Raw genomic sequence first — 57,671 nt, 5'->3', positions numbered from 1 at the left:
GGGACCTGGGATACAGCCGTAATCCACTTCAGCAACCTTATCCGCTGCGGCAAATTCACCACGCGCCCAGTCCCCCATGACCTGCGCCGCCGCTTTGCCCGTGATCACCATGTTGGTAGCATCATTCCAATTTCGACCTGGTGCTCCCGCATCGGTAAATTGTCTTAGCGCCCCAAATGTCTCGAAGACTTTGCGCATTTGCGCACTGCCCGCCGCGTCCACACTCTTGTCTTTCCACAGACGATTCCAGAATGCTTCATCTGTCACCCCAATAAGCACCACATCAAAGACATGGCGCTCCTGCCATCCCTGACCACCAAAGGCTAAAGGAATGTAACCTGCCTCACGGATTTTTGGGGCAACGCTCAAAAATTCTTCCCATGTGTTGGGTTCTTTCACTCCCACGTCGGCAAAAACTTTCTTATTGGTCCAAAGCCACTGTGCCGAATGAATATTGACTGGCACACAATAAATGCCGCCATCTTTCATACAGGGGTTTAAAATACTGGAAGGACGAATAAAATCAGTCCAGCCTTCTTTTTCAGCTACCGGAGTGAGATCAAGAAGCAGACCCTCTTCAATCAATTCTTCGAACTGACGAGAGGTATTGAATTGTGCGGCTCCAGGGGCATCACCGCCGAGAATACGCTGCATGGTCAATGCTCGTGCGTTTTCGCCCAGCGCGACGGCAGTATCGACCCATTTATCATTACCCAGTTTATCGAACTCTTCCGCTAACACCGTCACGGCTTTTTGTTCCCCGCCCGATGTCCACCAATGAATCACTTCTAAATCTGCCGCTTGAACCGACACACTCATAAACCCTGCCCCTAAAGTGGCAGTAAACAGTTTTTTACCCATCATATTATTTTTATCCTCTATTGGGTTTTTGTCCTCAAATCTCCCTCTCAAGAGACTTAAGCTGAAACGGTAAAACTTGAAATGAAACCGCTTTCATGAACAAATATTAGCCAATAAAATGGACTCGTCAATATTTTTTACGCATTTTTTGAATAACAGAAAATGGTTATCACGCCGATTGGCGAACAACGAGCTCGGGGGAAAAACGGTGTTTAATCGGGTGTTTTGTCGCGTAAATAGTATTTAAAAGCAGATAGGCTGCGGCTTCTGCCATGTCGTACAAGGGTAATTTTATGGTCGTTATGCTGGGCGCATAATATTTGGACATATCAAGATCATCAAATCCTATAATAGCCATGTCATCGGGTACCTTGATACCTTGTTGAGCGCACATATGAAGCGCTCCCATCGCCATAATATCATTGGCAAAGAATACCGCAGTAGGTCGATCTTTCAGCGCTAAAATAGCCTCCATCTGTGCCATACCAGAGTGTGCACTGAAATTGCCCTCATACTGACAATGTAGAGGCAGATTGGCATTTTGCAGCGCTTTTTGACAGCCTAAATAGCGTTGATAGGCATCGTGTTTCCAGAGCGGACCGGTCACGGTGGCAATCTTTTGATGTCCCTTATCAATAAGATACTGGGTGGCCATTTCGCCCCCAGCAAAGTTATCAAACACAATACTGTGCCCTTCTCCGCCTGGAAATTGCTGATTCAGCACAAAGACAGGGCAGCGTTCATTGATGACCGCGACTTCTTCTTCTGATAAAAAGTTCGTTACCAATACCAGCGCGTCGACTTGTCGTTTGATCAGGAAATCAACCGCCTCTCGCTCCCCTTCCAAAGAACCATTGCCACTCGCAATGATCACATGGCGGTCGCCCCCACGTAATGCCCTTTCCACCCCACTCGCTGCGGGTCCGTAATAAGCGGTATCAATGCGCGACGCCACCAAACCTATGGTATAGGTTTTGTTGCTCGCCAAAGATCGAGCTGCCTGATTTGGACTGTAAGACAAGGTTTCAATGGCGGCCAATACTCGGGATCGAGTTTCTTCTTTCACTGGCGTCACACCGCTTAACACGCGAGAAACCGTGGCTTTAGAAACCCCCGCCAAGGTGGCTACTTGATTAATAGTGCTCATGATTTTGTCCAAACCCATATCCTGATTAAACGGAAACGCTAGTAACACATTATAATGGGACTTTTCTTCGACAGAATACTTATCCTGTGGTAATTCTGTTAACGTTGAAAAATAAATCATACGTCGAGATTTGACTATTACCACAAATCCCCGAAAAATAGAGCAAAATCAGTAGGAGAGAACATCAATGGGTATCTTATCTAGCCTCAAGGGGCTATTTGCAGGCGGTGAAAGCGCCCCTGAAAAAACAGAAGACGTAGTCGAGCACAAAGGGTTTTCCATTGTACCTGCCCCCATGAATGAGGGTGGGCAATATCGCGTCGCCGCCACCATCACCAAAGGAGAAGGCGAAGCGCAAAAGACTCACAAGTTTATTCGTTCGGATCTAATGCCAAACCGTGACGAATGCATTGAGATAACGTTACGCAAGGCCAAGTTAACCATCGACCAACTGGGTGACAGCCTGTTTAAGTAACCACTTGAGAGCACCAACTATGAGCGCACCAATAGGACAAGACTGGCAGCAAGTGAGCGATTGTGAAGACCTATTGGGTGCCCATTTTCGCGCCAGAACTTTTTCCTTTGCGGGTCCCAAAACCCAAGTCCACACCACACTCATCCATCATATTGGCAACGCTGACGCAACCAACGCCATTTTGTATGTGCACGGCTACACGGATTATTTTTTTCAAACCGGTTTAGCTGAACACTTTGTCGATTTGGGCTATCGTTTTTACGCCCTCGATCTACAGGGCTACGGACGCTCTATTCGTCCTTCGACTCCCCCCAATTGGTGTGAGTCGCTTGAACAGTATGGTCAAGATTTGGACATTGCTTTGGCCACCATAAAACAAGATGGTGTCGATAATCTTGTCTTGTTGGGACACTCTACTGGAGGGTTAGTCGTATCAACTTATTTGGCGCAACCTTATGCCTTGTCCGAAAGAGAAAGCCATTACAATAAAGCCTTTCCCAATGTCATTGGGCTTATGCTGAATAGTCCTTTTCTCGCTCTGCCTTTTCCTCCAAAGGTGCTCAATCGCATTAGCTGGCCGATTCGCATACTGGTTTCTTTGTTGCCTTTTTCCTATTTACGCGCCAAAAAAATCTCGCTCTACGCGAAAACCATACATTGCGTTTTTGGTGGCGAATGGGATTACCGCCTAGATTGGAAGCCAGCCCAAGGTTTTGATTTGTCTTTTCATTGGTTAAGAGAAGTGATTCATGCCCAGCGCAATCTAGCCAATCAGCGTATCAAGATCCCGACCCTGTTATGCCATTCGGCTGTTAGCACCATAGGCAAGTTGACGGTTGAAGACGTCCAACAAGGCGATGGGGTGTTGGATGTTGACAGCATGCAACAAGCCGCTCAGAAAACCTTCACCAATCTCACTCAAGTGAGTATTGCTCAAGGCTTTCACGACTTGTATTTGTCGCACGAGTCGGCACGCACGGCGTATCTGTCTGCTATGTCCGATTGGCTAAAAACGCTTCGTCACGCGCCTTGACGACGCATAACCCAATCCAACAAGCACGTTGGAAGTACGCGTTTCATCAACACGGCGCCATAGGTTGGCAAAGTCACATAATAACGCGCTTTTGGGCGCGTTGATTCCAAAGCATGAATCAGCTTATTCACCACCGCACTGGCGGGCAGGGTTTGTGATGACGTCACGCCTTCTTTGCTCAACCTTGCGATTGCATCTTCATAACCCTTTTTATGGCGGCTATTGTCCATGTCGATATTGTTTTGCAAAGCCAACAACGCATTGGCACGAAAGCGGCTTTCGATTGGGCCAGGTTCGATCAAACTCACTTTAATAGGCGTATCGAATAGCTCTAAACGCAAGGTATCGGTCAAACCTTCTAAAGCAAACTTACTGGCATTGTAAGCACCACGGAACGGTGCGGCCACCAAACCCAGTACTGAACTGTTGTTCACAATGCGTCCGTATCCTTGGGCCAGCATCACTTTTAGCACCTTGGTGGTCAGTTCATGCGTGCCAAAGACATTACATTCAAACTGCGCGCGCAGCGCATCCACAGGCAAATCTTCAACGGCCCCTGGCTGACCATAAGCACCGTTGTTAAACAGGGCAAAAAGCTCGCCATGAGTAATGGCCAAGGTGTCTTGCAAGCCCTTTTCTATCGAAGCCGAGTCCGCTAAGTCCAGCTGCACAACATGCTTAATGCCCTGTGCTTGCAACGCGGCAACGTCTTCTTGTTTGCGACAACTCGCCACCACCAGAAAATCACGCTCTTGAAGCATTTTGGCGGCTGCTAAGCCAATACCTGACGAACAACCTGTAATAAGAACCGAATATTGCATAGTACTTCCTTATAAAAACCGTGGTGCATAGGATAGTAGCAAAATGCATTGAAAGGACGTAAGCGTTATCACTCTTTTCCGTGTTGCTGTTGCAACTGATCCAATGCCGTATCCACTAAGGCCAACAATTCATCAATGGCCTGAGTGGCGTGTTGAAAATAGGCGTTAGCCGCAATCACAGGGACTTCTGAACCGAGTAGCTCCTGCTTTATACAGCGCAGAAAATCCGTCACGACTTGCTCGCAATGCGACAAACGAAACGCTGCCATCTGCGGATACGCTTGGGCATGTTGCTGCAGTGTGGTGAAAGCTTGACCCGCCAACAATTCAATTTTTTGATAGAGAAAATGCATTCTTACGCGCTGCTCGACACTGCTGTGTCCCGCCGCTGCGATCCCTGTCCCCAATGCACGCGCCTGCCCGGCCCACTCTGCCGCCTGAATCACCTCATGCCAGATACAAGACAAATAGCCCAACGCCGGTAAACCTTGTGTCAGATCAATCTCGCTGGCCACATCTTCCATGAGAAAAATACTATTACGAATGATTAAGTGATGCTGCATCAAATTGTTCACACGATCATGACTGCGTCCTTCGCGCATCCGCGACCAATGATCAATCAAACTTTTCCACGCCTCTCGATGGGTGCTGTCGAACGCTTGTGCGACATGGATGTGCTGATCTAAGCTTTGTCGCGTCGTCGCAAGCGCTTGACTCATGCTGGTGTCACCACAGAGTACACCATTGCTCAGGCCACGATGACGCTGAAACTCAGCAATCAAGACGCGCAGTACCGCTAATTGCCGAACATTCGATTGCAGATGTAAGTGTTTTTTCTGTTGCAAGCGCCGATGCAGTCCATAAAACAGCAACGCCATGATGATCAAAACTGTGAACAAGAGCGGGAGTGCGGAATCAATGCTGTTCATACCAATTATCCTGTCAAATGAGCCAGATGATGAGCGATGGTGCGGGCTTGATCGGCCGCGTGCAGATTGTCGGCGTTGCCACGACGAACCCGATCCGCCAGTTCCGCAATTTCTGCTACCGCTTGCCCCTGCTGTTCAGTGCTGACAGCCACTTGATCGACTTGTGCGGTAAGTTGCTGGGTGTGCTGCTGGACCTGATTTAACAGAGTACGAACCTTTTCTGAACGCTCGGCACTTTGATTCGCCAATTCTGTCAGATCAGACACCTGAGCGGCGGCCTGTTGAATATGTCGTTGCACGGATTCAATGTTGCGACTGATTTCCGTGGCAGACTCTTGGCTGTGCATGGCCAAACGCCGCACTTCATCGGCCACCACAGCAAAACCTCGACCACTCTCGCCCGCTCGCGCGGCTTCAATGGCGGCGTTCAGCGCCAACAGATTAGTTTGGTCAGCAATACCACGAATGGTGCCTGACATTTCATTGATGGTGTGGGAGTTGCTGCTCAATTGACGGATCAACGCATCGGTACGGATCGCTTGCTGCGCCATATCAGACACCTGTCGCACCAAATTGGTGAGCTGAGCAATACCATCAGCCAGCTGCTCGCTGGCGACCACACTGCTCTGTCGCGAGTCCGCTGCTAGGGATGCTACTTGCACAATGCTCACATTCAATTCTTCAACGGCCGCCGCGGCCACAGTCGCCGAATCACTTTGCCCTTCAGCATTACGTGTCACCAATGCGGCACTTTGTTCGAGTTCATGGGAGGAGTGAGATATTTCATCCAGGCGCTGCTGCAATAATTGTTGTTGACGCTGTTCATGGTTCAGCCACTGCTGAAATCCACGGCTCACCGGCTGAAGAAGCCGCCATTGCCCCACACGCACAGAGTCGTTGGAGCGATTTGAAGCGGTTGTTTCACAGTAACGCTGCAATTGGCCGATCTCTTGCAAAATAAGCCACAGGCTGGCCATCGCGAAATACACCAATATCCCCCATAGCCACTCAACTAGCGGCGAGGATGTAACGAATCGAATACCTCCACCGACTAGACCAATCACCAGTAAAGTCCGCAGCATGCCGATAATGCCTAGGGTGTGCAGCAATAAAAATGCCGGATAAGTAAGCCACTTCATGTTCCTGTCTCTCCAATGCCGAACAAAAAAAGGCGCCTGAATCCACAACAGCGTGATTGCTGTAGATTCAGGCGCCTTTGCCTAACAGGAACCCGTCCTGTTGATTTGATTTATCTTGGATAAAAGCAAGCAATAATGATGCCATAGGAATCAATAAGCCGATATTCAATCCAACAATATCCTCATGCTGAGGATCTTAGAGAAATATTAAGCAAAGTGTCTTTGTTTTGATTTCGATCACAATTCTTTTCAGGACTCAGGCCCATAATCCCTGCTTATAAAACAAACTCACACCTTGAAGGGATGTCATATGAAGCTCAGCTCAATAAAAGTAAGCTATAAACTTTGGGGGCTTATTAGCGCCTTAGTCACATTACTTATCGTCTTTAGTGCCATTGCCTACAGCGAGCTGCACAGTGAACTGTTAAGCGCCAGACAACTGCAAGTCAAAGAGCAAGTAGACAGCGCGTATTCTCTCGTCAAATACTATGGAGACCAAGCCGCTGTGATTGGAGACGATCAGGCAAAACAATCCGCTCTAGCGGCCTTGTCTGCATTGCGCTTTGGCGACGATGGCTACTTCTGGGTGAATGACATGCAAACCAAACTGCTCATGCATCCTTTTAAACCGCAAGACGAAGGCAAAAATATGGCGAATGTCACGGACGCGAATGGTTTTTCGCACTGGCAAGCCATGGTGTCTGAAGTAAAAAAACACGGTGAGGGTTATGTAGAATACGCTTATAAAGGGCCGCAAGTCGCGCATTCAGAGGACAAGGTGTCTTATGTAAAAGGCTATCAACCTTGGGGTTGGGTCATTGGCAGCGGTGTGTTGTACAGCAGCGTAACAGACATTTTCTGGGCGACCATTAAGCAATCGGCCAGCATCGAATTCATTCTCATATTACTTGCCCTGATCAGCAGTGTGACCATTGTTCGCAACATTACTCGCCCGTTGAAAACCGTAACAGAACATTTGCAACACATCGCAGAGGGTGACATGACCAAGCAATTAGACATGCAACGTGACGATGAAATTGGTATTTTGGCCAATGCGGCCAATCACGTATCCAACTCATTAAATGACACCTTACTGGAAGTGGATCACGCTATTACAGAACTACAAGCCGTCTGCGTGCAACTGCAAGGCAACAGTTTGCATACTAAACAAGGTATGGATAACCAGTTTCAAGAAGTCGAATTACTCGCCACCGCCATGAATGAAATGTCTTATTCCATTCGAGACGTGGCACAACACGCCAAAGACACAGCCGATGCAACACAAATGGTGCAAACCATCACACGCCAAAGTAGCCAAGATTTGGACGCCACGAACGAAGACATTCAAAGTTTGACCAAAAACATCGAAGGCGCTAACGATGTCATTGTTAAACTGTTGGAGCAAACGGGCGACATAGACTCTGTATTGGGTGTAATCGGTGACATTTCTGAGCAAACCAATCTGCTTGCTTTAAACGCCGCCATTGAAGCCGCACGAGCGGGTGAACTTGGCCGTGGCTTTGCCGTCGTGGCGGATGAAGTACGTTCGTTAGCCAGCCGAACTCAAGGCTCTACTGTCGAAATACGCAGCATCATCGAAAAGCTTCAACATCAATCCAAAGAAGCGTCCACCTCGATGGCCACCAGCACACGCCAAGCAGAAAGTGGTGCCGACAGAATGCACGTCGCTGCAGAAAACTTAAAAAATATGCTAAGACAGGTTGATGATGTATCAGCGCGTAGCCATCAAATCGCCTCTGCTGCGGAGCAACAAGGTACCGTGGCCGAAGAAATCAATCATAACTTAATGGGCATTCGTGAAGTGTCGGAAAAAGTACTCGAAGACTCCCGACAAGTGTCGGAAGGCAGCGCCATGATTGCACAAATGACAAACGAACTAAGCCGCAAAATCAAACAGTTTCAGTTTGCTTAAGTCTTTCCTATCTAAGTCGCTCAGACAGTTGAATAACACTATTCAGCTGTCTGTTTTCTTGTCTCGTAACAGAACAGAAAACAACGCACTCTTTTCAGTAACTCCTCACTAAATAACTTTTTGAGGAATTATCTACATCACTTATTGGAACTAAATAGCCTATATTCATCACCAGATGAATTAATAAGCTGGAGCCAACCATGACCACCCGAATGGGTCGCCCTAAACAGTCTGATAAGCATCAAGATTCTGCTCGGAAAAGCTTAATTTCGGCTGCCAAACGGTGTTTCGCTGAGCAAGGCTTTGACAAGGTATCAATACGAAAAATCGCGCTTTCAGCGGGAGTTGATGCCGCGATGATCCGCTATTATTTTGGTTCTAAAGCAGGATTATTTGAAGCCGTTATAAAAGAAACCTTGGCACCCGTGATTGACCAATTTCAAGCGGATATAGACCCTAATTCGCCACCTAATCCATTACTGCTGATGCAGACCTACTATCGAATGATTGCGAACAATCCCATGCTGCCAAAATTGATTCTACCGGTACTGAGCCAACAAGATAACTCTGTGGCGTTTGGTATTTTAAGCGACATCATCGACAATATTTTGAAACGCTCTGACAAATGGATTGAAATATTTGAGAAACAAAAACACCTTAATCCCAATCTGGATCCTACATGGGTTCGTCTAAGTTTTGTTAGCTTAATGATTTTCCCTGTCTTAGCACCAAAATACCTTCAGCAGCAACTTGGGGTTGAACTCAAAGAAGACTGTTTGTTAAGTATTGCTGATCACAATCAAACCCTCTTAGAACAAGGTCTTTTTTCTTTTTCACCCCCTCTTAACCAGACTAAGGGGAACCATAATGAAAACTCGTAGTATTTTATTATCCGCCTTGCTGCTCGCCTTGCTGAGCGCTTGCCAAGCTGAAGAATCAACCTATGCCATGGGGAATATTGAGCGTGATAGAATCACCTTATCGGCTCCCACCGCAGAACAGATTGTTTTAGTAAACGTCAGCGAAGGGCAGCAAGTCTTCCAAGGCGATATTTTGCTAAGGTTAGACACACGCAGTGTCGATGCTCTTATTGCCCAACGCGAAGCCGAGCTTGCTCAAGCCAATGCCGCTCTTAGCGTATTAACGGCTGGCACACGACCAGAACAATTAAGCGCTTCACTCGCCGCGTTAGAAGCCACTCAAGCCGCCAGTAAAGAAGCTGAACTTAAATACCAGCGCATCGAAAAGCTCTATCAAAGCAATGTGGTTGGCAAAGCCGATTTTGATGCGGCCAAAGCCGCTAGAGACAGCAACAAAGCCAAGGCACAGCAAGCTTATGATCAGTGGTTAGAGCTAAAAAATGGCGCCCGTGAAGAAGACATCGCCCAAGCCAATGCTAAGGTGCAAGCCGCACAGGCTGCCCTTGAATGGCAAACCAAAGCCCGTGAAGACCTCACCCTTAAAGCCCCCATTGATGGCACAATTGATACGCTACCTTGGCACGAAGGAGATCGTGTTACCGCAGGCACTCAGTTGATTAGCTTGCTGTCTTCAGGTCATCCTTATGCAAGAGTTTATTTGCCAGCCAGCGCGTTAACCAAGATCAAAGCTGGCGACGCTATTGAAGTGTTTGCTGATGGTCTCGAATCGCCCATCAAAGGTCGTGTACGAAATATCCGCTCGCAACCTGCTTATACGCCATTTTATGCGCTCAATGAACGAGACAGAGCACGCCTGATGTATCTGACAGATATTGATCTCATCAACGCTAACCAGCTGCCCACAGGACTTGCCGTTGAGGTGCGCTTACCATGACTTTCGACCACTGCGAAAAAATGGAATACGCCATTGAAGCCAGAGGATTAACCAAACGTTTTGGCGAAAATATTGCCGTAAACAAGCTCGATCTACTCATCCCTAAAGGCAGTATTTATGGCTTTCTTGGTCCCAATGGTTGTGGAAAGTCCACCAGCATCCGTCTGCTCACAGGCTTATTAGAAGCCAGCGAAGGCGACGTCACTATTTTGGGCAAACCGCTATTAGGTCACGAAGAGTCGCTAAAAACACGCATCGGTTACATGACGCAAAAATTCTCTTTATACGACAACCTAACCGTGCGAGAAAATCTAAATTTTGTCGGTGCCATTTATGGCTTTGCTGGAAAGCGCAAAAAAGCCCGCATCGAGGAATTGCTCGCGTTATACGATTTAGAAAAACAAGCAAAACAATTTGCAGGCTCCATGAGTGGTGGACAAAAACAGCGACTTGCTCTGGCCTGCGCCACACTACATTCACCTGAGTTGTTATTTCTCGATGAACCAACCTCTGCAGTTGACCCAGAAAATCGTCGCGAATTCTGGGAAAGATTGTTCGACCTTTGTGCCGCTGGTACGACTATTTTAGTATCCACCCATTACATGGATGAAGCCGAACGCTGTCACGCCTTGGCGATTATGGAAGAAGGTAATAAACGCGCCGATGGCTCTCCTCAAGCCTTGATGAATGCCATGCCTGCCACCGTTGTGGAAGTCAGTGGCAACAAGCTAAGACAACTCAAACAGACTCTAACCCAACACCCCGACATTCTCTCTGCCGCACAAATTGGTGCGCATCTAAGAGTACTAGTGAAGAAAAAAGTACAAAACCCTCTGCTCTTCATATCTGAACTCAGCCATGGCAGAGAAACCCTACTAGCGCGTCCTAGCCTTGAAGATGTCTTTGTCACCTGTACCGGAGGACGCCATGGGGATTAGCATATGGATCAGAATCTATGCCATTTTCGTTAAGGAGCTGAAGCAGCTTTCCCGCGATAGAATGACCTTCGGAATGATTATCATGATACCGCTGGTACAACTTATGCTGTTTGGCTACGCCATTAATACCGACGCCAGACACATTCCTGTCGGCCTTGTCGACCTCAGCCAAACATCAGAAAGCCGAGCCGTCGAACAAGCGCTGGTAGCCACGCAATCCGTCGACTTTATTGCTCGTTATCGCTCCATAAAAGAAGCCGAAATCGCGATCACCAAAGGCGACATTAGAGCCGTACTGTATTTGCCAGCCGATATGACTCGTCGCCTATTCAATCACCCACTCTATGATCATAAGCAGGCTGACTCACCACTCACTCAGCCGATAGGCCAATGGATAGTCGATGGCTCGGATACTGTCATAGCTTCAAGTATCAGAGCATTGCGCAATATGCCCCTAGACGAAGTGGCAAACCATAGCGCAACACGCACCGCGCCAAGTTTCGAAGTGGTGCAATACTTCAATCCAGAGCAAAGAACTGTGGTGAATATTGTTCCGGGGTTGGTGGCCGTTATTCTAACCATGACAATGATTTTATTTACGTCATCTGCCATCGTTCGGGAACATGAACACGGCAATATGGAATTTCTCATCACCACGCCAGTGCGTTCTATCGAACTCATGATAGGGAAAATAGCGCCTTACGTTTTAGTCGGACTATTACAAGTCGCCATTATTTTAAGTGTGGGTCATTGGGTGTTTTCTGTGCCCATTAAAGGCAACTTGCTGTCACTACTTGGCAGCTCCGTTTTGTTCATTTTTGCCAGCTTAACCCTTGGATTGGTACTATCTACTATTGCCAAAACACAATTACAAGCCATGCAGATGACCATATTTATTCTCTTGCCATCAATATTGCTCTCGGGATTTATGTTTCCTTACGATGCCATGCCAGTCGCTGCCCAATGGATTGCCGAAGCCCTGCCTGTCACCCACTTTATGCGCATGATCCGCGCCATTGCATTACGAGATGCCAACCTACTTTTATTAGGCAAAGATGCCTTATGGCTAGGACTCTTTACTGTCGGCGGAATTATCATTGCGTCATTACGCTTCAAGAAAAAACTGGGGTAAGTTTAACAAAATCCCTTAAAGCGTCCTTATATACTGACTTGGCGTAATCCCAAACGACTTATAAAAGCGCTGGCTAAATCGCTCTTGAGACTGGTAACCACAACGCACAGCAATGTCTATTTGTTGGCGGTAACCTTGTTGCATCAGGCTAAGAGCATGATTCATACGTACTCGGGTCAGCAAGGTTCTAAACTGCGTATTTTCTTCTTTTAAACGACGAATCAAAGTTGCCCGACTCATCGAAAAATGCGTGGCAACTTGATCCAATTGATAATCTTGCCATGGTGCTTGTTGTAAAAGCTCGGTGATTTTTTGTTCAAAAGAAACTGAATGCCCTTCAAAGATAAGATGCAGTTTACCCGCTTCAGCCAATTGCTGGTAAAAGCCATTTAACCAATACGCCTGAGTCGTTTCACTCACACTCTGTGTATCTAATTCCAACAAGAAGTCGAGACTCGCCATCACTGAACGATTAGGTTTAAAACGTGGCGAGCATTCATTCTTAGCTACCTTAATGCTCATCTGTATCATGTCTTCTGCAGGCGGCAATAAAAAAATCATCTGCACGGACAAAAAGCGTTCTTTACTTGGCTCATTTTCAAACGTCAGTTGTTGTCCTGCTTTCGTTAATAATAATGTTGAGGCATCAAAGTCCAACACATCATCCTGCCAAAATAAACGTTTGCGCCCTGAACGAATTTTGAAAAGACTAGGAGTAAGAATGGCCACATTGCGCAGTCGCTGTGTTTGCTGACCATACATTTGACTGACCTTAAAAGCAGGACGCATTTTTACTCCTAGATAGATAATTAACGGTTATAAGGCGCAACTAGCACAGCCTTGCCAATTGCCATGCTGCGGACAGTAAAGCCTGCTAATGCAGCGGATACGTCTGCGCTTAAATCCAGCTTTTCGACAGGCAACGCCCAAACAGTAAATTGATAGCGATGCATATTATCACCTTGAGGAGGACAAACACCGCCAAAACCAACGCTACCGTAATCTGATTTCAGTTCTGTCGCGCCAAGCTTAGTTAAATCTGCACCTTGAGCCAAAGACGTAATAGAAGCCGGAATATTAAACGCCGACCAATGCCACCAACCACTGCCTGATGGAGCGTCTGGATCGTACACAGTAATAGCGTAACTTTTCGTGCCTTTTGGCGCATCGATCCACTGCAGTTGTGGGGATTTATTCGATCCTGAACAACCAAAACCGTCAAACTCAAACGCTTGCGGTATCTTCTGTCCCTCTTGAATATCTTGGCTTGTCAGCTCAAATGCATAACCACTTGTTGACACTAGGCCACCCAAAGCAGCTGTTATAAGACATACTTTTTTCATAATCTTCACCTTACTGTTTCAACCTTTAGAGTCGTTATAGTAAGGATTCATAGCGACACAAACTCGACCACAAGTATCTTATTTAAACCATAAAGCATTTTTTTTGATACTTTATGTAAAACATCCTGAAAAAACAACTATTCCAACTTCCGATACAAGGATCTCAAACTAATGCCAGCGATCTTGGCGACTTGCTCTTTGTCATCTTGGTAAAACGCCATCAGTTCAGACAGATAACGTTTTTCCGCGGCTTTTAGGTCCAGCCACTCGCCGCCTTCACCAAGGCGACTGACACTGGATGAAGGCAACGAAGATAAAGACACCGTCAGTGAATCAAGTTCGCGATCGATCTCCAAGCATTCCTCAATGGTGCTGCGTTCAATCAAGTTTGTATCGGTTAAAAGAGTCGCTCGATTAAGAATGTTGTTCAGTTCACGAATGTTGCCCGGAAAATTATATTGCTTTAACACCTGCATCGCCGTGTCTGTCAAATGATATTCCTTACGTTTACTAAGGCGCTTTAACAAGGTGTTGGTCAACAAAACGAGGTCGTCTTGGCGTTCTCGTAAGGAAGGCACATGAATAGGAAACACGTTGATCCGATAGTATAAATCTTGACGAAACTCGCCTGCTTTCACCATTTGCGCGAGGTTTTTATGCGTGGCACAAATTAATCGAAAATTAGTGTGCTTGACGGTGGAAGAGCCAACGGGACGAAATGCCCCCGTTTCAATGAGTCGCAATAGTTTCACTTGCATTGATAAGGGGACATCGCCAATTTCGTCCAAAAACAGTGTGCCGCCATTAGCCAATTCAACTAAGCCAACGCGGTTGCTGTGTGCCCCAGTGAACGAGCCTTTGACATGGCCAAATAGCTCGCTTTCAAATAAAGAATCCGTCAGCCCAGCGCACTCTAATGTCACCATGGCGTTGTTCGCTCGATGACCGCCCTGATGAACAGCGTGCGCGACCAGCTCTTTACCACTACCGGATTCTCCAAGCAGTAAAACAGAGGCATCACTATCACTCACTCGAGTGATTTTTTCCAACATGCGGTTAAACGCTTTACTCGAACCCACCAGTTTGTTGCCGCTGCCTTGTACGCTCGCCACCGACACAGAGCGAAGTAACTCGACAAAAAACAGCAGCTGTCCTTGGCTGTCATGAATCGGCAGCATTTCAACATCCACGTGCTCTTTACCTCTGGGGGTTTGATGAATATGCAGTACACGTTCCTTACGCCCAGATAGCAAGGTAGCCGACAGAGGACAATCTTCCCCCGCTTCATCACAAGGCACATTAAACCCATGGGAGACTTCAAAACAGCGTTTATTTTGCTGCAAAGGAACCTCCCCAAATTCATCTCGGTAATGCTGATTAATGGCAAGAATTCGGTAATCCACCGACACTAAAATGGCTGGACAATCATAGCCCTCTAACATACTGGCTAGACCATCAAAAGAAGAGGAATCAGACGCGATGATGTTCATAAAGAGATTGCCATTTTTGTCAAAAAATTAAGTCAAATATGACAATAGACTCTACATTAGTCAATTCTAATTTAATTAGAAATTTTTATTTTTAAATTAAAAACATATATTTCAATAACTTAAGAAAATCAAAAAACCTTGGCACACTTTCTGCTCTATTAGAGTTATTAAACCAGCAAATGAGAAAATCATTTGAGTGTATGGAAAATTAGATACGAGGTGAAACATGACAAATACGATAGTGACCAAACCTGAAGTAGCGGCGTTTTTCGATAAAGACTCCAACACCTTTTCCTATGTGGTTAAAGATCCCACCTCCTCAAGCTGCGCCATTGTTGATAGCGTACTCGATTTCGACTATGCCTCTGGCGGCACATCTTACAAAGGCGCCGACAGCATTATTGAGTACGTCACCACACACAAACTGAAAGTGGAATGGCTCATTGAAACTCATGTCCATGCCGACCATCTTTCTGCTGCGCCTTACATTCAAAGCAAAGTGGGCGGCAAAATAGGCATTGGTGAACAAATCACCATAGTACAAGACACCTTTGGCAAAATATTCAACGAAGGCACTGAGTTTAAACTGGATGGTTCACAATTCGATCATCTGTTTCATGACGGTGAGCACTATCAAGTTGGCTCGATGTTATGCACTGCGCTTCATACTCCTGGCCATACACCCGCTTGCTTCACCCATGTATTAGGTGATGCCGTTTTTGTTGGTGACACCTTGTTTATGCCAGATGCAGGTACGGCCCGTGCTGACTTCCCCGGCGGTGATGCGGGAACCTTGTTCGATTCGGTACAGAAAATTTTAGCCTTGCCAGAAGATCACCGTATCTTCATGTGTCACGACTATTGTCCAAATGGCCGTGAGTTGGAATACGAAACGACCGTCAAAGCCCAACGTGCATTAAACATTCATGTCAAAAAAGGCATCAGCAAAGAAACCTTTGTGGAATTGCGTGAAACCCGCGACAAAACCTTGGCCATGCCTCGCCTTATTTTGCCATCTCTGCAAATCAATATGAGAGCAGGACACATGCCAGAGCCAGAAAATAATGGTTTGTCTTACTTAAAGATTCCGTTGAATGCGTTTAAATAAATCGTAGCTCTTACCAACAAAAACAATAAGTCACCTCACTTTAGTCGGTGACATGATAAAAAGAGAGAACAGCCATGTTACGCAAAATAATCACAGACAACTATTCCGTTTCTGAGCAAATCCGCTTAGAAGACATAGACACGTTAGCCGCTTCGGGCGTTACGCTTATCATCTGTAACCGACCCGATGGGGAAGAAGAAGGACAACTGCCGTTTTCCGAAGTGGCCGCTTATGCGAAAGAAAAGAACCTTCACGCTGAGCATATCCCTTTTGCTGGCGGGCAAATGACTGCATCTGATGTCACAGCCTTTCAGGCGGCGATTAAAAATGCTGATAATATTCACGCCTACTGCCGTACTGGCAACCGCTCAAGCCAGATTTGGCAGGCTGCTCAAGAGTCAATGGCAAGCGCTACTATAAACAACAGTAAGGCAGATGCTCAATATGATGTTGTCGTGGTTGGTGCAGGCTCGGCGGGTATTTCGACCGCCGCCAGTTTATTAAAGCGTAAACCTGGGTTGAAAATCTGCTTAATTGATCCAGCCGACAGCCATTTTTACCAGCCTGGCTGGACGCTGGTTGGCGGTGGTGTGTTTAAAGCAGCCAATACGCGCCGCAACATGGCCGACGTGATTCCCGCCCACACCACATGGCTAAAAGAAGCCGTACAAACCTTCTTGCCGAATGACAATCAAGTTATGCTCGAAAACGGCCAAATCATTGCCTATCAATATTTGGTCGTAGCGGCGGGGATTAAACTTAACTGGGATGCCATTGAGGGCTTATCAGACACGTTGGGGCGTAATGGTGTGACTTCAAACTATCGTTACAACTTGGCGCCTTATACGTGGGAACTGGTGAAAAATCTAAAGGGTGGCAAAGCCGTATTCAGCCAGCCGCCCATGCCAATCAAATGCGCAGGCGCGCCACAAAAAGCCATGTATTTGTCTTGTGACCATTGGCTGAAAAACGACAAACTGAAAGACATCCATGTCTCATTTTACAACGCTGGGGCGGTATTATTTGGCGTTGCGGACTATGTTCCGGCGCTAGAAAGTTATATTCAAAAGTACCAAGTGAATACTCACTTCACTCACAACTTAGTGAAGGTGGACGGCCCGAATAAACGCGCCTATTTCGCCACCATAAACAAAGACGGTGAAAAAACCATCATTGAGACCGAGTTCGATATGCTGCATGTTTGTCCACCTCAGACGGCACCAGACTTTATCCGCAATAGCCCATTGGTGGATGCGGCTGGTTGGGTGGATGTGGATAAGGAAACCTTGCAACACACCCAGTTCAAAAACATCTGGTCACTGGGTGATGTCAGCAACACACCAAACGCAAAAACCATGGCAGCAGCTCGCAAACAAGCGCCAGTCGTGGCACAAAACATTGCCGATGCCATTGATGGAAAGACCATAAGCGCCATTTACGACGGCTACGGCTCCTGCCCACTGACTGTAGAGCGCGGCAAGATTGTTTTAGCGGAATTTAGTTACGGCGGAAAGCTACTACCCACCTTCCCGAAATGGCTTAACGATGGCACCAAACCCACCTATCTTGCTTGGATGCTCAAAGAAGATTTACTGCCTCCGTTCTACTGGCACGGTATGCTGAAAGGCCATGAATGGTTCGTTAAACCGACAATGCGTAAGTAATGAGAGATTTAAGATGACCATTGCTCGTTTCATTCCTGCTCTGTCTTGGTTAACGACCTATAATCGCAGCCAGTTCAGCCAAGACGCCACGGCGGCTTTCATCGTCACTATGTTGCTGATTCCTCAGTCGCTGGCTTACGCCATGCTGGCTGGGGTACCGCCAGAAGTGGGCTTATATTCCAGTATTTTGCCTTTGGTTTTATACGCACTGTTTGGAACAAGCACCACTTTATCTGTTGGCCCTGTTGCTGTGGCGTCACTGATGACGGCGACGGCACTTGCCGTCATTGCCGAACAAGGCACAGCAAGTTACCTGACAGGTGCCATCACTCTTGCTCTCCTATCTGGTGTGATGTTGATGATCATGGGTGTAATGAAACTCGGCATGGTCACTAATTTTCTTTCTCATTCGGTGATTTCAGGCTTTATTACCGCCTCAGGAATCATCATTGCTTTGGGGCAGTTAAAGCACATTCTGGGCATCCAAGCCCATGGCGACAACGTCGTTACACAATTGTTGTCCATGTTGGAAAACATCGAGCAATTTAAGCCAATTACCTTTGTGATTGGCGTTTCCGTGATCGCATTTTTGCTGCTGGCTCGTCGTCACGCCAAGCGAGTTTTGATCATGCTAACAGTACCTGAAGCATCCGCTGCGTCGTTGGCGAAAACGGCGCCGATTCTTGGCGTGCTTTCTAGCTTGGCGATTGTCTATCTGTACGATCTACAGTCCCACGGGGTAGCCATAACGGGCCATATTCCTGCTGGATTACCAAGTTTGACATTGACCTTGCCTTCACTAGAGCTGATTAAAGAACTCGCTTTGCCGGCATTGATGATTTCAATCATTGGCTATGTGGAATCTATTTCCGTAGGGAAAACACTAGGCGCCAAAAGACGGGAAAAAGTCAAACCGAACCAAGAACTGATCGGCTTAGGTGCCGCCAACATCGCCTCAGGGATATCAGGTGGTTTTCCGGTGACAGGGGGATTTTCTCGCTCCGTGGTCAACTTTGATGCTGGTGCAGTAACTCAGCTTGCCAGTGTGATGACGGCTCTAGGTATTATGATTGCATCTTTATTATTAACGCCGATGCTGTACTTTTTGCCTAAGGCCACATTGGCGGCGACCATCATTGTCGCGGTCACTACCTTGATCGATTTCTCTATCTTGAAAAAGACATGGCTGTTTTCACGTAGTGATTTCTATGCCGTACTCGCCACCATAATCATTACCCTATTGCTGGGTGTGGAAGTCGGCGTGGCTTCTGGCGTAGTGTTATCGATTGCCTTGCATTTGTATCGTACTTCGAAGCCACACGTAGCCGAAGTTGGCTTAATCAAGGGATCTGAACACTTCCGCAATGTAAAACGCTACGACGTGGAAACCTCTTCTCACTTACTCTGTTTACGACCTGATGAAAGCTTATTCTTTGCCAATGCGACTTTTTTGGAAGATCACATCATAGACACCATCAGTCAGCGTAAAGAGATCAATCATGTGGTTATTCAATGCAGTGCGGTTAATGAAATTGATTTCAGCGCCTTGGAAATGCTCGAAGCCTTAAATCTTCAACTTAGCAGCTTGAACATTACACTTTCGCTTTCAGAAGTGAAAGGACCCGTTATGGATCATCTAGAATGCAGTGGATTTTTGCAACACCTCACTGGCAAAGTGTATTTATCGCAATTTCAGGCGTTTAAAGATATCACCCAAGCGTAGGCGTATTGCGTAATAGTTCAGAAATATTCCTATCTGCGGATCTCTCAACCTGACAATAAGGCTCAAGTAAAACGGGCTAGGGCAACATCAAGGTATTGTATAACAAAGAATAGAGGTCTTTCTTGAGCCTGCGGATCGTTTGTCTGGATCATAAAATGTATCGACAATTTGAAAACCGGCTTTTCTCATCATGCCAGCAGAAGCTAAATTTTCTTCATGTCGCTCGATCCATACTGTATGAGCGCCCTTCTGCTTGGATTTTTCAATACAAAGCTGCAGTAGTCTCGTCGCAATCCCCTGGCCCGCATACACACTAGACACCACAACGTCACCAATATAACCAATCTCACTTAACGTACAATACTGAGAAAGGGTATCGAGGCCCACCTCACCATCCATCAGCACTGCAAAACCAATAATCTGCTCTTTATCCACAGCCACCATGACCATCGCCAAACCTTGCTCAACCAAAGCAAACTCAGCCTCAACACCCTCTTCGGTTAGGTAGTTCCATTGATTAGGACCTTGATCCCAAAGCAAAGCTTTTACATCAACAAGATCAGCTAAAGTCGCAGTGCGATAACGGATCATGTTAACACCTCCAGGCCATTGATTTTTCGAATAATATCTAAAAACAAATCGTTCCCAATAGGAATCAAAGCATCAGGGAAGTCATAATCAGGATTATGCAATTGTGGACTGGATTGCCCAGCACCCAAAGCAAACATCGCGCCTTCTTTGGCTGTGGCAGTAAACTGACCAAAGTCTTCTGACCAACGCATTGGCTCATCAAGCAAGACAAAAGGTGTTTGCGTGGCTTCACAGGCACTGACCACCAAATCACAACCTAGCTGAGAGTTCACGCTGGCTTGAAACACATCATCGTATTCAAACGAAATGCTTAGGTTTTCACTTTTTGCCACCGTTTGAGAGAATCGCTCGGCTTCCTCAACCAGAGTGTGCATCCCGTCATTACTTTCACTGCGCAACGTCACCATGACCACGGCGTCACCTGGAGACGTTCCAAAGGCAATGTCCCCCAGCTTAGCATGAATTACGGTTACCCAGTTTCGCCCTAGTGCGGCTTGTTGTGGAATGTTTGCTGGTAACGAGTTTAATTCTTGGATGATCTTACACATGGCATTCGCTGGACTAACACCATTTTCAGGATGCGCTGCATGGGACGTTTTGCCTTTTAAACGGATAATCATGCCCCTCGAAGCACAGTTAAACGTGCCTGCTCGAACCGCAACTTTACCTAGTTCTAGACTAGGGTAATTGTGCAATGCAAAAGCATAATCAGGCATAAGATCGACAAAACGCGCATCCTTTACGACTTGAATCGCTCCCATACCGGTTTCTTCTGCTGGTTGAAAACACAGCACAACACGACCCTTCTGTGGGCGATTTCTCGCCAATTCCGCCCCCAGTGCGGTGACAATGCTCATGTGCCCATCATGACCGCATTTATGAGACACGCCTTTTACCTGTGAACGATGGTCAAAATTGTTGGTTTCTTCAATCGGTAAGGCATCCAACTCACTGCGAATCAAGGTAGTTGGTCCGCTATCTGCGCCATTAAACACAAACGCCAGACCCGTCCCGCCGAGATCGGTAATAATCTCATCCGGCGAGAAAGCCTGAAACTCATTCAGAATTCGAACCGCCGTGGCTTGCTCCTGATTAGACAGTTCAGGATGCTGATGAAGGGTTTTACGTAACACAATTAACTCGTTTAAATCTAAAGATGGCATAGTTGGGTCCGTTTTGAGAGATCAAAATGAAGAAGTCGACATCTGTTTAATGAGCTTAACTAAGGTCAATAATGTCTCATAAAACAACAAATGTCATGTTGCACCAAAAGAAGTCATCAGAGTTCTCCTTCCTGACGTAACGCCTACTTTAAAAGCATCACCTGTGCCGCAACAAGCAAGACAAAAATCACCTATTCGACTCAGTACGTATTTTTCATCAGCCAGTCACACACCTTGGCTAATATCTTGCTTGAATACCCATGTAATTCAAAAACATATGACTAGGATGAAACAATATGCCCCTTACCAACCTTAAAGTGAGTCAGAAATTGTGGATATTGATCAGTACACTGGTGGCCCTTCTGGTGATATTTGAAGGCATTGCTTACAGCGGTTTATACAAGGAACAACTCGACAACCGAAAACTACAAGTTAAAGAACAGGTAAGTAACGCCCATTCATTACTCGTCTACTATGCAACACAAGCCCCGATCCTAGGTGAAGAAGAAGCCAAAAAACAAGCATTAGCGGCCTTGTCCGCTTTGCGCTTTGGTGACGATGGTTATTTTTGGGTAAATGACCTGGACACAAATTTAGTCATGCACCCTTTAAAGCCTGAATTGAACGGCAAGAACATGAAGAATGTGACCGATCCTAATGGTAAACATCAGTGGCAAGCCATGGTTGATGTGGTTAAGAAACAAAATGAAGGCTATGTTGAATACGCTTATTTAGGCCCCAATGTGACGACACCGGAAGAGAAAGTCTCTTATGTAAAAGGCTATCAACCTTGGGGCTGGTTGATTGGTAGCGGTGTTTTTTACAGCGATGTAAAGGCGGATTTTTGGTCAACCTTTACTCAATCTGCGGTCATTGAATCAAGCTTAATTCTGCTTGCCTTAATATTGAGTGTGATAACAGTAAGAAATATTACTCGCCCACTAAAGCTGGTGACGACTCATCTACAGCACATTGCAGAGGGTGATATGACCCAGCAACTGAATTTGGATCGTGGCGATGAAATTGGTTTACTGGCCAGTGCCGCCAATACCGTCTCGGCATCGCTTAACACCACACTCACAAGAGTGGCCCAGGCCATTGTAGAACTGCAAACGGTTTGTGTAACCATGCACAGCAACTCTATGCACACGCAACAAGGCATGAATCAACAATTCCTCGAAGTTGAGCAACTTTCTTCTGCCATGAATGAAATGTCTCAGTCGATTAATCAAGTGGCTCAACACGCTAAGGATACGGCTGACCTGTCTCAGTCAGCGCATAACACAACTCAAAAAAGCAATCATGACATCAATACAACCAACAACAATATTCAAGATTTGACGCAAAAAATGATCAGTGCCAACGAAGTCATTAACCAGTTACTCGCACAAACAAATGACATTGACTCTGTACTCGGTGTGATTGGCGCCATTTCAGAACAAACCAATTTATTAGCATTAAACGCCGCCATTGAAGCGGCTCGCGCAGGCGAAACTGGACGCGGCTTTGCTGTTGTCGCGGATGAAGTTCGTACTCTTGCTAGCCGTACTCAAGGATCAACAGTTGAAATACGAGCCATCATTGAGAAACTGCAAGAGCAATCGAAAGCGGCTTCCTCCTCCATGTCTGCCAGTACTCAGCAAGCCAGCCAAGGGGCGCACAGTCTCGGCATGGCCGTTGAAAATCTAAAAACCATCTTAGAACAAATTGATGACGTGTCTGGCCGTAGCATGCAAATTGCTTCAGCGGCAGAACAACAAGGCGCGGTGGCAGAAGAAATAAACCACAGTTTAATGGGGATCCGAACCGTCTCAGAAAAAGTGCTAGAAGACTCTCGTCACGTTTCACAGAGCAGTAAAATGATCACTGACATGACGGATGCATTAAGCGATCAAATCAAGAAATTTCGTTTTGCTTAGCCATTGCTGCTACCTTTACAACAGCAGAGTCAAAAAAGGTGTGCCAATGCGCACCTTTTTTATTCTGTTTTTTATTCAGGCCTTAAGATCGCACTAGTTTCCCTTAGGTTGTTACCCTAAAGGCCAACCCGCAAAAACAAAAAAGCGAACCGAAGCTCGCTTTTTTCGTTTATATGTCTACATCATTTACGACTTATGGCACGACCTGAGACGTATTTATCGTGTCGCAAGATCTGCTTTAGCACGTTCAACCGCTTTTAGTACTTGCACAGGGGCGGTTCCGCCAATGTGATTACGAGCGGCGACCGAGCCTTCAAGTGTCAATACATCAAACACATCAGCTTCGATCATACTGCCAAAAGACTGCAGTTCTTCTAGGGTCATTTCAGACAAGTCTTTGCCGGTTTTTACACCGTAGCCGACGGCTTTACCGACCACTTCATGGGCATCACGGAAAGCAACGCCATGACGAACGAGATAATCCGCCAAATCGGTTGCTGTCGAAAATCCACGGCGCGCCGCTTCGTACATATGCTCTTTGCGGGATTCAATGGCTGGAATCATGTCGGCAAAGGCACGCAAGGAACCTTTCAACGTATCCACTGTGTCAAACAGCGGCTCTTTGTCTTCTTGGTTGTCTTTGTTGTACGCCAAGCACTGTGACTTCATCAGGGTTAGCAACCCCATCAGATGACCGTATACTCGACCCGTTTTACCGCGCACTAACTCAGGCACATCAGGGTTTTTCTTCTGCGGCATGATAGAAGAGCCGGTGCAGAAACGGTCTGGCAGATAAATAAAGTTAAACTGAGCCGACACCCACATCACCATTTCTTCTGCCCAACGGGACATGTGCATCATAATAATAGAAGCTGTGGCGGTGAATTCGATGGCAAAGTCTCGGTCGCTGACTGAATCCAACGAGTTGTAAGTTGGGCGTTCAAAGCCTAACAACTCGGCGGTCATATGACGGTCAATTGGGTACGTCGTACCAGCAAGCGCAGCGGCGCCAAGCGGTAAAATATTAATGCGTTTGCGACAATCCACTAAACGTTCATAATCGCGCTGCATCATCTCGTACCAAGCCATTAAATGGTGACCAAAGGTCACAGGCTGAGCCGTTTGCAAATGCGTAAAACCCGGCATAATGGTATTGGCTTCTTTCTCTGCCAAACTCAAAATCCCTTGTTGCAGGCGAGTGATTTCCTCTAGTAAGAAATCCACTTCGTCACGCATGTAAAGACGGATATCCGTCGCCACTTGGTCATTGCGTGAACGACCCGTATGCAGTTTTTTACCGGTAATGCCAATTTTTTGAGTCAAACGCGCTTCAATATTCATGTGAACATCTTCAAGCTCAACCGACCATTCAAACTCGCCACGGGCAATTTCACCCTCGATTTCAGTCAATCCCTGAATGATATGATCTCGTTCTTCTTCTGTCAAAACACCCACGCTCGCGAGCATTTTGCCATGGGCAATTGACCCTTGAATATCCTGTTTCGCCATACGTTGATCAAACTCAACAGATGCAGTAAAACGCGCGACAAACGCATCAACAGGCTCAGAAAAACGACCACCCCATTGCTGGTTCGTGGTTTTATTAGTATCCGTCATTCGGTTGGTTCCCACACAAATTCAAACAGTTGCCAAGAGTACATTAAGCGCCTCGACTTATAAAGCATTGAAAGATGACGAGGTACGCCTTAGCGAGTATCATTAGCACAAACAATGGTAAGATATTGATCCATCGACACGTCATGAGGAGATGCAGTGAAAGATAAAATTGTGATCGCAACCCGAGAAAGCCAGCTGGCCCTTTGGCAAGCCAATAACGTCAAGGCGCAACTAGAAAGCCTCTATCCAGAGATGATCGTTGAATTGCTTGGCATGACCACAAAAGGCGATCAGATTTTAGACTCTCCCCTTTCCAAAATTGGTGGCAAAGGACTCTTTGTCAAAGAACTCGAAAGCGCTCTAATGGATGGCCGCGCCGACATTGCTGTGCACTCTATGAAAGACGTGCCAATGGCTTTTCCAGAAGGACTAGGCTTAGCTGTCATCTGCGAACGCGAAGACCCAAGCGATGCCTTTGTATCGAATAAAGTCACCTCTCTAGAAGAACTACCACAAGGTGCGGTTGTTGGTACATCCAGCTTACGCCGCTCTTGTCAGCTACGCATGAATCGCCCAGACCTCGTTATCAAAGATCTGCGTGGCAATGTGAATACACGCCTAAGAAGAATGGATGATGGCGAGTATGATGCCATTATTCTGGCAACCGCCGGCTTGGTTCGCCTTGAAATGTTTGACCGCATTAAACAAAGAATTCCAGCAGAAACCAGCCTCCCGGCTGGCGGCCAAGGCGCTATGGGCATTGAATGCCGTTCCGATGACGTGCAAACCATTCAGCTATTAGCCCCGTTGCAACACGAAGAAACGGCCATTCGCGTCACCGCAGAGCGCGCCGTAAACGAGCGTCTTAACGGCGGTTGCCAAGCGCCGATTGCGTGTTTTGCCATCTTAGAGGACGACACGATTTGGCTAAGAGGATTGGTGGGCAGCCCAGACGGCAAAACCATGATCGAAGGCGAAATACGTGGTCACAAAGACGATGCCAAGTCGCTTGGCGTACAATTAGCTGACGACTTACTGGCTCGTGGCGCTGACGTCATTCTTGACGCCTTATACAAATAGATAAAATAGGCGAAACATTGGTGCAAGACTGTCATATTCTTATCACTCGACCCGAACCAGAAAATACGTTCAGTTGTGAACGTATTCTTGCCCATGGCTGGACAGCGGTTCCTTTACCTATGCTGGAAATAGTCCCCGTAGAAGACGTGCAGCAAAAAGCCGCCATACGGTCACAGGTTTTTGATATTGATACGTTTCAATATGTCATTTTTGTCAGTAAAAATGCAGCACGACTGGCGGCGGATTGGCTAGATGCCTGTTGGCCCATGCTGCCTGTCGGCGTGCATTGGATTGGTATCGGAAAAGGCACAACACAAGCACTTTTGGACGCTGGCATTCCAGCGATTTCAAATCCTGGACATACAACAGAAACGCTACTTGAATGGCTGAAACCCGCCAAAATGAAAGATCAAAGAGTATTAATTATTCGAGGTCTAGGTGGTAGGCCAGAATTAGGCGATAAGCTGGAAGAAAGAGGAGCAAAAGTCCGTTACCTTTCTCTGTATGAAAGAAAAAAACCGCACTACACGGCTCAAACTTTTTTCATGTTACCCGATATACATTTAATATGGGTAACCAGTGGAGAAGGCTTACATCATCTTTCAGAGTACGCAACACAACATAAGCCCGAGTGGAAAACGCTCCCTATATTGACCCCCAGTGATAGAGTCAATCAGCAAGCAAAAGAAATGGGGTGGATACATGCCTCTTGCGCAGAGGGCGCTGACGATAATAGCTTGATCAAAGCGACGGAATTTCACATAGGAAAACAGCATGACTGAAAACAACAAGCAAGATCAACAGGTAGACGGCGCTATTGAAGCTATTCAGACACCGGCTGAAACTGATTCTCCGTCCAGTGACACGACAACGATCGCTGAAACAAAGGCGCAACCTTTATCGTATAACGCCGTGTTTGCCTCCGTTTCACTCGGAATTTCACTTATTGCTTTGGCAACAAGTGGATGGCTATATTATCAAAGCACGCAAAGCACACTGCCAAAAGAGATCGCTATGCTGATCGAGGCACAAACCAACCTCGACAACAAAATCGACACAAACACCGTTAATAAAGCGCAACTGAACCAGCTGATTGAGCAGATTTCTCGTTCAGAACACACTCTCCAAAAACAAACTGAGCAATTCTCTGCGGCACAAATACAACAAGACGACAAACTGACCACGCTTGAGACTAAGCTCAACCGAATTAGTCACACCACGAAGGAAGATTGGAAATTAGCAGAAGCAGAATACTTAATACGTCTGGCCAATCAACGTTTATTACTTGAGTCAGATAACAGTGGTGCGGTCACGCTTCTTAGCAACGCGGACGACATTCTTAATGCACTAGAAGACCCTATCGTTTTTGCAACCCGCAAAGCCCTTGCTAAAGACATTCAAGCGTTAAAGTCTCTCAGTCAATTTGATTTAGAAGGCGCTTACCTCAAACTTAATGCGTTATACGACAATGTTAAATCCTTGCCTCAACGGGAACCATCAAAAGAATGGCAAGCCAATGCCGCAGAAAAAGTCACCACAGAAAATTCCACTATCGACACAGCAACAGGGAAAATCGCTTCGGTACTGGGGAGCTTTTGGCAGTCTATTCGTTCATTGGTGGTGATTAATTACCATCACAAACCCATCACCGCACTTCTTCCACCAGCACAATATCAGCAACTAGTAACAGGCATTCAGCTGCAATTGGACATAGCCCAAGTCGCGCTTATAAAGGGCAAGCCGGTTATTTATCAACAGGCCTTATCGCGTGTCGCCAATGCCACCACAGAGCATTTTGAAACTCAATCTAACCAAGTTGTTTCATTTTTGGCCAGCCTAACCACACTGCAAGAATTAAACCCAGCGCCCGAGCTTCCCATGCCAAGAGATTCATTAGTGGCCATGAAAGAGTTAATGAAGACATGGAGCCAACGCGGAAACGATGACGTGGTTACAGACAGCATATCGTCTCAAGTCGACATGGAAGATCGCACCATAACGCCACTAGAGCCTGGAGATAAATCATGAGAAAACTTCTCTTTTTGCTGGTTATCATGATGGCGGTAGGCGGAGTCTTAGGTCTGCTCATGCGTCAAGACAGTGGTTATGTCCTTATCGCTTATAATGGTGTCACTCTTGAAACCAGCTTGTGGGTTTTGATCATCGCTATGATCATCACTCTCTTTGTTATGAGCTGGGTAAAGCGTATTTTATTTGTTTTACTAAGACCCAGTAACTCTTTAGCCAAAGTCACGGGGAATCTAGCGCAAAAACGAGCGTCTCGTAATACCATTCGCGGCATGCTAGAGCTGGTAGGAGGAAACTGGAACAAGGCCGAAAAGTTGCTGACCAATAGCGCTGAAAAGGTGCCTTATCCGCTAATAAATTATATCAGTGCCGCCTATGCCGCCAGCGAGCAAGACGAACCCGAACGCTCAAAAGCACTGCTTCGCTTAGCACACAAATCAACGCCCGAAGCGGAATTTGCTATCGGCTTTGCACAAAGTCAGATTCAAATCAAACAGGAACACTACGAAGGCGCACTTGCCTCACTTCTGCGTTTGCAAAAGCTAAAACCAAAGCACAAGCAAGTCTTAAAGATGCTTGTCACTGTCTATACACAACTTAAAGATTGGGATGCCTTACTGTCTCTTACCCCTACACTCAAAAAAGACGGTATCTTTGATGACGACAATATGCTTGAACTGGAAAGAAATGCTTTTTTAGCCTTGCTTGATAAAATCAAATTTCGCAACAAACTCGGACAAAACAAAAAAGATCTCGTGGCGGAAGTGGAAAGTTTATGGAACAAACTAGACACCTTGTCACAGGATGACAGAATGCGACAATTGTACGCTCAAACCTTGATTCACTTTGGCGATGACACAAAGGCCGAAAGCTTTATTCGCCATAGCTTAAATCATAAATGGTCCGAAGCGTTAATTTATGAATACGGCAATATCCAGCTAGATAACGTTAAAAAGCGGTTAAGCAACTGTGAAATTTGGTTGAAAAAAGAACCGGCCAGCGCAAACTTATACCTTGTCTGCGGCCGTCTAAGCCAATCTATGATGTTATGGGGTAAAGCGAGAGACTATTATGAACAAGCCTTGTCGCTGGACACACAAAGTGAAGCACTTGCAGAATTAAGCCGCTTGCTAAAAGCCATGGGGGACACTAAAGCAAGCCAAGAACTGATGATGATCAACTTGCGTTATGCCAGCAATCAATTAAAACCCCTACCCTTGCCGTAATTTAACTCCCTGTAAAAACGCCGTTACTTGAGTAACGGCGTTTTTTGATGCACACAAATTCATTGAATCGCTATTTAAAACGAACCACTAATTCGTGCATATTATCAGCGACACCTTGCAAAACACGGATGCTTTCGCTGGAGAGATTGGATTTCTCAGAACTCTCGATTGATAGGTCGGAGATACGTACCACCTGTTTATTAATATCTTCTGATACTTGCGCCTGCTCTTCGACCGCAGCCGACATTTGCATTGCCATGTCACTAATATTGGAGACCGCGCCAACGATTGTTTCAAACGAGGCTTCCATTTCCGCTATCTTGTCTAAGCCTTCTACCGCGTCTTGCTTGCCTTGATTCGCTATCACCACGGAGTTTTGTGCACCGCTGCGTAAGGTCTCTATGATATGGTGGATGTCTTTTGTCGATCCTTGAGTTCTTTGTGCTAACTGACGAACTTCATCGGCGACTACCGCGAAACCACGCCCATGTTCACCAGCACGTGCCGCTTCTATCGCTGCGTTTAGCGCCAACAAGTTAGTTTGCTCTGCAATCTGGTCAATCATTTGTGCCACTTGGGCTATTTTCTCCGAATGATTCGCCAGTTCTTGTACCGTGGTACTAATGTCCGTCACTGTCTCACTTAACTGACGAATAGACTGACGCGTTTCCTGTACCACTTTCTGCCCTACTTTGGCAGATTCGAAAGAAGACTTAGCGCTGTCAGCTGTCATTTGCACATGCTGGGCAACGTCATTTATCGTCGTGGTCATTTGTTGCATCGCCGCCGCAACGTCTTGTGTTTCGTGCTGCTGACTTAACATTCCTTTCGTGGTCTCAACGGTTAACGCTAAGCCAACTTTGGATTGCTCAGACACTTTTAAGGATTCATCTTCAAAACGAGTTCGGATGGCATCCATTCTAGACAGCAAACTTTTCACTCCAACATCCATAATGGCAATATCCAGCGCGCTGTCCGAATAAGTCACACCGGCTAAAGGATGCAAAAAAGATGTCGACAAACGTTTTCTTAAAATGGCCTGCAATCGAGAATGATTGAGCCAGAATAGACCATTTGCCAGCAAACTTGCGATGGCTAAGACAATTGCACCATACGTAATATTCATGCTGGCAGCGGCTCCAGCTACCACAAGACTGATAGCTGGCAACACAAACTTCCAAGACGCAAATACGCTTGGCATAACACGCTTACCGAGAGCAATGCGTCTATATACTTTCTCAGCTCTTGCTACATCTTCACGTTTAGGCACGGTTCTTACCGATTCATAACCAACCACTTTCCCTGAATCAGTTACCGGTGTTACATAAGCATCAACCCAATAAAAATCGCCATTTTTACAGCGGTTTTTGACGAGCCCCATCCAGGCTTTTCCTTGTTTTAACGTTTCCCACATGACTCGAAATGCTTCTTCAGGCATATCAGGGTGACGCACAATGTTGTGAGGACTACCAATTAATTCTTTTTTTTCAAAGCCACTGATTTTAATAAAAGCCTCATTGCAATGAATAATATTGCCTTGCAAATCGGTGGTAGAAACCAGTTTTTCTTCTTTCGAAAACGTCTTTTCTTGATTTGTAACAGGAGTATTTTTACGCATAGAACCACTATCCTTAAGCAAACCCTCTGGGCATCTGTCTTTATAATTGTAGGCGAGAGTCTAAGTAAGACGAGAAAATAGATTCTTCCATTTTATTTTAGTAAGATTTTGTTTAACCAGCGAGTAAAGACTGGTAACAAATATGTGGGGATTTGTAAGGCGCCAGCAAGGGGAAGAAAAGCGGGCCCCAGTAGTACTCCGGCAATACTGTAAGTCAGTAACACGTTCCTGTTCCCCGATGTAATCGCGGCCGTTAAAGCAATGGCTTTGCCGTTTTTTCTATACACAACATATGACAGAACAAAGAACAGCAAACATAAGGCTGTCGCAATTATAAAATAATTCAATGCCATCATAGGATCTTGATCAAATAAGACACGAAAACTCCCTACAAGCCCAAAAGGAAACGCAAATACCAGCAAAATAGTATAAGGGGAGATCGCCATTAAGAATCGGTTTAAGCCATCTCTAGGAACAAACTGGTGAACGAGAAATGAAAACAGCATTGGACCAAATATAAACACCACTAAGCGAATAAAATAGTTCGCCCAATCTAACTCAACATGCTGTGTCTGAAAAAAGACCAACGCGATAAAAATGGAGATGGGTAACGTCAATGTTGTTGCAATGGTCATCGCCATCGCCTGCAGACTATCAAAACCTAACGCTCTAACAATGGCTGGCGTTGCAAACAAAGAACCTGTTGCCGCCACAGCAACCACGGCCAACAAAAGATCCGCATCAAATGACAACCACCAGCCAGTAACACTAACCACCCCCATACAAACAGCGGAGTGCAATACAGCGTACAACCAAATTGGTTTGCTGCATAACCGCTTAATGAGTTCGTTCTGCTTCATCCCCAATAACGTCAGAGACATCAGCGTAAAAAGAACGATGGGTAAAAAAGGGAAAAAAGCCAATGATACCGAAGGCAGCAAGAACCCCAATATCGCAAATACAAACATGCAAGGCAGGGAATGACGAACAAGGAACACTAACATGGGGTAAACGCCTTATTGAGCAGCCCAAAGCAAAAACAACAAAAGATTCTTTTATTATTTTTTTGAACCACAATAGATTTTATTATTTTCAGGCAACTCTGCACGCTCCAACACCCAGTCAGCACGAGCTTCATCGAATGCCGCTCGAAGCGCCCTTAACTCATCACTGGAGGCAAGAGAAACCTCTTTTTCGTCACTAACATGACGAGGTGAAGGAAATGGTATCAGATTATTCTTCATAAATTATCTCTATTAACGCATTGTCTGGATATCTATCGGCACTCTATGGATAATCTTTAACAAACGCAATGATCAGGCAAATGGAATCCTTATGAAGTTTTTAATATCACCCGCTAAAACACTGGACCTAACCTCAACCCCCAGTATCGATCTCGTCAGTCAACCTGAACTTTTAGACGAGTCTCAAGCTCTCATTGATACCATCAGGCCCTATTCACCCGCGGATATCGCCTCGCTTATGAAGCTGAGCGATAAGCTTGCGACGTTAAATGTGTCGCGCTATCAAGAGTGGCAACAGGAACACACGAAAGAAAACAGTCGCCCAGCCATCTACACCTTTATGGGCGATGTCTACACAGGACTCGATGCTTACTCCTTAAGTGAAAGTGACATGCAATACGCGCAACAGTCCCTGCGTATTTTAAGTGGGTTATATGGCCTCTTAAAACCGTTAGATCTTATGCAAGCCTATCGCTTGGAAATGGGCACAGGCCTTAAGAATACTAGAGGCGCAAATCTTTATCAGTTTTGGGGAGATATCTTAGTGAATAAGATCAATGACCTACTGGATAAAGACGAGCTGCTAGTCAACTTGGCGTCTACCGAATATTTCAAAGCCGTTAATAAGAAAAAACTGACCTCGCCGCTTATTACGCCCAACTTTCTTGATGAAAAAAATGGCCAGTTTAAAGTGATCAGTTTTTACGCGAAAAAAGCACGCGGATTAATGGCACGCTATCTGATAGAAAATCGCTGCAACACGCTGGATGAACTTAAGGCATTTGATCTCGCTGGCTACCGTTACGACTCACAACAATCCACAAAAGACAGCCCCGTGTTTGTTCGCCCAGAAAGTGCGCAACCTAAGAAATAACCGCTTAGCTAACGAAGTGTGTGCATTTAGTAAGCATTCACTTCGTTAGCTATATTGACCTATCGTTACGCGATCATTGCCACCTAAGTCTTGAAAACTCTCAATCGCAACAAAGTTCGCTTTTTTTAGACAGGCTCGAACCGCAGCGGCTTGATCATAACCATGCTCGAAGACCAGATAAGCATTTGGCGCCATATAATTAGGCGCTTGCTGAATGATATGCTCAATGTCAGCCATACCCTGTTTTTCTGCCACCAAAGCACTTTTTGGCTCGAAACGCACATCCCCCTGTGACAAATGCTTATCATCAGGGTCAATATAGGGTGGATTTGATACGATCAAATCAAACGGCTCGGCGTCTTCAAGTGCCTCAAACCAACTGCTTTGTAAAAAGGCCACATTCGTTAGGCGATTTCGCACCGCATTACGTTTGGCCAACGCCACAGCCTCTTCAATAAGATCCACACCAATAACTGTCGATTGAGGTAACTCAGACGCCAACGACAAGGCAATGGCTCCCGTTCCCGTACCAAGGTCGAGTATACGATTTGCTCTGCTCATATCCACTACAGACAAAGCGGCTTCGACTAGCCTTTCCGTGTCGGCGCGAGGAATCAGAGTACAAGGAGAGACCTCAAGATCTAGACTCCAAAACGCCTGATATCCCAACAAATACGCCACCGGCTCACCCTGTTCTCGTCGCGCTAATAGATCATTAAATCGCGTAATATCATCACTACCGACCATTTTTTCAGGCCAGGTGTAAAAATAAGACGTTGATACAGTCAGAACATGAGCAAGCAACAGTTGCGCATCCAACTGGGCGGTATCCGAAACAGAAGAAAGGCGCTCATAGGCGCCTTTTAACAGTTCATCCATTCGCATGGGTGATGATTACCTTATTTCGTGTTTATAAATTGCCAGAACCCATTAATTATCACCGCTTAACGCAGCCAGCTGTTCTGCTTGGAATTCATTGACCAATGGGTTAATTAACGAATCTAAATCGCCCGCTACAATTTCATCCAGCTTGTATAAAGTTAAGTTGATACGATGATCCGTAACACGCCCTTGAGGGTAGTTGTAGGTTCGAATACGCTCCGAACGATCACCGGTTCCCACTAAAGATTTACGCGTTTCCGATTGCTCACTCGCGGCTTTCTCTTGCTCTGCCGCAAGCAATCGAGACGCTAGGAGAGACATCGCTTTAGCACGGTTTTTATGTTGAGAGCGTTCTTCTTGACACTCGACCACCACACCGGTTGGTATGTGCGTCAAACGAATAGCAGAATCGGTTTTGTTAACGTGCTGACCACCCGCACCAGAGGCACGAAAGGTATCAATTCGAAGGTCCGATTTGTTGATAATAATGTCATCCACTTCGTCCATCTCAGGCATGACCGCTACCGTACAAGCAGAGGTATGAATGCGGCCCTGTGATTCCGTTGCTGGAACACGCTGTACTCGATGAGCACCCGATTCAAATTTCAACTTTGAATAAGCCCCATCACCAACGATTCGAGCAATCACCTCTTTGTAACCGCCATGTTCACCATCACTGGCACTGACGATTTCAACTTTCCAGCCCTGAGTCTCCGCATAACGCGAATACATGCGGAATAAATCTCCCGAAAAAATAGACGCCTCGTCACCGCCTGTGCCAGCACGAACCTCCAAGAATACGTTTCGCGAATCATTTGGGTCTTTTGGCAAAAGCAGTTTTTGCAAAACCAATTGCAAAGCTTCTTTTTGCGCCTGTCCGGCTTTGTATTCTTCAACGCCCATTTCTTTTATATCGGGATCGGAATCGGTCATCATCAATTCGGCTTCAGCAATATTTTCATCAATTTGCTGAAACTCATTGAAACACTTTACCACTGGCTCAAGTTCCGCATATTCTTTAGAGTAAGCACGAAACAGGTCCTGATCCATAATGACTTCTGCCACGCCTAATAGCGCTGACAGTTCGTCATAACGATCGGATAAACTCTCTAACTTTAACTTAATGGATTCTTTCATTTTTTAGTTGTCTTTTTCTTCGTAGATGCCCAATACATTTGAGGCGATGGTTAATGCGTGTTGATCGGCCTCTGCGCCAGCATCGCGCAAATAGCGCGTCGGAGCATGAATGAGCTTATTCATTAAACCATGAGCGAGTTTATTCAGTACCTGCTCTGGCGACTGTCCCATCTCAAGACCCTTGAGTGCTTTTTCTAATTCGGTATTTTTTATGGCTTCCGCGGATTGTCTAAAATTAACAATCAAATCAGAGACTTTTCGGGATTCCACTACTCGTCGGTACGAATCCACACCTTCTTCAATCATTTGTTCTGCGGCTTTGGCAGCATCTTGCCTTGCTCTGACGTTTTCTTCAATCACTGAATGAAGATCATCCACCGTATAAAGATAGGCGTCGTTCACCTCTTCGACTTCGGGCTCAATATCGCGAGGTACCGCAATATCAATGAGCAACATAGGTGAATGTCGGCGTTTTGAGGTAGCACGCTCAACCATCCCCTTACCTATAATAGGCAATTGACTCGCGGTGGAGGAAATAACAATATCTGCTTGCGACAGATAGTCCCCTATCTCACCCAGCATAATGGCTTCCGCATTAAGTTCATTGGCTAAAATCTGAGCGCGCGCTAAGGTACGATTAGCCACTATGATACGTTTAATGCCATTTTCTTTCAGGTGTCTGGCAACCAGCTCAATGGTTTGCCCCGCCCCAATCAATAAGGCCGTACTGTTCCTAATGTCGGCAAAAATTCGCTGTGCCAAACTAACAGCGGCAAACGCAATAGACACAGGGTTTTCACCGATCGCCGTATCCGTTCGCACTCGTTTAGCAACGGAAAAAGTGCGTTGAAATAACGATTCCAACTCTGGACCAATACAAGCCCCTTCTTGCGATACGGCATACGCCGATTTTACTTGACCAAGAATCTGCGGTTCGCCAAGAATAAGCGAATCAAGGCCTGAAGCGACGCGCATAATGTGACGTACGCTGTCATCAGCAGCGTGTGTATAGCAATATTGTTGCAACTCTGGCAAAGCAATACCGTGATAATCACTGAGCCATGCGATGACATCGTCGACTTTAGTAAAATCTTCAACGGAGCAATAAAGCTCTGTTCGATTGCAGGTCGACACAATAACGGCTTCATTGGCTCTCTTCTCAGCGATCAGAGAAGACAAGGCGTCGATCATTTTTTCAGGCGCAAAAGCCACACGCTCGCGTATCGATACGGGCGCGGTTTTATGATTGACACCTACAGTAATTAGCGGCATTAAAGGCTCTTCTCAAATATCGAGATTTAAGGTAATGACAGGAGCATCCATTGCCCTAACATGACTTCTTTACATAAAGAAGACACATTATACGAGAAATTCACTTTTTTGCGCACCCCATATAAGCAATAAAAGTAATAGGATTAGTTTATAGTTATGACTGACATAACGAGCCGCTAGCGATACCATAAGGGTTATATGAATTTAGCATCGAGAAAATACATGCCTTCTGTTTTAGGCCATACACACACAACATCGTACTCAAAAAGGCTCTTTACTTTATTAGCGCTTATTGGACTCCCATTTCTAAGCGCTTGCAGTCATAACGGTGCCATACAACAAAACTCTTTGCCACTCGGCACGCAACTTACCGATGGCGAAAAAAACGCTGACAACGGCAAAATTAAAGAATTGCTAAGTGCCGAATTTATGTTGCAACGGGAAGGCCCAAACAAAGCCTTTGAGCCCTTTTATGAACTTGCTAACCAATCCGGCGACATCGCGCTGATCGAAAGGCTCACCTATATTGCGGTCGTTTCGCAAAATGATCTTAATGTAGAAAGAAGTGCGAACTTATGGCTCTCTAAAGTTCCTACTGCAGAAGCCGCCTACGCATTAAAGCTACAAGTTCTGGTCAAAAACAATCGCGCAGAAGAGGTCACGACGCTTCTAATGAATGCCATGAGATATAAAGTTTCGTTGCGTTTTTTGCCTATTTATCTTGAAGACCATGTTCGTGACAATGACCAAGTAAGCACCATTGAAGCTGCCATAGCAGAACTGCCACCAGAAACAAAAAACAACCAATACGTGCAGTTAAGTCATGCGCACATACTACTACTCTCTGGTGAGTATGAATCCGCTATCGAGACCGCTGAGCGATTATTGATACGTGTCAACAGTGAAAAGTCCGAAGCCCTTTATTTGATATTGGCATTTAGTCAAAAGAACCTAGGACAAGTAGGTGACGCGGTTAAGACATTAGAAGCGGCCACTCTGCGCTTTCCACAAAATAGCCGAATATTAGTGCCTTTAATGGATTTTCTTGTAGACAACAACCAGACCAAGCGTGCGGTCGACACCTTCCTACAAGCAAATTTAGACACGCCAGAGAAGTTGCAAGTTGGCATCAACCTGATGCGTACTTTGCTTGAATATGAGAAACCACAATTGGCTCTAAATATTGCCAACGACCTTCCCAAAGGACAACTCGGCTTATCTGATCAAATTGAGTTTTTAAGAGCCATTGCCCTTGCTCAGCTGGGCAAAAAATCACAAGCCATAAAGGTTATGGAAAGGGTCGAGGGAACCTTGCGCACCAATGCCACCAGCCAAATAGCATTATGGCTCTATGAAGAAGGCAAAGAAGACAGCATTAATGCCATGGTCTTAAACCGCACACATCGAGAAGACATTCCTGAGCAAATTGCGGCCATCAGTCAAATTCATGAAGAAAATGGGAACGCTCGTTTATCCTATGAATTGCTTAGCGAAGCACTCACCGAGTTCCCGGACTCTGACGCCTTACGCTATCAAAAAGCCTTATTAGCCGATACACTTGGATACTGGTCCATCACAGAAAACGAACTGCAAGTACTTTTGCAAAAAGACCCTGAAAACCCACAGTATCTTAATGCGTTAGGGTACACACTACTCGTGCGTACACAACGCCTTGACGAAGCCATGGGGTATATAGAATCGGCTTACGAAAAAGCCGACAGCGATCCTGCTATTATTGACAGCCTAGGCTGGGGATTTTTCCTAAAAGGCGAATTTGAGCAATCTTCTTATTATTTAAAAAAAGCATGGTCTATCTTACCTGATGCTGAAATCGCCGCACACTATGGTGAATCATTATGGAAACAGCGACATTACAAAGAAGCCCTTGAGGTTTGGAAAAGCGCTTTAGAAACATCGCCAGACACCCCCCTTTTACTCGACACTATTAAACGACTTTCACCGTCGTTGCTTGAAGAATCAAAATAGGATACAGCATCATGAACTATCGCTTACTCAGCCTTTTCGCTCTTGCCACTATTATCAGCGCCTGTAGTTCTAGACCAACAGGACCGACAACACCGCCACCGGATAATGTCAATGCCATCTCAAAATGGGAAACATCCGGTAGAGTGGGCATACGCACTCAAGAAGACGCTGTATCAGGTAATTTCAACTGGCAAAAAGACCCAAAGACCTTTGCACTCAGCATTGTTGGCCCCTTTGGCCAGGGTGCAACCAAGCTAGACCAAAACCAAGACGGGATGGTTACCTTAGCTTATGAGGACACCATTGTAACGGGCAACAACCCTGCTGCTTTATTACAACAAGAGTTAGGCTGGGAGTTTCCTGTTGAACAAGTAACCTACTGGATTAGAGGTCTCGCTGCGCCCAATTCACCGTCGCGTATATCTCAAGACCCAATTAGCAAATTGCCTAACACGATCGAACAGGACGGCTGGCTAATCACCTATAATAATTTTACCAAAGTTGACGGTTTATCCTTACCACAGAGAATGCAGGTGTCAAACCCGCCTTTCCGAGTCAATTTAATTATTAATCAATGGACTATTCAGTAATCAAGATGCAACTACCTTCTCCAGCAAAATTAAATTTATTTTTACACATTACGGGACGACGAGAAGACGGCTACCACGAACTGCAAACCTTGTTTCAGTTTATTGATTTATGTGACACCCTCGACTTCTCGCTCACACACAATAATACAATCACCATTTCGCCCACGATCGAGCAATTGCCCACTGAAGATAATCTTATTTATAAAGCGGCAAAATTGCTGACGCCATTCAAGCAAGATTCCGCTTTCGGTGTGGATATTATGCTCACAAAACAATTACCTATGGGAGGCGGAATCGGAGGCGGCAGCTCTAACGCAGCCACCACTCTGTTAGCTTTAAATGTGCTTTGGGAATGTCACTTATCCTTAGAAAAACTGGCGCAGCTTAGCGTTAAACTAGGGGCAGATATTCCAGTATTCGTTATGGGGTTTGCCGCCTTCGCCGAAGGAGTGGGTGAGAAGCTACAAAAAGTCGAGCTAGACACACCCTATTTTTTACTTCTTAAGCCCAATGTTCATGTCTCAACTGGTCAAATTTTTACCGATAAATATTTGACAAGAGACACCCCTCCCCTCAGAATATCGCACGCCTTGAAGCTGGGTGGGCATAATGATTGCTTAGACGTGGTATTACAGCACTATCCTGAAGTGAATGAAGCGTATTTATGGTTGAAAAATCATGGCGATGCGAAGCTAACAGGAACGGGGGCTTGCCTGTTTTTAGCATTCGATAATATACACGATGCTGAGCGAGTAAAATCGTCTACGCCGCCAAAATGGCAAAGTTGGGTTTGCCGTGGCTGTAACACTTCGCCAACACACGATGCATTAAACCAGTGGATTAAGCAAAATAGGAGCTAGTGTGCCTGTATAAACACACTTTCCCCGGCCAGTTTTCCTTGGTCAACCAATAGTCATCGCTACAAAATACAAAGGGTATATACAGTGTCCAAGTTGATGGTTTTTACCGGTAATGCAAATCCTGAACTCGCTCGTAGGGTAGTTCGCCGCCTAGGGCTACCTATCGGCAACGCAACCGTAGGTAAATTTAGCGACGGTGAGATTACGGTCGAGATCAACGAAAACGTTCGAGGTAAAGACGTTTTTATTATTCAATCGACCTGTGCCCCTAGCAATGACAATTTAATGGAACTGATCGTGATGGCCGATGCTTTACGCCGTGCCTCAGCGACTCGTGTAACCGCGGTTATTCCATATTTTGGGTATGCCCGCCAAGATCGTCGTGTGCGTTCTGCACGTGTGCCGATTACCGCAAAAGTGGTTGCCGATATGATATCCGCAGTAGGCATCAACCGTGTATTAACAGTGGATCTGCACGCAGACCAAATACAAGGCTTTTTCGATATCCCTGTCGATAACGTCTACGCAACACCCTTGCTGCTCGATGATTTGCAACGTCAAGGACATGAAAATATTACTGTTGTGTCACCTGATGTCGGTGGCGTTGTTCGTGCTCGTGCTTTTGCAAAATTACTGGATGATGCAGACTTAGCCATCATCGACAAGCGTCGCCCTCGTGCTAACGAAGCCCAGATCATGCACTTGATTGGTGACGTAGCAGGCAAAACATGCGTTCTAGTAGATGACATGTGCGATACTGGCGGAACACTGTGTGCCGCGGCGAAAGCCCTAAAAGAACACGGAGCGGCTAAAGTGCTTGCTTACTGCACTCACCCAGTACTGTCTGGCAAAGCCATTGAAAATATCAAAAATTCCGTGCTTGATGAGTTGGTCGTGACTGATACCATCCCATTGACACAAGAGGCGCTTAACTGCCCTCAAATACGCCAATTGTCGATGTCTGACATTATGGCTGAGGCTGTTCGTCGCGTATGCAACGAAGAGTCCATCAGTGCCATGTTTGGGGCCTAAACCAAACACTAACGCTCGGAACGGGTCGCATTTCTGGGCACAAACTTTATTAATTATTAGGAAAATACCATGTCATTATCTATTAATGCCGCAGCACGTACTCAAGAAGGTAAAGGTGCGAGCCGCCGCCTTCGTAACGAAGGCCTAGTGCCAGCTGTTATTTATGGCGGTGATACTGCTCCAGTATCTATCTCTTTCAAAGACAACGAACTACTTAAAGCCGTTGCTACTCCTGGCTTCTTGACTGGCCTAGTTGAAGTAACTGTTGAAGGTAAAACGGAACAAGTTCTTGTGAAAGCACTACAACGCCACCCATCAAGCGGCGCCGTAATGCACATGGACCTTCAGCGCGCTCAAGCTGACAAAGTAATCACTACTCGCGTGCCTTTAAGCTTCATCAATGCGGCACAAAGTGAAGGTGTTAAGAGCCAAGGTGGTCGTTTGACTATCGAATCTAAATTGGCTGAAGTACGTTGCTTGCCAGCAAATCTTCCTGAAGTATTGGTTGTTGACGTGATCAAAGGCCAACTTGATCAAATCTTCCACTTGTCTGATGTTATCCTTCCAGAAGGCGTAGAGCTTGTATCTTTGCTTAAAGGCGAAGACCACGACCAACCTATCGCTCGTATCGGTAAGTCTAAACGTTAAGATCATTGAAGGCAGTATTGTGGCAGGTTTCAGATTATTAGTCGGCTTGGGAAACCCAGGCAGCGAGTACGAGAATACTCGCCACAATGCAGGCGCTCAGTGGATTGAGGCATTGGCTCGTCAGAGTCAATGCGCTCTTCGCGTAGAAAAAAAGTTTTTCGGCCAATTTGGCAAAGTTTATATAGCTGGTGAAGAGTGTTACCTTCTCATTCCTACCACCTATATGAATTTGAGTGGCAAAGCGGTTCAAGCCGTGTGTCAATTCTACAAAATCCCTCCCGAAGAAATCCTTGTTGTTCACGATGAACTTGATATCCCCCCTGGCACAGTTAAATTAAAACAAGGCGGTGGACATGGTGGGCACAACGGACTAAAAGATATTATTGCAAAGCTGGCAAACAATAGAGAATTTGGCCGTCTAAGAATTGGCATAGGGCATCCTGGCCATGCAAGCCAAGTTGCTAATTATGTTTTAAAAAAAGCAGCGCCAGACGACTACGCAAAAATAGAACAAACAATTGACGAATCATTACGCTATGTTGATGACATTGTATGCGGTAAATTAAATGCCGTGATGAATCAGCTTCATAGCTTCAAAGCATAATCATTTAATTATTAGGAATCTCACTATGGGTTTTAATTGCGGCATCGTTGGGCTACCTAACGTTGGTAAATCGACTCTATTTAATGCATTAACCAAAGCAGGTATTGGCGCAGAAAACTTTCCATTCTGTACTATTGAGCCAAACGCTGGCGTCGTTGCTATGCCAGACCCACGCTTAGACGCGTTAGCCGAAATAGTGAAACCAGAACGTGTACTGGCAACCACGATGGAGTTTGTTGATATTGCAGGCCTAGTAGAAGGCGCATCAAAAGGCGAAGGCCTAGGCAACAAGTTCCTCGCGAACATTCGTGAAACCGATGCCATTGCTCACGTGGTTCGCTGCTTTGAAGATGATAATGTTATTCACGTGTCTAACCACGTCAACCCAAAACTAGACATTGAAGTCATTAACCTTGAGTTGATTTTTGCGGACATCGAATCCATTGATAAGCAACTTTTCCGCACTGCCAAAAACGCGAAAAGCGGCAACAAAGATGCCATTGCTCATAAAGCCTTCCTTGAACGCATCAAAGAGCATTTAGAAAACGGCTTGCCCGTTCGCGCTATGGACATGTCAGATGATGAGAAAAAAGAAGTCCGTTTGCTTCATCTACTCACCACGAAGCCAACCATGTACATTGCCAACGTGGCTGAAGATGGCTTCGAAAACAACCCACATCTTGATCAAGTACGTGCGATTGCTGAAGCAGAAGGCGCCATGGTCGTCCCTATCTGCAACCAACTTGAAGCGGAAATTTCTGAACTCGATGCGGAAGAGATGCAAGAGTTTCTCGATGAAATGGGCATGGAAGAGCCAGGACTGGATCGAGTTATTCGCGCTGGCTATGAATTACTGGGCCTTCAGACCTACTTTACAGCAGGTGTTAAAGAAGTTCGTGCTTGGACCATCAAAAAAGGAGCAACGGGGCCACAAGCCGCAGGTGTGATCCACACAGACTTTGAAAAAGGTTTCATCCGTGCTGAAGTGATCAGTTACAATGATTTCATTCAATACAAGGGTGAAAGTGGCGCTAAAGAAGCAGGAAAATGGCGCTTAGAAGGAAAAGATTACGTTGTAAAAGACGGCGATGTGATGCATTTCCGCTTTAATGTTTAAGAGATATTAAAACATTTTAAGAAAAAAGACTTGACCCATTAACAAGTTATATGAATAATATCGCGCCACAGAGGCAGTCGATCATTTTATGTAAACTGTTTTTTTGTTAGTCTGTTGGGGTATCGCCAAGCGGTAAGGCAACGGGTTTTGATCCCGTCATGCGTTGGTTCGAATCCAGCTACCCCAGCCAACAGACAAACGGCTATATAGCTCAGTTGGTTAGAGCACATCACTCATAATGATGGGGTCACTAGTTCGAATCTAGTTATAGCCACCATAATTCGACATGTTGGGGTATCGCCAAGCGGTAAGGCAACGGGTTTTGATCCCGTCATGCGTTGGTTCGAATCCAGCTACCCCAGCCATCGATATATGTTCTACTCTGCGTTAATAAATTGTTAGGCTATGTAGCTCAGTTGGTTAGAGCACATCACTCATAATGATGGGGTCACTAGTTCGAATCTAGTCATAGCCACCACAATTCAAGATATTGGGGTATCGCCAAGCGGTAAGGCAACGGGTTTTGATCCCGTCATGCGTTGGTTCGAATCCAGCTACCCCAGCCATCTAATGTAAATATCTTATACATTACTTCACATATTCCCCTTATTTCATTGGTTTTTGTCCATCTTCAACTTATAATCAGACAAAATTTACTTTACTTGATGATATATGGACGCTAATTATGAAATCAGCACTTTTACTTTCGACTGCTTTGCTCGCAAGCGCTGCCCACGCTGATGTACTTGGTTTAACTGCGGAAGCAGGCTCTTACATCACTAACGATGGCGAAGATTTCAATACTTACTACGGTGTTGCATTAGAACACCCTATTCCACTTATTCCTAATTTTCGCATCCAGCACCAAGATCTAGAAGGCAAGTTTGGTAGTGCTAATACTAAAATTGATACTTCTTATAATGACTACACGCTTTACTACGAATTCTTAGATGGCCTTTTATGGTTAGATCTAGATGCTGGTCTTACACTACGCAGTATCGATGGCTCTATTGGTTCAGTGGATGTGAGCGACTCTTACCCACTTGGCTACCTATCAGCTTATGTGACGTTTCCAGGCACCAGCCTATCGGTTGGCGGTGAATTAAAAAGTGGTGGCGGTAGCGATGCGAGCATCACAGACACCACTTTCAAAGTAAAATATCAGCCATTTTACTTCACTGGTATCGAAGCTGGCTACCGTAAGGTCAGTGAAGATATTGATGACATCGACAGCTCAAGTTTTGATGTAGAGTTTACAGGTGTGTTCATTGGCGCTTTCGTGGATTTCTAAGCACCCATTTTAAAAGCGAATCTCCAAAAAACGAAAAGCCCGCTAATTACTTTAGCGGGCTTTTCTGTCTTATAGGAACCTAAAACCTAGGAAACTAACTGACTTTTGAGAAGGTAATTTCACCATTAAAGACATCTGCCACAATCCGATCTCCAGTCACAAAGTGCCCTGCTAACAATTCATTTGCTAAAGGGTTTTCGATCCATCGCTGTATCGCGCGTTTTAATGGCCGAGCTCCATATACAGGGTCATAACCTATCTCAACCAATTGGTCCGCCGCTGCATCCGTTAGTACTAAAGACATGCCCATTTCAGCCAATCGCTCATTCAAATGAGAAAGTTGAACCGTCGCAATGCCTTTAATTTGAGACTTCATCAAAGGATGGAACACAACGGCTTCATCAATGCGGTTAATAAACTCTGGTCGAAAATGCATACCAACCACTTCCATCACTTTGGCTTTAATTTCTTCATATTGATCCGCTGATTGATACTCTTGGATCAAATCCGAAGCCAAATTAGAGGTCATAACAATAACGGTATTTTTAAAGTCTACCGTGCGGCCCTGACCATCCGTTAAGCGACCATCGTCCAATACTTGGAGAAGAATGTTAAACACATCAGGATGCGCTTTTTCCACCTCATCAAGTAGCAATACCGAGTAAGGACGACGTCTTACGGCTTCCGTCAAATACCCCCCTTCCTCATACCCAACATAACCCGGTGGCGCCCCAATCAAACGAGCAACAGAGTGCTTCTCCATAAACTCAGACATGTCGATACGCACCATCGCTTGCTCGGTATCAAACAAAAACTTAGCCAATGACTTACAAAGCTCGGTTTTACCCACACCAGTAGGGCCTAGGAAAAGAAAAGAGCCGTTTGGTCTGTTAGGGTCAGCTAACCCTGATCGAGAGCGACGAACCGCGTTAGAGACCGCTGAGACTGCCTCATTCTGTCCCATCACCGATTCATGGAGCGCCTCTTCCATTCGTAATAACTTGTCTCGCTCTCCCTCCAGCATCTTATCAACAGGGATTCCAGTCCATCGAGAAACCACGGTTGCGATCTCTTCCTCGGTAACCCGTCGCTTCAATAGACGCGTCGCGGTATTTTCTTCGGCTTGACTGGCCTTTTCTATCTCTGTCTCAAGCATAGGTATCACACCGTACTGCAATTCAGACATTTTGGCTAAATTACCATTACGACGCGCCTCTTCCATTTCATGACGAACCGACTCTAAATCCTCTTTAAGTTTTTGCGCACCTTGAACCGCAGCTTTTTCGGCATTCCAGATTTCTTCTAGATCCGAAAACTGCTTCTGCAACATGTCAATTTCACTGTCCAATTCATCCAGTCTGAGCTTGGAAGCCTTGTCTTTTTCTTTCTTCAGCGCTTCTTTTTCAATTTTTAGTTGAATCAAGCGACGCTCTAGACGATCCATATCTTCAGGCTTGGAGTCCATCTCCATACGAATACGGCTGGCCGCTTCATCAATCAAATCGATCGCTTTGTCTGGTAATTGACGGTCGGTAATGTAGCGCTGAGAGAGCTTGGCGGCAGCAATAATGGCCGAATCGGTAATATCGACACCGTGATGAACTTCGTAGCGCTCCTTCAAACCACGCAAAATAGCAACAGAATCGAGCACGCTAGGCTCCTCCACCAGCACTTTTTGAAAGCGTCGCTCTAGGGCGGCATCTTTCTCAATGTATTGACGGTACTCATTCAGTGTTGTCGCCCCAACACAATGCAATTCACCACGCGCAAGGGCAGGTTTGAGCATATTACCCGCATCCATAGAACCTTCGGATTTACCCGCGCCAACCATGGTATGAATTTCATCAATGAATAAAATAATCTGCCCTTCCTGTTTAGACAGCTCATTTAACAAGGCTTTAAGACGCTCTTCAAACTCGCCTCGATACTTCGCGCCAGCAATCAACGCGCCCATATCAAGCGATAACACACGCTTATTCTTTAATCCTTCAGGCACTTCACCGTTTATAATACGTTGAGCAAGACCTTCCACAATGGCTGTTTTGCCCACTCCAGGCTCGCCAATCAGAACAGGGTTATTCTTGCGGCGACGTTGTAAAACCTGAATCGTGCGACGTATTTCGTCGTCCCTGCCGATCACCGGATCCAGCTTACCTTGTGCCGCCCTTGCGGTGAGATCAACGGTGTATTTATCCAATGCTTGGCGGCTCTCCTCCGCATTTGGGTCATTCACGGATTCCCCACCACGCACCTGATCAATCACCGCAGCAATATCATTTTTTGTTACGCCTGTGGTTTTGAGTGCTTTTGCTAAATCATCCTTGCCATCAAACATCGCCATCAAAACCAATTCAGAAGAAATATATTGGTCTTTGCGCTTTTGTGCTTCTTTATCGGCAAGGTTTAACAAACGCCCCAACTCTGGCGACATTTGAACATTGCCATCATGATCTTTTACTGTCGCCAATCTAGCCAAAAGATCATTTAAGCCCTCACGAAACTTAGCAACCTGAACCCCCGCTTGCTGCAAAATAGGTCGAGTACTGCCACCTTGCTGATCAAGCAACGCCATCATCAAGTGCAAAGACTCGATATAAGAATGATCGTGGCCAAGCGCGATTGACTGCGCATCAGAAAGGGCAAGCTGTAATTTACTGGTTAAACGATCGATTCGCATGGGAACCTCCTTACCAAAAAAGATAAAACAATGACGCTTCCCAGTTAATAAGTGCGGTTAATCACTTTTCAATAGAGGAGTGTCATTTTTTTGACACCCGTCAATAAAGCACAGATTATTAACCTTCCAACCAAATAACAGACGCCATACGCCCTGTTTTTCCGTCACGGCGATAGGAATAAAAACGGTCTTTGTCCGTCAAGGTACAATACTCACCACCAGAGATATCAACCACGCCTTTGACCATGAGTCGTTGTCTTGCTAACAAATATAAATCCCCAAGCCATTTCCCCTTCTCTGTCGCCACAAAGGCCAACTGCGCCTCTTGCTGCTCAGCAATAAATGCCTCACGTACGTCATCACCCACTTCAAATGCGTTCGGGCCAATGGCTGGACCTAACCACACTAAGACATTTTCTGGCTCATCGAACTGCTCTAAGGTTGACTCTAAAATGCCCGCGCATAAACCGCGCCAGCCAGCATGAGCAACCGCTACTTTTGTACCCGCTTTGTCACAAAAAAAGACTGGCAGACAATCGGCCGTTAAAACCGCACACACCTGATCCTCCTGCTCTGTCACCGCCGCATCACCACTGCCAGGCAAATCACGACAAGGCAAGCACACCACATCAGTGCCGTGGATTTGATTGAGCCATTGCACAGAAGGCGGCATGCCAATCGCATCCGCAAACAAACGGCGATTTTCAGTCACATGATTCATGTCGTCACCCACATGAGCTCCGAGATTAAGCTCATTAAATGGAACGCCACTTACGCCGCCCAAACGAGTCGACACATAAGCCCGCACCGAAGGGGGCGCTGGCCAATTTGGACAAATGAAAGAATCACTATGAGACACCATTAAAATCTCCAAAATCGCTTTTTAAAGCATTATCGTTTCAATAAAAAGGCAGCCGAAGCTGCCTTTTTATTGTCGTATCTTTTTAAAAATACTCAGAATCGTTACTACCAGATTCCACTGTATCTTTTCGCAATGCATCTAACAGTTTTTTCATATCATCGGGTAAATCAATTTCCCATTCCATCCATTTCCCGGTAATGGGATGAGCAAGCTCAAGCTTTTTAGCATGCAAAGCTTGGCGACGAAAGTGTCTCAACTCATCTTGTAATTCTGGGGAACAAGCCTTTGGCATTTTTAGACGACCACCATATTGAGGATCACCTACCAATGGATACTGAATAAATGCCATGTGCACACGAATTTGATGGGTGCGACCCGTTTCCAGCTTCAAACGAATATGAGTGTGATTTTTAAAACGCTCCACCAAGCGATAATGGGTAACGGCCTCTTTACCGTTAACGGGCTCTACGGCTTGTTTTTGACGATTGTGCGGATGACGACCAATTGGTTGATCAACCACGCCACCACCTGTCATAACGCCAATCGAAACGGCCTCGTACTCACGTCCCATACTGCGTTCTTGCAACTGCATCACCAGATCCGTCTGCGCGGCCAAAGTCTTAGCAACAACCATCAATCCGGTGGTTTCTTTATCTAAACGATGCACAATACCAGCGCGAGGAAGGTGAGCCGTCTCAGGAGCATGATGAAGAATCGCGTTCATCAAGGTGCCATCACGATTCCCCACCGCGGGATGCACTACCAATCCCGCAGGCTTATTGATAATCATAATGTCGTCATCTTCATAAACAACGTCTAGCGCCATTTCTTGCGCTTCATGCTCTTCTTGGGCTTCGATCACTATGTCTAGTGATACCTGCTCACCACCAAATAATTTTTCTTTTGGTTTCGTAACTTTGCCGTCAACCTTTAAGGCACCTTCTTTAATCCAGCTCTGGATTCGTGAACGAGAATAGTCACTAAACAGCTCTGTTGCGATCTGATCAAATCGATTACCACCCAAATCGAAAGGAACTTGGGCTTCTTTTACTATGCGCTCTGCCATACAATGTACTTTAGTCTGTTGTTTTCAGCTCATTAAATTTATCATAGAGTCTGAAAGTGAAAAAACGTGTAGCGCCTTGCACTTCATCATCTTTCGCAATTTAACGCTACAAAATGCCGATTGAGGCTAATCTACTACCATATCAAGGTTTTGATTATACATGGGATTTCATCACTCGTTGCTCCGATTCTCTGGAATAGTTAGTTTTTCTTTATTAATTGTGGCCTGTTCTAGCAAACAGGTACAAGAGCCAGACCTGCCTGAACGCGTTTATTATGATAAAGCGCAGCAGGCGTTGAAGGAAAATCTACCGTCCACCGCAATAAAACATCTGAAAGACTTAGATTCACGCTACCCCTTTGGCGAATTCAGCACACGTGCAGAATTGGATCTCATTTATGCCCAAATGGAAGCAAGCGACTTCATTGCTGCTCACGCTACGGCGGAACGCTTCATCAAAAATCATCCTGAGCATGACTCGGTTGATTATGCGTATTATATGCGTGCCTTATCCACGTATAAGGGCGCTGAAAGTCTTATGTCTCGCTACTTAAACTTAGACCCAAGTGAAAGAGATTCCAAGGAACTGTCTAAGGCATTCAACGAATTGGCGGACTTTACCGCTCGCTTTCCTAACAGTGCCTACGCCGCAGACGGAAAGGCACGTATGTACTATCTGCGCGAAATGGTGGCTCGCCACGAGTTACAAGTGGCTCGCTATTACTTAAAAAGAAAAGCGCCTCTCTCAGCCTTACGCCGCAGCCAAGAGGTCATTCAGAATTACCCAAGCACACAATCGGTAGAAGAGGCGTTAGCCATCAGCGTTCAGTCTTATAATGATCTGCAAAAAAATGATCTAGCTGAAACCAATTTTGCCGTGTTAAAGCAAAATTTCCCCAACTCTTCCTATGTCGACAAGCAAGGTCAATTCATCCCACTGAAACAACCTAGCGATGCGGACCCTGGTTTCCTATACTGGGTAACATTTGGTCTAATAGATTAAAGCTTGCTCATCACTATGCGGGGAAAGGCACCTCTGCCTGCCCCGCTTCCCAAGCAGAATACTTAGCCATAACAACGGATTGAAAGCGTGTCGAACTCACAAAGTAAGCAAGCCAGCTTTTTAGATTATTATACTGAGAATCATCAAACCAATTTTGGTTTACGGCTGCAAACTGACGAACAAATGGAAAAATCATAACATCGGGCAACGTTTCCTTTTCGCCAAACAAAAAACGCTGTGTTTTTAAGCGACTTTCCAGTCTTTGCAAGAATACTTCGCCTTTTGAACGATAATACATTTCCGAAAACTCAGGGTACCTATCCGCATATTTATAACGATCTAACCAATATTTGAAAAAGTGGTCGTTATAGGTAACCCAAGCCATCATATTATTTCTTCGCTGAGTTTGTGATGGCCACAGCTGCTTCGACTGGTACTTATGGCTGGATTTCAATAGTGCCCAGAAAACAATATCTATGCTCTCAGGGTATCTCGTGCCATCAATATCAACGAGCTGAGGCACAGTAGATCGCCCTCCTAACGACAAAAGCGCATCCGGTTTTGCCTTTAAAATCACTTCTCTTAGATGTACAGACACCTCAAGCAAAGCAACAACATACCGAGCTCTAATAGCATAGGGACAGCGACGAAACGAGTACAACACTGGTAACAAAACACACTCCTATTGTAAAAAATAGACATAAAAAAACCATGCTTACTATTAACACCTTACACAACATAAGCTATTAAACGCATGGTTTTTTAGTCAATCAAAACGTCACCTAAACTGGTGTAACATTCTCCGCTTGAGGACCCTTTTGACCTTGAGTCACTTCAAATGTCACTTTCTGACCTTCTTGTAATGTACGACGACCATTACCATTTATAGAACGAAAATGAACAAAAACATCAGGTCCACCGTCACGCGCAATGAACCCAAATCCTTTCTCGTCATTAAACCATTTAACAATACCCGATACTAATTGACCTGACATAACAACCTCATATTATTTTTCGTTGTTCTTAATGAACCGTCTTTTAATCAAGCTTAAATAAGCAAGAACGTAATATTAAGTATATTAATCTGTATTAACGTCAATAACATACTTGTAAATATAATATGTCCTAGACAATAAAATAGAAAGCAGATGAAAAACAAGTATTGTTAAAAAAAAGTAATACTCTTTACTACTAACCACAACAGAGGATGATTTATGTTTAAACAGCAAAAAGCCCCCTCAACACCCCATAACAGTGCATAAAAAACCAAAACCAAAATAAAGCACCAAAAAAAAGCAAGAGTGGAACATTTATTGCTTAACCAAAGAATAAACGGATTTTAAGCAAATAAAACAGACAATAAAGCCCAAAAATAGGGCGAAAAAACAAACAAAACAAACCACTTTGGTGCAAAAAAACCATTAGGAGCGATCCGTGACACCCACAAATAGTGCAGTAGAAATGCTAGTATCTAGCTCAAACACCCTCTTTATCTTACTCGGCGCCATCATGGTTTTTGCCATGCACGCTGGATTTGCTTTTCTAGAAGTCGGTACCGTCCGCCATAAAAACCAAGTTAACGCCTTAGTCAAAATCATGACCGATTTCGCGGTCTCCGCTCTTGTCTATTTTTTTATCGGGTATCAAATAGCTTACGGGGTCAATTTTTTTGACAGCGCTGCCGTATTGTCCCAAGAACATGGCTACAGCTTGGTAAAATTTTTCTTCTTAATGACTTTTGCCGCTGCGATTCCCGCCATTATCTCCGGCGGCGTTGCAGAGCGAGCCAAATTTTATCCCATGCTGGTTTCTGCCGCGATTATTGTAGGCATCGCCTACCCACTCTTTGAGGGGGTTGTATGGAATGGAAATTTTGGTATCCAAGACTGGCTCGAAACAAAATTTGGCGCACCTTTTCATGATTTTGCTGGATCAGTGGTAGTGCATGCATTTGGCGGCTGGGTCGCCTTAGCCGCCATTTTGCTACTCGGTACTCGTAAAGGACGCTTTCGAAATGACAAGCTTGTTGCTTTTGCACCGTCAAACATTCCTTTTTTAGCTCTAGGTGCTTGGATCTTATGCATAGGTTGGTTTGGCTTTAACGTCATGTCCGCTCAAACCCTAGAGGGCATCAGCGGCCTAGTCGCGGTGAACTCTTTAATGGCAATGGTGGGAGGCATCATCGCGGCTATGTTATTTGGAAAAAACGATCCAGGTTTTATCCATAACGGTCCATTAGCAGGTTTGGTCGCTATCTGCGCAGGTTCTGACATCATGCACCCTATTGGCGCCTTGGCAACAGGAGCCATTGCCGGAGCAATCTTCACCATCCTATTTACCATCATTCAACAGAAATTCAAACATACCGACGATGTACTCGGTGTTTGGCCATTGCATGGTGTCTGTGGGGCCTGGGGAGGCATCGCCGCCGGCATCTTTGGTTCCGAAGCCCTTGGTGGGCTAGGTGGGGTCAGTCTTGCCTCACAGCTCATAGGCAGCCTTGGAGGCATTCTAGTCGCCACCCTGAGTGGCTTCGTTGTATACGGAGCCGTAAAAGCAGTGAGTGGTTTAAGACTAAGTGAGGAAGACGAATTTAACGGCGCGGATTTGGCCATCCATAAAATAGGCTCTATTGGTAAAGAATAACGTCTCTGACATTCATAAAAGCCTAATGCCATACTAAAAAAGTGGCGTTGGGCTTTTTTATTTTCCAGTTCTGTTCGGGAACGGTATAATCCCGAAACGTATGCATCATCTTAGAGGCAAGAAGCCAAGATGAAAGCAACCACCTCTAAAACACATTTCATTCAATACCCTATCAATAAGCGTGCAATACAGACAGGCGCTTAACTCACTCAACTGAAGCAAAAATAGACATGAAGATTTGGCTACTGACACACAGCGAAGAACTCAAAAAACCCTCTGGAACAGGAAAAATAGTAAAAGACGTACTCGAAAGCGAGAGTGACATTATCGTGTGGTCAAGAGTCAATCCAAGCGAGGCAATATTAGCCCTCTCGCCCAACAACACCCTGCTAGTATATCCGTGTGAAAGTGAGCAACAGAGATCTTTAATTAGCCTAACACCAGCCATCGACAACATTATTATTATTGATGGCACCTGGCAGCAAGCTAAGAAAATATATAATCAATCGCCTTATTTAAAAACATTTCCGCACTACGAAATTCAAGGCGTAAAATCTTTATATAAAAAGCGGCGAAATCAAAAAAACATAGGCCTATGCACTGCTGAGGTTGCCATTCACCTATTAACAGAATACAAACACCCAGCAGCATCTAGTCTATTAGAAAAATTTACTGAGTTTAACCAGTGACACTTATTGTTATGTCCCCTAAACCTGCAACCCAAGCTTGCATAGTGTCACCCACAATGACAGCACCCACATTCTCGGGCGTACCTGTCATAATTAAGTCCCCTGGGCGCAATTCGAAGACCTCTGATAATTTGCAGATCACTTCTTCAATCGACCAAGTTAAATGAGTAATGTGGCTAATTTGCTTAATATCACCGTTTACCTTCAAGCCAATTTCTGCCTTTGAAATATCAGTAGAAAGCAAATCGCTTTTTAAAACGATAGGACTTATTGGAGCAGACTCGTCAAAAGACTTCCCAACTTCCCACGGGCGCCCTTTCAGCTTTGCCTGAGCTTGTAAATCCCGTCGCGTCATATCCAATCCAACGGCATACCCTAAAATCGCCTCACTGGCCTGTGGCATGGTTAAATGGCGTCCGCCTTTTCCAATAGCGACAACGAGTTCAACCTCATACTCAAACCGAGAACTGGCCATGGGATAAGCAATAGGCGTAACGCCAGAAAAAGCGGTCGGCACGACACAAGAGGCGTCTTTCATAAAAAAGAACGGCGGATCTCTTTCAGGATCATCCCCCATCTCTTTAGCATGCTCCGCATAATTACGACCAACACAATAAACACGCCCCACAGGAAACAACGCCTCATGTCCCACTATAGGTAAAAATACTCGCTTTTGCTCTGGTACAATATGCTTCACAGAAACCTCAATATACAGTTTGATACAGACTAAAAATGCCCTGATTTGAGCCAAATAAAACAATCAGACTCAACACGCCAATGACTCAATGAAAACTTAGGCTCTCGCAACCAACTTTCCGAAGAAATAAGCACATCGTCGTAATAGGCCTGACCCGATATCATAAATAACTCAACCGAGTCAGATAAGTCTAATTCACCCAATATATCCTCACCATTTTGAATACGAACAAGCCACACTCGCTCATCACCAAACTGATAAAGAGGCAATATTTCGGAAACCTTAGAAAACCAAATATCAGGTGTATTTATGTACACTTGATTAAGATCAGAAACTTGGAACTGATGCAATTTCACCAGCAAGAGACAACCATCAACACTGTGTGGCGCATGACTACTACCAGGCGGGTTCCTAAAATAACTGCCCGCCTTGAAATCGCCTTTTTCGTCGGAAAAAACACCTTGTAACACAAGAATCTCTTCTCCTAAAGGGTGTGGATGAGGCCGAAACACCGAACCTGGATCATAACGAACTATGCTAGTCGCATGTCCGCGTTCTGCCTCTTCTCTGGCTAATGGCTTTCTATGAACACCAGACATAGGACTGGCCACCCAATTAACCCTATCTGTTTCAATAAACACCGTTTGAGCAAAGTTCATATTAAGCATGGTAAATCGCCACGAAATAAATGAAACATAAGTGTAAGGGTTTGGTCAAATAACAATCAAGTTATTCATTTATGCATTGCGGCATAAACACAAGGCAAAAAAAAGCACCAGATGTTGCCATCTGATGCTAAAAAATGTTCCAACAATCCGCCTACAAGAGAGATATATGGAACCTTGAATGATCGTACTTAACGTAAGGCTCCTACCTTATTGAGCAGTAGGAGCCTTAGAGTAAATAAAATCGTCTATAAGAAGATCTTAGAAACCGTAGTAAACACCAACCGCTGTTTGAGTGTCAGTATCGCTGTTGGTAGCATTTTCGAACTTACCAACTTCACCAAATACGTAGATATTTGACGCAAGGCTGTAAGTCACACCAGCAGCGTATTCGTTGAAGTCATCAGAGCCAGCAGCGTCAGGATCAACATTCTGGTAAGAAGCGTACACATCACCAGCGCCGTAACCGTAACGAGCCGCTAAACCAAGAATATCTTGAGTATCTTCAGTTGTTTCGTATTTTGCGGTAACAGACAAGTTTTCCAAAGGAGTCACTGTGATAGCTAGGCCTGTAGTCGCTTCCGCATCAGCAGTGTTAGCGCGGGAATCGTAACCCAATGCAGCAGACACGATGCCAGTAGAGTACTTAACAACCATCATAGAAGATGATTTGTCACCATTCGCGTTTGTATTAGTGTTGGTTTCGCTAGCTTCACCTTTCACTTGCACAGCTGCTTGCACTTCAAAGCCATTTACTGAAGGTGAGAAATAAGCAATGGTATCGCCTTCAGACGTTTTTGCTGCATTTGTAAAGCCTAGGTATTCATACTGATCAACAGCATCTTGAATAGCATTGTTGTAATTGGTATCAAAAGTACCAATTTGCACTTTACCAAAGTTACCTTGTAAACCAACAAAAGCTTGGTCTAAGTCAGCTTTGTTCTCGCCTGAACTACCTTCTTTTTGATCAGCATCAAATTCAATTTCGTACTTGAAGAAAGCGGTCAAATCATCATTGATTTTAGTCTCGCCTTTCAAACCAATAGTAGAACCATTATCTTCAAAGTTACCACCAGCATCTTTATCAGCGTATGCGTACTGGATGTTACCGTAAACATCTACTGTAGAGCCTTCAGCAGCATAAGCAGAGACAGACGCAAGAGCTGCACTTGATACAGCAATAGCAATAATCGATTTTTTCATTCTCGTTTCCCTTTTAAATGTTTGTACGCTTTTTCTTGTAGGCGCTTGATATGTGCAAGCAACAGTCAAACAATCTAAACTTTCCACAGAAATAGACAACCTTATGCAAGCTAATTGCATTAAGTATCCGCTATACGTGCTTTTTTTGTGAAATATTACATATAAAAAGGATTTACTATCATTTTTTTAACAAAGAAAATAAAAAAATCAATAAATAACAATAACTTATAAAAAGTCCGCAGATAAAATGTGCACTCACAAAAACACACTGGCACATTGATTCGAAAATTTTTCGTCAATAAAGGAAGCCAAACTCGTTTTAAGAGAAAATTAAGAAGAATAAGAAGCGAAAAAATAAAGACAAAGAGGGCTAAAAAACCCTCTTAGAGGAAGAAAAATGCTGTTACCACATCAAATCATCGGGTATTTTGAAATCGGCATAGGGGTCGTCATCAACACTTTCAACACGATTATTACAAACAAGTACGTAAGAAGCATCACGCTCATTAATCTTGACAGCCACAGGCTCAGGCACAATTTCGTACTGCTGATCCAGCTTAACAATCGCCAAACGGCCTCTACTTAAATCGTCATGCATGGTTTGGCTAATATATATCTGCTTTACTTTTTTACTGTCTGTAAAATGGTAGGCAATATCACCATCTTCTTTACGAACACGATTCTGTTGTATCATTTGCCTAATCTGTCCCTGAACAGCCTTATGATCGGCAAGCTTTTGGCGCTCTAAATTTAATGCCCGATCTTTCTCCGCCTTCTCCAACCTTTGCTGTTTTAAAGCTTCCTGCCGCTCACTATCGTCTGTGGCAACCATCTTCCCTTTTTTAATTTTTTGCTTTTGCTGAAGCGTCTCAGCTTTTAATTTTTTCACTTTCTTTTTATCAACGAGCCCAACACCCAATAACTGCTCTTGCAATGACTTAACAGCCATAAAACGTCACCTCACGTTTATAAAATCAATCGTTCAAATCAATATTGCATTTAAAAACCCAGCCTACAAAAACAAAAAAAGCGACTTAAAAGTCGCTTTTTAGCATTCGCACTGCTGAGTATATCCTCAGCAACGTTACCTTATAAAGGTGTAACGTTTTGAGCTTCTGGGCCTTTTTTGCCTTGAGCTACTTGGAATTCAACTTTTTGGCCTTCAGCCAAAGTTTTGAAACCAGAAGTGTTGATTGCAGAGAAATGAACAAAAACATCAGGACCAGAATCCTGAGTGATGAAACCGAAACCTTTAGTTTCGTTGAAAAATTTTACTGTACCAGTTACTACGTCAGACATGTCTGTTTATCCTGTAGGTTAAGTTAATTTATACGCAAGCGTAAATCGCTTACGTTATAGTGCTAAAAAAACTCGGTATTACTTATGACTTAACAGGACCGAACATACATGACGTAATATTCGCAACTCTGGACATAAATATTGCCAACTCTTTTAAACGAAACTGATTGTAGTCCGCTTTGAGCCGCTGGGTCAATCAAGTTTTGAACAATTTTTAATAAAACCGCACTTTAAAAACAGTTATTTCCCAGGAGAAACATCTATCTCATTGTATTTTATAGCTTTATCATCATAAAACGATGAAAAATAAATATTACTTAATATCTAACTTCTTACAACAACCTCTAAAGAAGCACCTAAATAAAAGGCAATCGACTGCATTGCTGATCTTAGTATTAGGTGTTGAACGTGTGAAAGGGACACAAGCCAAGACCTACTGAACCTGAACCAAACTGTAGGTCGGCCTTTAGGCCGTCAAAGAGCATTAAGCCTTTGCAACCCTCTGACGCGCTAAAGCTGCGACCTACAAAAACC

At 45.1% G+C, this 57,671-nt stretch carries 54 protein-coding genes and 5 tRNA genes (1 of these 59 running past the window's edge); 32 read left to right on the top strand and 27 right to left on the bottom strand.

Going from position 1 to position 57,671, the window contains the following annotated elements:
• On the bottom strand, window positions 1-864 hold the 5' portion of the coding sequence (locus DKT73_RS12240; protein ID WP_198666612.1) for an ABC transporter substrate-binding protein. The gene continues 375 nt to the left of window position 1, outside the view; only the first 864 of its 1,239 coding nucleotides appear in the window; it begins with the start codon at window positions 862-864; the stop codon falls past the left edge of the window.
• Window positions 865-1,030: 166 nt separating this feature from the next.
• Entirely contained in the window at window positions 1,031-2,008 is a 978-nt protein-coding gene (locus tag DKT73_RS12235; RefSeq protein ID WP_198666611.1) for a LacI family DNA-binding transcriptional regulator, read from the bottom strand.
• Window positions 2,009-2,195: 187 nt separating this feature from the next.
• On the opposite strand from DKT73_RS12235, the gene DKT73_RS12230 reads away from it, so the two are divergent.
• Both DKT73_RS12230 and DKT73_RS12225 read left to right on the top strand, forming a co-directional pair.
• Window positions 2,196-2,483, top strand: coding sequence for an HlyU family transcriptional regulator (locus DKT73_RS12230; RefSeq protein ID WP_111638838.1), 288 nt, complete (start codon window positions 2,196-2,198; stop codon window positions 2,481-2,483).
• A gap of 19 nt (window positions 2,484-2,502) precedes the next feature.
• Complete coding sequence (locus tag DKT73_RS12225; protein WP_111638837.1) at window positions 2,503-3,516, top strand: alpha/beta hydrolase; 1,014 nt, start codon at window positions 2,503-2,505, stop codon at window positions 3,514-3,516.
• Here the strand turns inward: DKT73_RS12225 and DKT73_RS12220 are convergent.
• From DKT73_RS12220 to DKT73_RS12210, 3 genes are all read right to left on the bottom strand, one after another.
• The gene (locus tag DKT73_RS12220; RefSeq protein WP_111638836.1) at window positions 3,504-4,337 is read right to left on the bottom strand and encodes an SDR family NAD(P)-dependent oxidoreductase; all 834 of its coding nucleotides are present in this window, start codon (window positions 4,335-4,337) and stop codon (window positions 3,504-3,506) included. The genes DKT73_RS12225 and DKT73_RS12220 overlap by 13 nt on opposite strands.
• Before the next feature lie 68 nt (window positions 4,338-4,405).
• Window positions 4,406-5,266, bottom strand: coding sequence for a nitrate- and nitrite sensing domain-containing protein (locus DKT73_RS12215; RefSeq protein ID WP_111638835.1), 861 nt, complete (start codon window positions 5,264-5,266; stop codon window positions 4,406-4,408).
• Window positions 5,267-5,271: 5 nt separating this feature from the next.
• A complete protein-coding gene (locus DKT73_RS12210; RefSeq protein ID WP_456298945.1) occupies window positions 5,272-6,243 on the bottom strand; it encodes a methyl-accepting chemotaxis protein in 972 nt (323 codons plus the stop codon).
• Between the two features lie 472 nt (window positions 6,244-6,715).
• On the opposite strand from DKT73_RS12210, the gene DKT73_RS12205 reads away from it, so the two are divergent.
• From DKT73_RS12205 to DKT73_RS12185, 5 genes are all read left to right on the top strand, one after another.
• Window positions 6,716-8,338, top strand: coding sequence for a methyl-accepting chemotaxis protein (locus DKT73_RS12205; RefSeq protein ID WP_111638833.1), 1,623 nt, complete (start codon window positions 6,716-6,718; stop codon window positions 8,336-8,338).
• A gap of 200 nt (window positions 8,339-8,538) precedes the next feature.
• Window positions 8,539-9,219 (top strand): TetR/AcrR family transcriptional regulator, encoded by a 681-nt coding sequence (locus tag DKT73_RS12200; RefSeq protein ID WP_111638832.1) that lies wholly within the window; start codon window positions 8,539-8,541, stop codon window positions 9,217-9,219.
• Window positions 9,206-10,153, top strand: coding sequence for an HlyD family secretion protein (locus DKT73_RS12195; protein ID WP_111638831.1), 948 nt, complete (start codon window positions 9,206-9,208; stop codon window positions 10,151-10,153). Before DKT73_RS12200 ends, DKT73_RS12195 begins: the two co-directional genes overlap by 14 nt.
• Window positions 10,150-11,091, top strand: coding sequence for an ABC transporter ATP-binding protein (locus tag DKT73_RS12190; RefSeq protein ID WP_111638830.1), 942 nt, complete (start codon window positions 10,150-10,152; stop codon window positions 11,089-11,091). The genes DKT73_RS12195 and DKT73_RS12190 overlap by 4 nt, the downstream gene beginning before the upstream one ends.
• Entirely contained in the window at window positions 11,081-12,223 is a 1,143-nt protein-coding gene (locus DKT73_RS12185; protein ID WP_198666610.1) for an ABC transporter permease, read from the top strand. Before DKT73_RS12190 ends, DKT73_RS12185 begins: the two co-directional genes overlap by 11 nt.
• A 15-nt stretch (window positions 12,224-12,238) precedes the next feature.
• Here the strand turns inward: DKT73_RS12185 and DKT73_RS12180 are convergent, their stop codons facing one another.
• The 3 genes from DKT73_RS12180 to DKT73_RS12170 all read right to left on the bottom strand — a co-directional run bounded on the left by DKT73_RS12180 (window position 12,239) and on the right by DKT73_RS12170 (window position 15,056).
• On the bottom strand, window positions 12,239-13,012 hold the full coding sequence (locus DKT73_RS12180; protein ID WP_111638829.1) for a helix-turn-helix transcriptional regulator: 774 nt from the start codon (window positions 13,010-13,012) through the stop codon (window positions 12,239-12,241).
• Between the two features lie 20 nt (window positions 13,013-13,032).
• On the bottom strand, window positions 13,033-13,566 hold the full coding sequence (locus DKT73_RS12175) for a YbhB/YbcL family Raf kinase inhibitor-like protein (protein WP_111638828.1): 534 nt from the start codon (window positions 13,564-13,566) through the stop codon (window positions 13,033-13,035).
• A gap of 137 nt (window positions 13,567-13,703) precedes the next feature.
• A complete protein-coding gene (locus tag DKT73_RS12170; RefSeq protein ID WP_111638827.1) occupies window positions 13,704-15,056 on the bottom strand; it encodes a sigma-54 interaction domain-containing protein in 1,353 nt (450 codons plus the stop codon).
• A gap of 226 nt (window positions 15,057-15,282) precedes the next feature.
• Between DKT73_RS12170 and DKT73_RS12165 the strand changes: the two genes are divergently transcribed.
• From DKT73_RS12165 to DKT73_RS12155, 3 genes are all read left to right on the top strand, one after another.
• Window positions 15,283-16,164, top strand: coding sequence for an MBL fold metallo-hydrolase (locus DKT73_RS12165; protein ID WP_111638826.1), 882 nt, complete (start codon window positions 15,283-15,285; stop codon window positions 16,162-16,164).
• Between the two features lie 74 nt (window positions 16,165-16,238).
• On the top strand, window positions 16,239-17,828 hold the full coding sequence (locus DKT73_RS12160) for a bifunctional protein tyrosine phosphatase family protein/NAD(P)/FAD-dependent oxidoreductase (RefSeq protein WP_111638825.1): 1,590 nt from the start codon (window positions 16,239-16,241) through the stop codon (window positions 17,826-17,828).
• A 13-nt stretch (window positions 17,829-17,841) separates the two neighbouring features.
• Entirely contained in the window at window positions 17,842-19,551 is a 1,710-nt protein-coding gene (locus DKT73_RS12155) for a SulP family inorganic anion transporter (RefSeq protein WP_111638824.1), read from the top strand.
• 87 nt (window positions 19,552-19,638) lie between these two features.
• On the opposite strand, the gene DKT73_RS12150 is transcribed toward DKT73_RS12155, so the two are convergent.
• Both DKT73_RS12150 and DKT73_RS12145 read right to left on the bottom strand, forming a co-directional pair.
• Window positions 19,639-20,142, bottom strand: a complete 504-nt coding sequence (locus DKT73_RS12150; protein WP_111638823.1) for a GNAT family N-acetyltransferase — start codon at window positions 20,140-20,142, stop codon at window positions 19,639-19,641.
• Window positions 20,139-21,305 (bottom strand): amidohydrolase, encoded by a 1,167-nt coding sequence (locus DKT73_RS12145; RefSeq protein WP_111638822.1) that lies wholly within the window; start codon window positions 21,303-21,305, stop codon window positions 20,139-20,141. The genes DKT73_RS12150 and DKT73_RS12145 overlap by 4 nt, the downstream gene beginning before the upstream one ends.
• A gap of 296 nt (window positions 21,306-21,601) precedes the next feature.
• Here DKT73_RS12145 and DKT73_RS12135 point away from each other — a divergent pair, with 296 nt between their 5' ends.
• Window positions 21,602-23,224: a methyl-accepting chemotaxis protein gene (locus tag DKT73_RS12135; RefSeq protein WP_111638821.1), complete on the top strand. Its 1,623-nt coding sequence runs from the start codon at window positions 21,602-21,604 to the stop codon at window positions 23,222-23,224.
• A 216-nt stretch (window positions 23,225-23,440) separates the two neighbouring features.
• Here DKT73_RS12135 and argH read toward each other — a convergent pair whose 3' ends face one another.
• Complete coding sequence (argH, locus tag DKT73_RS12130; RefSeq protein ID WP_111638820.1) at window positions 23,441-24,841, bottom strand: argininosuccinate lyase; 1,401 nt, start codon at window positions 24,839-24,841, stop codon at window positions 23,441-23,443.
• A 156-nt stretch (window positions 24,842-24,997) separates the two neighbouring features.
• On the opposite strand from argH, the gene hemC reads away from it, so the two are divergent.
• From hemC to DKT73_RS12110, 4 genes are read left to right on the top strand one after another with little or no spacing between them, the layout of a single operon-like run.
• Window positions 24,998-25,921 carry a hydroxymethylbilane synthase gene (gene hemC, locus DKT73_RS12125; RefSeq protein WP_111638819.1) on the top strand — a complete coding sequence of 308 codons (924 nt, stop codon included), beginning with the start codon at window positions 24,998-25,000 and terminating at the stop codon, window positions 25,919-25,921.
• A 20-nt stretch (window positions 25,922-25,941) separates the two neighbouring features.
• Window positions 25,942-26,703: a uroporphyrinogen-III synthase gene (locus DKT73_RS12120; protein WP_111638818.1), complete on the top strand. Its 762-nt coding sequence runs from the start codon at window positions 25,942-25,944 to the stop codon at window positions 26,701-26,703.
• Window positions 26,696-27,949 carry a uroporphyrinogen-III C-methyltransferase gene (locus DKT73_RS12115; protein WP_111638817.1) on the top strand — a complete coding sequence of 418 codons (1,254 nt, stop codon included), beginning with the start codon at window positions 26,696-26,698 and terminating at the stop codon, window positions 27,947-27,949. The genes DKT73_RS12120 and DKT73_RS12115 overlap by 8 nt, the downstream gene beginning before the upstream one ends.
• Window positions 27,946-29,175, top strand: coding sequence for a heme biosynthesis HemY N-terminal domain-containing protein (locus DKT73_RS12110; protein ID WP_111638816.1), 1,230 nt, complete (start codon window positions 27,946-27,948; stop codon window positions 29,173-29,175). Before DKT73_RS12115 ends, DKT73_RS12110 begins: the two co-directional genes overlap by 4 nt.
• Window positions 29,176-29,245: 70 nt before the next feature.
• Here the strand turns inward: DKT73_RS12110 and DKT73_RS12105 are convergent, their stop codons facing one another.
• From DKT73_RS12105 to DKT73_RS12095, 3 genes are all read right to left on the bottom strand, one after another.
• Window positions 29,246-30,793 (bottom strand): methyl-accepting chemotaxis protein, encoded by a 1,548-nt coding sequence (locus tag DKT73_RS12105; protein ID WP_111638815.1) that lies wholly within the window; start codon window positions 30,791-30,793, stop codon window positions 29,246-29,248.
• A gap of 92 nt (window positions 30,794-30,885) precedes the next feature.
• Window positions 30,886-31,797, bottom strand: coding sequence for a bile acid:sodium symporter family protein (locus tag DKT73_RS12100; protein ID WP_111638814.1), 912 nt, complete (start codon window positions 31,795-31,797; stop codon window positions 30,886-30,888).
• Between the two features lie 54 nt (window positions 31,798-31,851).
• Window positions 31,852-32,037 carry a hypothetical protein gene (locus DKT73_RS12095; RefSeq protein ID WP_111638813.1) on the bottom strand — a complete coding sequence of 62 codons (186 nt, stop codon included), beginning with the start codon at window positions 32,035-32,037 and terminating at the stop codon, window positions 31,852-31,854.
• A gap of 91 nt (window positions 32,038-32,128) precedes the next feature.
• Here DKT73_RS12095 and yaaA point away from each other — a divergent pair, with 91 nt between their 5' ends.
• Window positions 32,129-32,911, top strand: a complete 783-nt coding sequence (gene yaaA / locus DKT73_RS12090) for a peroxide stress protein YaaA (RefSeq protein WP_111638812.1) — start codon at window positions 32,129-32,131, stop codon at window positions 32,909-32,911.
• 45 nt (window positions 32,912-32,956) lie between these two features.
• On the opposite strand, the gene prmC is transcribed toward yaaA, so the two are convergent.
• Genes prmC through hemA form a run of 3 tightly spaced genes read right to left on the bottom strand, consistent with a single transcriptional unit; the run spans window position 32,957 to window position 36,202 of the window.
• Window positions 32,957-33,796, bottom strand: a complete 840-nt coding sequence (gene prmC / locus DKT73_RS12085) for a peptide chain release factor N(5)-glutamine methyltransferase (RefSeq protein ID WP_111638811.1) — start codon at window positions 33,794-33,796, stop codon at window positions 32,957-32,959.
• Between the two features lie 45 nt (window positions 33,797-33,841).
• Window positions 33,842-34,930: a peptide chain release factor 1 gene (prfA, locus tag DKT73_RS12080; RefSeq protein WP_111608960.1), complete on the bottom strand. Its 1,089-nt coding sequence runs from the start codon at window positions 34,928-34,930 to the stop codon at window positions 33,842-33,844.
• 3 nt (window positions 34,931-34,933) lie between these two features.
• Window positions 34,934-36,202, bottom strand: a complete 1,269-nt coding sequence (gene hemA / locus DKT73_RS12075; RefSeq protein ID WP_111638810.1) for a glutamyl-tRNA reductase — start codon at window positions 36,200-36,202, stop codon at window positions 34,934-34,936.
• Between the two features lie 198 nt (window positions 36,203-36,400).
• Here hemA and DKT73_RS12070 point away from each other — a divergent pair, with 198 nt between their 5' ends.
• The 13 genes from DKT73_RS12070 (at window position 36,401) to DKT73_RS12010 (ending at window position 44,330) form a co-directional block, all read left to right on the top strand.
• On the top strand, window positions 36,401-38,188 hold the full coding sequence (locus DKT73_RS12070; RefSeq protein ID WP_111638809.1) for a tetratricopeptide repeat protein: 1,788 nt from the start codon (window positions 36,401-36,403) through the stop codon (window positions 38,186-38,188).
• Window positions 38,189-38,199: 11 nt separating this feature from the next.
• Complete coding sequence (gene lolB / locus DKT73_RS12065; RefSeq protein ID WP_111638808.1) at window positions 38,200-38,778, top strand: lipoprotein insertase outer membrane protein LolB; 579 nt, start codon at window positions 38,200-38,202, stop codon at window positions 38,776-38,778.
• 5 nt (window positions 38,779-38,783) lie between these two features.
• Window positions 38,784-39,638: a 4-(cytidine 5'-diphospho)-2-C-methyl-D-erythritol kinase gene (gene ispE, locus DKT73_RS12060; protein ID WP_408631193.1), complete on the top strand. Its 855-nt coding sequence runs from the start codon at window positions 38,784-38,786 to the stop codon at window positions 39,636-39,638.
• Between the two features lie 84 nt (window positions 39,639-39,722).
• Entirely contained in the window at window positions 39,723-40,670 is a 948-nt protein-coding gene (locus tag DKT73_RS12055) for a ribose-phosphate diphosphokinase (RefSeq protein ID WP_072842118.1), read from the top strand.
• 69 nt (window positions 40,671-40,739) lie between these two features.
• Window positions 40,740-41,318 (top strand): 50S ribosomal protein L25/general stress protein Ctc, encoded by a 579-nt coding sequence (locus DKT73_RS12050; protein ID WP_111608966.1) that lies wholly within the window; start codon window positions 40,740-40,742, stop codon window positions 41,316-41,318.
• A 19-nt stretch (window positions 41,319-41,337) separates the two neighbouring features.
• Complete coding sequence (gene pth / locus DKT73_RS12045) at window positions 41,338-41,922, top strand: aminoacyl-tRNA hydrolase (RefSeq protein ID WP_111638806.1); 585 nt, start codon at window positions 41,338-41,340, stop codon at window positions 41,920-41,922.
• A 25-nt stretch (window positions 41,923-41,947) separates the two neighbouring features.
• Window positions 41,948-43,039: a redox-regulated ATPase YchF gene (gene ychF / locus DKT73_RS12040; RefSeq protein WP_111638805.1), complete on the top strand. Its 1,092-nt coding sequence runs from the start codon at window positions 41,948-41,950 to the stop codon at window positions 43,037-43,039.
• 115 nt (window positions 43,040-43,154) lie between these two features.
• Window positions 43,155-43,229 (top strand) — tRNA-Gln (locus DKT73_RS12035).
• A gap of 10 nt (window positions 43,230-43,239) precedes the next feature.
• Window positions 43,240-43,316: transfer RNA gene (locus DKT73_RS12030), tRNA-Met, on the top strand.
• Window positions 43,317-43,329: 13 nt separating this feature from the next.
• Window positions 43,330-43,404 (top strand) — tRNA-Gln (locus tag DKT73_RS12025).
• A gap of 36 nt (window positions 43,405-43,440) precedes the next feature.
• A tRNA-Met gene (locus tag DKT73_RS12020) sits at window positions 43,441-43,517 on the top strand.
• A gap of 13 nt (window positions 43,518-43,530) precedes the next feature.
• Window positions 43,531-43,605 (top strand) — tRNA-Gln (locus DKT73_RS12015).
• Between the two features lie 119 nt (window positions 43,606-43,724).
• On the top strand, window positions 43,725-44,330 hold the full coding sequence (locus DKT73_RS12010) for a TIGR04219 family outer membrane beta-barrel protein (RefSeq protein WP_111638804.1): 606 nt from the start codon (window positions 43,725-43,727) through the stop codon (window positions 44,328-44,330).
• A 94-nt stretch (window positions 44,331-44,424) separates the two neighbouring features.
• On the opposite strand, the gene clpB is transcribed toward DKT73_RS12010, so the two are convergent.
• The 3 genes from clpB to rluD all read right to left on the bottom strand — a co-directional run bounded on the left by clpB (window position 44,425) and on the right by rluD (window position 48,935).
• On the bottom strand, window positions 44,425-47,007 hold the full coding sequence (gene clpB, locus DKT73_RS12005) for an ATP-dependent chaperone ClpB (protein ID WP_111638803.1): 2,583 nt from the start codon (window positions 47,005-47,007) through the stop codon (window positions 44,425-44,427).
• Between the two features lie 118 nt (window positions 47,008-47,125).
• On the bottom strand, window positions 47,126-47,869 hold the full coding sequence (pgeF, locus tag DKT73_RS12000; protein ID WP_111638802.1) for a peptidoglycan editing factor PgeF: 744 nt from the start codon (window positions 47,867-47,869) through the stop codon (window positions 47,126-47,128).
• 82 nt (window positions 47,870-47,951) lie between these two features.
• Window positions 47,952-48,935: a 23S rRNA pseudouridine(1911/1915/1917) synthase RluD gene (gene rluD, locus DKT73_RS11995; RefSeq protein WP_111638801.1), complete on the bottom strand. Its 984-nt coding sequence runs from the start codon at window positions 48,933-48,935 to the stop codon at window positions 47,952-47,954.
• Between the two features lie 160 nt (window positions 48,936-49,095).
• Between rluD and DKT73_RS11990 the strand changes: the two genes are divergently transcribed.
• A complete protein-coding gene (locus DKT73_RS11990; RefSeq protein WP_111638800.1) occupies window positions 49,096-49,938 on the top strand; it encodes an outer membrane protein assembly factor BamD in 843 nt (280 codons plus the stop codon).
• A gap of 13 nt (window positions 49,939-49,951) precedes the next feature.
• Here the strand turns inward: DKT73_RS11990 and DKT73_RS11985 are convergent, their stop codons facing one another.
• Both DKT73_RS11985 and DKT73_RS11980 read right to left on the bottom strand, forming a co-directional pair.
• Complete coding sequence (locus DKT73_RS11985; RefSeq protein ID WP_232827865.1) at window positions 49,952-50,602, bottom strand: glutathione S-transferase; 651 nt, start codon at window positions 50,600-50,602, stop codon at window positions 49,952-49,954.
• Between the two features lie 118 nt (window positions 50,603-50,720).
• Window positions 50,721-50,933, bottom strand: coding sequence for a cold-shock protein (locus DKT73_RS11980; RefSeq protein ID WP_111638798.1), 213 nt, complete (start codon window positions 50,931-50,933; stop codon window positions 50,721-50,723).
• Between the two features lie 439 nt (window positions 50,934-51,372).
• Between DKT73_RS11980 and DKT73_RS11975 the strand changes: the two genes are divergently transcribed.
• Window positions 51,373-52,584 carry an ammonium transporter gene (locus DKT73_RS11975; protein WP_111638797.1) on the top strand — a complete coding sequence of 404 codons (1,212 nt, stop codon included), beginning with the start codon at window positions 51,373-51,375 and terminating at the stop codon, window positions 52,582-52,584.
• Between the two features lie 230 nt (window positions 52,585-52,814).
• On the top strand, window positions 52,815-53,273 hold the full coding sequence (locus tag DKT73_RS11970; RefSeq protein ID WP_111638796.1) for a DTW domain-containing protein: 459 nt from the start codon (window positions 52,815-52,817) through the stop codon (window positions 53,271-53,273).
• On the opposite strand, the gene DKT73_RS11965 is transcribed toward DKT73_RS11970, so the two are convergent.
• The 5 genes from DKT73_RS11965 to DKT73_RS11945 all read right to left on the bottom strand — a co-directional run bounded on the left by DKT73_RS11965 (window position 53,263) and on the right by DKT73_RS11945 (window position 57,137).
• Window positions 53,263-53,970 (bottom strand): fumarylacetoacetate hydrolase family protein, encoded by a 708-nt coding sequence (locus DKT73_RS11965; RefSeq protein WP_111638795.1) that lies wholly within the window; start codon window positions 53,968-53,970, stop codon window positions 53,263-53,265. The two genes, DKT73_RS11970 and DKT73_RS11965, sit on opposite strands and share 11 nt — an antisense overlap.
• Window positions 53,971-53,999: 29 nt before the next feature.
• Entirely contained in the window at window positions 54,000-54,638 is a 639-nt protein-coding gene (locus DKT73_RS11960) for a cupin domain-containing protein (RefSeq protein ID WP_111638794.1), read from the bottom strand.
• Window positions 54,639-54,896: 258 nt separating this feature from the next.
• On the bottom strand, window positions 54,897-55,838 hold the full coding sequence (locus DKT73_RS11955) for a porin (RefSeq protein WP_111638793.1): 942 nt from the start codon (window positions 55,836-55,838) through the stop codon (window positions 54,897-54,899).
• Between the two features lie 403 nt (window positions 55,839-56,241).
• Window positions 56,242-56,787, bottom strand: a complete 546-nt coding sequence (locus DKT73_RS11950) for a DUF2058 domain-containing protein (RefSeq protein WP_111638792.1) — start codon at window positions 56,785-56,787, stop codon at window positions 56,242-56,244.
• Between the two features lie 140 nt (window positions 56,788-56,927).
• Entirely contained in the window at window positions 56,928-57,137 is a 210-nt protein-coding gene (locus DKT73_RS11945; protein WP_024024079.1) for a cold-shock protein, read from the bottom strand.
• Window positions 57,138-57,671: the final 534 nt, after the last annotated feature.

The organism is Marinomonas shanghaiensis (genome assembly GCF_003259175.1).
In the GTDB taxonomy this organism is placed as follows: Bacteria; Pseudomonadota; Gammaproteobacteria; order Pseudomonadales; family Marinomonadaceae; genus Marinomonas; species Marinomonas shanghaiensis.
The sequence above is the reverse complement of the archived record's forward strand: the minus strand, read 5'-3'. Positions and strand labels throughout refer to the sequence as shown.

Excerpts from the sequence above, each read along its gene's own strand:
- DKT73_RS12235 (WP_198666611.1), bottom strand. The coding sequence starts at position 2,008 with ATGAGCACTATTAATCAAGTAGCCACCTTGGCGGGGGTTTCTAAAGCC.
- DKT73_RS12230 (WP_111638838.1), top strand. The coding sequence starts at position 2,196 with ATGGGTATCTTATCTAGCCTCAAGGGGCTATTTGCAGGCGGTGAAAGC.
- DKT73_RS12225 (WP_111638837.1), top strand. The coding sequence starts at position 2,503 with ATGAGCGCACCAATAGGACAAGACTGGCAGCAAGTGAGCGATTGTGAA.
- DKT73_RS12220 (WP_111638836.1), bottom strand. The coding sequence starts at position 4,337 with ATGCAATATTCGGTTCTTATTACAGGTTGTTCGTCAGGTATTGGCTTA.
- DKT73_RS12215 (WP_111638835.1), bottom strand. The coding sequence starts at position 5,266 with ATGAACAGCATTGATTCCGCACTCCCGCTCTTGTTCACAGTTTTGATC.
- DKT73_RS12210 (WP_456298945.1), bottom strand. The coding sequence starts at position 6,243 with ATGGCCAGCCTGTGGCTTATTTTGCAAGAGATCGGCCAATTGCAGCGT.
- DKT73_RS12205 (WP_111638833.1), top strand. The coding sequence starts at position 6,716 with ATGAAGCTCAGCTCAATAAAAGTAAGCTATAAACTTTGGGGGCTTATT.
- DKT73_RS12200 (WP_111638832.1), top strand. The coding sequence starts at position 8,539 with ATGACCACCCGAATGGGTCGCCCTAAACAGTCTGATAAGCATCAAGAT.
- DKT73_RS12195 (WP_111638831.1), top strand. The coding sequence starts at position 9,206 with ATGAAAACTCGTAGTATTTTATTATCCGCCTTGCTGCTCGCCTTGCTG.
- DKT73_RS12190 (WP_111638830.1), top strand. The coding sequence starts at position 10,150 with ATGACTTTCGACCACTGCGAAAAAATGGAATACGCCATTGAAGCCAGA.
- DKT73_RS12185 (WP_198666610.1), top strand. The coding sequence starts at position 11,081 with ATGGGGATTAGCATATGGATCAGAATCTATGCCATTTTCGTTAAGGAG.
- DKT73_RS12180 (WP_111638829.1), bottom strand. The coding sequence starts at position 13,012 with ATGCGTCCTGCTTTTAAGGTCAGTCAAATGTATGGTCAGCAAACACAG.
- DKT73_RS12175 (WP_111638828.1), bottom strand. The coding sequence starts at position 13,566 with ATGAAAAAAGTATGTCTTATAACAGCTGCTTTGGGTGGCCTAGTGTCA.
- DKT73_RS12170 (WP_111638827.1), bottom strand. The coding sequence starts at position 15,056 with ATGAACATCATCGCGTCTGATTCCTCTTCTTTTGATGGTCTAGCCAGT.
- DKT73_RS12165 (WP_111638826.1), top strand. The coding sequence starts at position 15,283 with ATGACAAATACGATAGTGACCAAACCTGAAGTAGCGGCGTTTTTCGAT.
- DKT73_RS12160 (WP_111638825.1), top strand. The coding sequence starts at position 16,239 with ATGTTACGCAAAATAATCACAGACAACTATTCCGTTTCTGAGCAAATC.
- DKT73_RS12155 (WP_111638824.1), top strand. The coding sequence starts at position 17,842 with ATGACCATTGCTCGTTTCATTCCTGCTCTGTCTTGGTTAACGACCTAT.
- DKT73_RS12150 (WP_111638823.1), bottom strand. The coding sequence starts at position 20,142 with ATGATCCGTTATCGCACTGCGACTTTAGCTGATCTTGTTGATGTAAAA.
- DKT73_RS12145 (WP_111638822.1), bottom strand. The coding sequence starts at position 21,305 with ATGCCATCTTTAGATTTAAACGAGTTAATTGTGTTACGTAAAACCCTT.
- DKT73_RS12135 (WP_111638821.1), top strand. The coding sequence starts at position 21,602 with ATGCCCCTTACCAACCTTAAAGTGAGTCAGAAATTGTGGATATTGATC.
- argH (WP_111638820.1), bottom strand. The coding sequence starts at position 24,841 with ATGACGGATACTAATAAAACCACGAACCAGCAATGGGGTGGTCGTTTT.
- DKT73_RS12115 (WP_111638817.1), top strand. The coding sequence starts at position 26,696 with ATGACTGAAAACAACAAGCAAGATCAACAGGTAGACGGCGCTATTGAA.
- DKT73_RS12110 (WP_111638816.1), top strand. The coding sequence starts at position 27,946 with ATGAGAAAACTTCTCTTTTTGCTGGTTATCATGATGGCGGTAGGCGGA.
- DKT73_RS12105 (WP_111638815.1), bottom strand. The coding sequence starts at position 30,793 with ATGCGTAAAAATACTCCTGTTACAAATCAAGAAAAGACGTTTTCGAAA.
- DKT73_RS12100 (WP_111638814.1), bottom strand. The coding sequence starts at position 31,797 with ATGTTAGTGTTCCTTGTTCGTCATTCCCTGCCTTGCATGTTTGTATTT.
- DKT73_RS12095 (WP_111638813.1), bottom strand. The coding sequence starts at position 32,037 with ATGAAGAATAATCTGATACCATTTCCTTCACCTCGTCATGTTAGTGAC.
- yaaA (WP_111638812.1), top strand. The coding sequence starts at position 32,129 with ATGAAGTTTTTAATATCACCCGCTAAAACACTGGACCTAACCTCAACC.
- prmC (WP_111638811.1), bottom strand. The coding sequence starts at position 33,796 with ATGCGAATGGATGAACTGTTAAAAGGCGCCTATGAGCGCCTTTCTTCT.
- prfA (WP_111608960.1), bottom strand. The coding sequence starts at position 34,930 with ATGAAAGAATCCATTAAGTTAAAGTTAGAGAGTTTATCCGATCGTTAT.
- hemA (WP_111638810.1), bottom strand. The coding sequence starts at position 36,202 with ATGCCGCTAATTACTGTAGGTGTCAATCATAAAACCGCGCCCGTATCG.
- DKT73_RS12070 (WP_111638809.1), top strand. The coding sequence starts at position 36,401 with ATGAATTTAGCATCGAGAAAATACATGCCTTCTGTTTTAGGCCATACA.
- lolB (WP_111638808.1), top strand. The coding sequence starts at position 38,200 with ATGAACTATCGCTTACTCAGCCTTTTCGCTCTTGCCACTATTATCAGC.
- ispE (WP_408631193.1), top strand. The coding sequence starts at position 38,784 with ATGCAACTACCTTCTCCAGCAAAATTAAATTTATTTTTACACATTACG.
- DKT73_RS12050 (WP_111608966.1), top strand. The coding sequence starts at position 40,740 with ATGTCATTATCTATTAATGCCGCAGCACGTACTCAAGAAGGTAAAGGT.
- ychF (WP_111638805.1), top strand. The coding sequence starts at position 41,948 with ATGGGTTTTAATTGCGGCATCGTTGGGCTACCTAACGTTGGTAAATCG.
- DKT73_RS12010 (WP_111638804.1), top strand. The coding sequence starts at position 43,725 with ATGAAATCAGCACTTTTACTTTCGACTGCTTTGCTCGCAAGCGCTGCC.
- clpB (WP_111638803.1), bottom strand. The coding sequence starts at position 47,007 with ATGCGAATCGATCGTTTAACCAGTAAATTACAGCTTGCCCTTTCTGAT.
- pgeF (WP_111638802.1), bottom strand. The coding sequence starts at position 47,869 with ATGGTGTCTCATAGTGATTCTTTCATTTGTCCAAATTGGCCAGCGCCC.
- rluD (WP_111638801.1), bottom strand. The coding sequence starts at position 48,935 with ATGGCAGAGCGCATAGTAAAAGAAGCCCAAGTTCCTTTCGATTTGGGT.
- DKT73_RS11990 (WP_111638800.1), top strand. The coding sequence starts at position 49,096 with ATGGGATTTCATCACTCGTTGCTCCGATTCTCTGGAATAGTTAGTTTT.
- DKT73_RS11980 (WP_111638798.1), bottom strand. The coding sequence starts at position 50,933 with ATGTCAGGTCAATTAGTATCGGGTATTGTTAAATGGTTTAATGACGAG.
- DKT73_RS11970 (WP_111638796.1), top strand. The coding sequence starts at position 52,815 with ATGAAGATTTGGCTACTGACACACAGCGAAGAACTCAAAAAACCCTCT.
- DKT73_RS11960 (WP_111638794.1), bottom strand. The coding sequence starts at position 54,638 with ATGCTTAATATGAACTTTGCTCAAACGGTGTTTATTGAAACAGATAGG.
- DKT73_RS11955 (WP_111638793.1), bottom strand. The coding sequence starts at position 55,838 with ATGAAAAAATCGATTATTGCTATTGCTGTATCAAGTGCAGCTCTTGCG.
- DKT73_RS11950 (WP_111638792.1), bottom strand. The coding sequence starts at position 56,787 with ATGGCTGTTAAGTCATTGCAAGAGCAGTTATTGGGTGTTGGGCTCGTT.
- DKT73_RS11945 (WP_024024079.1), bottom strand. The coding sequence starts at position 57,137 with ATGTCTGACGTAGTAACTGGTACAGTAAAATTTTTCAACGAAACTAAA.